At 73.5% G+C, this 53639-nt stretch carries 57 protein-coding genes and 1 pseudogene (2 of these 58 running past the window's edge); 22 read left to right on the top strand and 36 right to left on the bottom strand.

Annotated elements, in window-relative coordinates; genetic code table 11:
- Both ACYU7H_RS11255 and ACYU7H_RS11250 read left to right on the top strand, forming a co-directional pair.
- A protein-coding gene (locus ACYU7H_RS11255; protein ID WP_460814769.1) for an ExbD/TolR family protein crosses the window boundary here: on the top strand, window positions 1-20 show its 3' end. Its footprint begins 400 nt before the window's first position; only the last 20 of its 420 coding nucleotides appear in the window; its start codon lies off the left edge, out of view; it ends in the stop codon at window positions 18-20.
- A gap of 26 nt (window positions 21-46) precedes the next feature.
- On the top strand, window positions 47-460 hold the full coding sequence (locus ACYU7H_RS11250) for an ExbD/TolR family protein (RefSeq protein ID WP_460814767.1): 414 nt from the start codon (window positions 47-49) through the stop codon (window positions 458-460).
- Between the two features lie 131 nt (window positions 461-591).
- Here the strand turns inward: ACYU7H_RS11250 and ACYU7H_RS11245 are convergent, their stop codons facing one another.
- The 5 genes from ACYU7H_RS11245 to glyQ all read right to left on the bottom strand — a co-directional run bounded on the left by ACYU7H_RS11245 (window position 592) and on the right by glyQ (window position 6207).
- Window positions 592-1359: a pyridoxine 5'-phosphate synthase gene (locus ACYU7H_RS11245; protein ID WP_460814765.1), complete on the bottom strand. Its 768-nt coding sequence runs from the start codon at window positions 1357-1359 to the stop codon at window positions 592-594.
- A 6-nt stretch (window positions 1360-1365) separates the two neighbouring features.
- Window positions 1366-1644 (bottom strand): hypothetical protein, encoded by a 279-nt coding sequence (locus tag ACYU7H_RS11240; RefSeq protein WP_460814763.1) that lies wholly within the window; start codon window positions 1642-1644, stop codon window positions 1366-1368.
- A 64-nt stretch (window positions 1645-1708) separates the two neighbouring features.
- Window positions 1709-3142 carry a cardiolipin synthase gene (gene cls / locus ACYU7H_RS11235; protein ID WP_460814762.1) on the bottom strand — a complete coding sequence of 478 codons (1434 nt, stop codon included), beginning with the start codon at window positions 3140-3142 and terminating at the stop codon, window positions 1709-1711.
- Window positions 3143-3226: 84 nt separating this feature from the next.
- Window positions 3227-5302 carry a glycine--tRNA ligase subunit beta gene (gene glyS, locus ACYU7H_RS11230; RefSeq protein ID WP_460814760.1) on the bottom strand — a complete coding sequence of 692 codons (2076 nt, stop codon included), beginning with the start codon at window positions 5300-5302 and terminating at the stop codon, window positions 3227-3229.
- The gene (gene glyQ, locus ACYU7H_RS11225; protein WP_460814758.1) at window positions 5299-6207 is read right to left on the bottom strand and encodes a glycine--tRNA ligase subunit alpha; all 909 of its coding nucleotides are present in this window, start codon (window positions 6205-6207) and stop codon (window positions 5299-5301) included. The genes glyS and glyQ overlap by 4 nt, the downstream gene beginning before the upstream one ends.
- Window positions 6208-6312: 105 nt before the next feature.
- Here glyQ and ACYU7H_RS11220 point away from each other — a divergent pair, with 105 nt between their 5' ends.
- A complete protein-coding gene (locus ACYU7H_RS11220) occupies window positions 6313-7035 on the top strand; it encodes a glutamine amidotransferase (protein ID WP_460814756.1) in 723 nt (240 codons plus the stop codon).
- 87 nt (window positions 7036-7122) lie between these two features.
- Window positions 7123-8028: a hypothetical protein gene (locus ACYU7H_RS11215; protein WP_460814753.1), complete on the top strand. Its 906-nt coding sequence runs from the start codon at window positions 7123-7125 to the stop codon at window positions 8026-8028.
- Window positions 8029-8043: 15 nt separating this feature from the next.
- On the opposite strand, the gene ACYU7H_RS11210 is transcribed toward ACYU7H_RS11215, so the two are convergent.
- From ACYU7H_RS11210 to ACYU7H_RS11190, 5 genes are all read right to left on the bottom strand, one after another.
- Complete coding sequence (locus ACYU7H_RS11210; RefSeq protein WP_460814751.1) at window positions 8044-8745, bottom strand: RDD family protein; 702 nt, start codon at window positions 8743-8745, stop codon at window positions 8044-8046.
- Window positions 8727-9476, bottom strand: coding sequence for a twin-arginine translocase subunit TatC (gene tatC, locus ACYU7H_RS11205; RefSeq protein ID WP_460814749.1), 750 nt, complete (start codon window positions 9474-9476; stop codon window positions 8727-8729). The genes ACYU7H_RS11210 and tatC overlap by 19 nt, the downstream gene beginning before the upstream one ends.
- Entirely contained in the window at window positions 9466-9798 is a 333-nt protein-coding gene (gene tatB, locus ACYU7H_RS11200) for a Sec-independent protein translocase protein TatB (protein ID WP_460814747.1), read from the bottom strand. The genes tatC and tatB overlap by 11 nt, the downstream gene beginning before the upstream one ends.
- 40 nt (window positions 9799-9838) lie before the next feature.
- Window positions 9839-10081, bottom strand: a complete 243-nt coding sequence (tatA, locus tag ACYU7H_RS11195) for a twin-arginine translocase TatA/TatE family subunit (RefSeq protein ID WP_460814745.1) — start codon at window positions 10079-10081, stop codon at window positions 9839-9841.
- A 96-nt stretch (window positions 10082-10177) separates the two neighbouring features.
- Window positions 10178-11065 (bottom strand): lipid-binding SYLF domain-containing protein, encoded by an 888-nt coding sequence (locus tag ACYU7H_RS11190; RefSeq protein ID WP_460815049.1) that lies wholly within the window; start codon window positions 11063-11065, stop codon window positions 10178-10180.
- 197 nt (window positions 11066-11262) lie between these two features.
- On the opposite strand from ACYU7H_RS11190, the gene hemH reads away from it, so the two are divergent.
- Together hemH and ACYU7H_RS11180 are read left to right on the top strand one after the other, a co-directional pair.
- Window positions 11263-12315 (top strand): ferrochelatase, encoded by a 1053-nt coding sequence (gene hemH / locus ACYU7H_RS11185; RefSeq protein ID WP_460814743.1) that lies wholly within the window; start codon window positions 11263-11265, stop codon window positions 12313-12315.
- A complete protein-coding gene (locus tag ACYU7H_RS11180) occupies window positions 12315-13208 on the top strand; it encodes an alpha/beta fold hydrolase (RefSeq protein WP_460814741.1) in 894 nt (297 codons plus the stop codon). Before hemH ends, ACYU7H_RS11180 begins: the two co-directional genes overlap by 1 nt.
- A 6-nt stretch (window positions 13209-13214) precedes the next feature.
- Here the strand turns inward: ACYU7H_RS11180 and ACYU7H_RS11175 are convergent, their stop codons facing one another.
- From ACYU7H_RS11175 to ttcA, 3 genes are all read right to left on the bottom strand, one after another.
- Complete coding sequence (locus tag ACYU7H_RS11175; RefSeq protein ID WP_460814739.1) at window positions 13215-14006, bottom strand: M48 family metallopeptidase; 792 nt, start codon at window positions 14004-14006, stop codon at window positions 13215-13217.
- A gap of 26 nt (window positions 14007-14032) precedes the next feature.
- The gene (locus ACYU7H_RS11170) at window positions 14033-14938 is read right to left on the bottom strand and encodes a recombination-associated protein RdgC (protein ID WP_460814738.1); all 906 of its coding nucleotides are present in this window, start codon (window positions 14936-14938) and stop codon (window positions 14033-14035) included.
- 117 nt (window positions 14939-15055) lie between these two features.
- Window positions 15056-15961 (bottom strand): tRNA 2-thiocytidine(32) synthetase TtcA, encoded by a 906-nt coding sequence (gene ttcA, locus ACYU7H_RS11165; protein ID WP_460814736.1) that lies wholly within the window; start codon window positions 15959-15961, stop codon window positions 15056-15058.
- 122 nt (window positions 15962-16083) lie between these two features.
- On the opposite strand from ttcA, the gene ACYU7H_RS11160 reads away from it, so the two are divergent.
- Window positions 16084-16266, top strand: coding sequence for a YdcH family protein (locus ACYU7H_RS11160; protein WP_460815048.1), 183 nt, complete (start codon window positions 16084-16086; stop codon window positions 16264-16266).
- 6 nt (window positions 16267-16272) lie between these two features.
- Here ACYU7H_RS11160 and plsB read toward each other — a convergent pair whose 3' ends face one another.
- The 3 genes from plsB to ACYU7H_RS11145 all read right to left on the bottom strand — a co-directional run bounded on the left by plsB (window position 16273) and on the right by ACYU7H_RS11145 (window position 21112).
- Complete coding sequence (plsB, locus tag ACYU7H_RS11155; RefSeq protein ID WP_460814735.1) at window positions 16273-19014, bottom strand: glycerol-3-phosphate 1-O-acyltransferase PlsB; 2742 nt, start codon at window positions 19012-19014, stop codon at window positions 16273-16275.
- 46 nt (window positions 19015-19060) lie between these two features.
- Entirely contained in the window at window positions 19061-20002 is a 942-nt protein-coding gene (locus ACYU7H_RS11150) for a hypothetical protein (RefSeq protein WP_460814733.1), read from the bottom strand.
- A gap of 216 nt (window positions 20003-20218) precedes the next feature.
- Complete coding sequence (locus ACYU7H_RS11145) at window positions 20219-21112, bottom strand: 5'-nucleotidase, lipoprotein e(P4) family (RefSeq protein WP_460814731.1); 894 nt, start codon at window positions 21110-21112, stop codon at window positions 20219-20221.
- Window positions 21113-21408: 296 nt separating this feature from the next.
- Here ACYU7H_RS11145 and ACYU7H_RS11140 point away from each other — a divergent pair, with 296 nt between their 5' ends.
- From ACYU7H_RS11140 to ACYU7H_RS11125, 4 genes are all read left to right on the top strand, one after another.
- Complete coding sequence (locus ACYU7H_RS11140; protein WP_460814729.1) at window positions 21409-21906, top strand: Csu type fimbrial protein; 498 nt, start codon at window positions 21409-21411, stop codon at window positions 21904-21906.
- A 2-nt stretch (window positions 21907-21908) separates the two neighbouring features.
- The gene (locus ACYU7H_RS11135) at window positions 21909-22616 is read left to right on the top strand and encodes a fimbrial biogenesis chaperone (protein ID WP_460814728.1); all 708 of its coding nucleotides are present in this window, start codon (window positions 21909-21911) and stop codon (window positions 22614-22616) included.
- A gap of 169 nt (window positions 22617-22785) precedes the next feature.
- Window positions 22786-25047, top strand: a complete 2262-nt coding sequence (locus ACYU7H_RS11130) for a fimbria/pilus outer membrane usher protein (RefSeq protein ID WP_460814726.1) — start codon at window positions 22786-22788, stop codon at window positions 25045-25047.
- A 1-nt stretch (window position 25048) separates the two neighbouring features.
- Window positions 25049-25987 carry a Csu type fimbrial protein gene (locus tag ACYU7H_RS11125; RefSeq protein ID WP_460814725.1) on the top strand — a complete coding sequence of 313 codons (939 nt, stop codon included), beginning with the start codon at window positions 25049-25051 and terminating at the stop codon, window positions 25985-25987.
- A gap of 18 nt (window positions 25988-26005) precedes the next feature.
- On the opposite strand, the gene ACYU7H_RS11120 is transcribed toward ACYU7H_RS11125, so the two are convergent.
- Entirely contained in the window at window positions 26006-27985 is a 1980-nt protein-coding gene (locus ACYU7H_RS11120; protein WP_460814723.1) for a UvrD-helicase domain-containing protein, read from the bottom strand.
- Window positions 27986-28128: 143 nt separating this feature from the next.
- Here ACYU7H_RS11120 and ACYU7H_RS11115 point away from each other — a divergent pair, with 143 nt between their 5' ends.
- Both ACYU7H_RS11115 and ACYU7H_RS11110 read left to right on the top strand, forming a co-directional pair.
- Window positions 28129-28875 carry a hypothetical protein gene (locus ACYU7H_RS11115; RefSeq protein ID WP_460814721.1) on the top strand — a complete coding sequence of 249 codons (747 nt, stop codon included), beginning with the start codon at window positions 28129-28131 and terminating at the stop codon, window positions 28873-28875.
- A gap of 46 nt (window positions 28876-28921) precedes the next feature.
- On the top strand, window positions 28922-29557 hold the full coding sequence (locus ACYU7H_RS11110; protein ID WP_460814719.1) for a thymidine kinase: 636 nt from the start codon (window positions 28922-28924) through the stop codon (window positions 29555-29557).
- A gap of 6 nt (window positions 29558-29563) precedes the next feature.
- Here the strand turns inward: ACYU7H_RS11110 and ACYU7H_RS11105 are convergent, their stop codons facing one another.
- From ACYU7H_RS11105 to mutM, 3 genes are all read right to left on the bottom strand, one after another.
- Window positions 29564-32020 carry a serine/threonine-protein kinase gene (locus ACYU7H_RS11105; protein ID WP_460814717.1) on the bottom strand — a complete coding sequence of 819 codons (2457 nt, stop codon included), beginning with the start codon at window positions 32018-32020 and terminating at the stop codon, window positions 29564-29566.
- Between the two features lie 52 nt (window positions 32021-32072).
- A complete protein-coding gene (locus ACYU7H_RS11100) occupies window positions 32073-32636 on the bottom strand; it encodes an ECF-type sigma factor (protein WP_460814715.1) in 564 nt (187 codons plus the stop codon).
- A gap of 73 nt (window positions 32637-32709) precedes the next feature.
- Window positions 32710-33522, bottom strand: coding sequence for a bifunctional DNA-formamidopyrimidine glycosylase/DNA-(apurinic or apyrimidinic site) lyase (mutM, locus tag ACYU7H_RS11095; RefSeq protein WP_460814713.1), 813 nt, complete (start codon window positions 33520-33522; stop codon window positions 32710-32712).
- A 151-nt stretch (window positions 33523-33673) separates the two neighbouring features.
- Here mutM and ACYU7H_RS11090 point away from each other — a divergent pair, with 151 nt between their 5' ends.
- The 3 genes and pseudogenes from ACYU7H_RS11090 to acs form a co-directional block, all read left to right on the top strand.
- The gene (locus tag ACYU7H_RS11090) at window positions 33674-34876 is read left to right on the top strand and encodes a DesA family fatty acid desaturase (protein WP_460814711.1); all 1203 of its coding nucleotides are present in this window, start codon (window positions 33674-33676) and stop codon (window positions 34874-34876) included.
- Window positions 34876-35268 (top strand): EF-hand domain-containing protein, encoded by a 393-nt coding sequence (locus tag ACYU7H_RS11085; RefSeq protein ID WP_460814709.1) that lies wholly within the window; start codon window positions 34876-34878, stop codon window positions 35266-35268. The genes ACYU7H_RS11090 and ACYU7H_RS11085 overlap by 1 nt, the downstream gene beginning before the upstream one ends.
- A gap of 183 nt (window positions 35269-35451) precedes the next feature.
- Window positions 35452-37314 (top strand): annotated as a pseudogene (acs, locus tag ACYU7H_RS11080) (acetate--CoA ligase); the annotation flags it as partial.
- 31 nt (window positions 37315-37345) lie between these two features.
- Here the strand turns inward: acs and ACYU7H_RS11075 are convergent.
- The 9 genes from ACYU7H_RS11075 to ACYU7H_RS11035 all read right to left on the bottom strand — a co-directional run bounded on the left by ACYU7H_RS11075 (window position 37346) and on the right by ACYU7H_RS11035 (window position 42777).
- The gene (locus tag ACYU7H_RS11075; protein WP_460814708.1) at window positions 37346-37624 is read right to left on the bottom strand and encodes a hypothetical protein; all 279 of its coding nucleotides are present in this window, start codon (window positions 37622-37624) and stop codon (window positions 37346-37348) included.
- Between the two features lie 204 nt (window positions 37625-37828).
- Window positions 37829-37993: a 50S ribosomal protein L33 gene (rpmG, locus tag ACYU7H_RS11070; protein WP_460814706.1), complete on the bottom strand. Its 165-nt coding sequence runs from the start codon at window positions 37991-37993 to the stop codon at window positions 37829-37831.
- 13 nt (window positions 37994-38006) lie between these two features.
- Complete coding sequence (gene rpmB / locus ACYU7H_RS11065) at window positions 38007-38243, bottom strand: 50S ribosomal protein L28 (RefSeq protein ID WP_460814704.1); 237 nt, start codon at window positions 38241-38243, stop codon at window positions 38007-38009.
- Between the two features lie 217 nt (window positions 38244-38460).
- Window positions 38461-38796, bottom strand: a complete 336-nt coding sequence (locus tag ACYU7H_RS11060) for a lipid-A-disaccharide synthase N-terminal domain-containing protein (RefSeq protein ID WP_460814702.1) — start codon at window positions 38794-38796, stop codon at window positions 38461-38463.
- A 36-nt stretch (window positions 38797-38832) separates the two neighbouring features.
- Window positions 38833-39606, bottom strand: coding sequence for a glycosyltransferase family 2 protein (locus ACYU7H_RS11055; protein ID WP_460814701.1), 774 nt, complete (start codon window positions 39604-39606; stop codon window positions 38833-38835).
- A gap of 22 nt (window positions 39607-39628) precedes the next feature.
- Window positions 39629-40561: a ParB/RepB/Spo0J family partition protein gene (locus ACYU7H_RS11050; protein WP_460814700.1), complete on the bottom strand. Its 933-nt coding sequence runs from the start codon at window positions 40559-40561 to the stop codon at window positions 39629-39631.
- The gene (locus tag ACYU7H_RS11045) at window positions 40558-41394 is read right to left on the bottom strand and encodes a ParA family protein (protein WP_460814698.1); all 837 of its coding nucleotides are present in this window, start codon (window positions 41392-41394) and stop codon (window positions 40558-40560) included. Before ACYU7H_RS11045 ends, ACYU7H_RS11050 begins: the two co-directional genes overlap by 4 nt.
- A gap of 93 nt (window positions 41395-41487) precedes the next feature.
- Window positions 41488-42129 carry a 16S rRNA (guanine(527)-N(7))-methyltransferase RsmG gene (gene rsmG, locus ACYU7H_RS11040; RefSeq protein WP_460814697.1) on the bottom strand — a complete coding sequence of 214 codons (642 nt, stop codon included), beginning with the start codon at window positions 42127-42129 and terminating at the stop codon, window positions 41488-41490.
- 36 nt (window positions 42130-42165) lie between these two features.
- Window positions 42166-42777, bottom strand: a complete 612-nt coding sequence (locus ACYU7H_RS11035) for a 4'-phosphopantetheinyl transferase family protein (protein WP_460814695.1) — start codon at window positions 42775-42777, stop codon at window positions 42166-42168.
- Between the two features lie 80 nt (window positions 42778-42857).
- Between ACYU7H_RS11035 and ACYU7H_RS11030 the strand changes: the two genes are divergently transcribed.
- A complete protein-coding gene (locus ACYU7H_RS11030) occupies window positions 42858-44219 on the top strand; it encodes an AMP-binding protein (protein ID WP_460814694.1) in 1362 nt (453 codons plus the stop codon).
- Window positions 44220-44425: 206 nt separating this feature from the next.
- The gene (locus ACYU7H_RS11025; RefSeq protein WP_460814692.1) at window positions 44426-44692 is read left to right on the top strand and encodes a GlsB/YeaQ/YmgE family stress response membrane protein; all 267 of its coding nucleotides are present in this window, start codon (window positions 44426-44428) and stop codon (window positions 44690-44692) included.
- Window positions 44693-44804: 112 nt separating this feature from the next.
- Here the strand turns inward: ACYU7H_RS11025 and xth are convergent, their stop codons facing one another.
- Both xth and ACYU7H_RS11015 read right to left on the bottom strand, forming a co-directional pair.
- Window positions 44805-45587, bottom strand: coding sequence for an exodeoxyribonuclease III (gene xth / locus ACYU7H_RS11020; protein ID WP_460814691.1), 783 nt, complete (start codon window positions 45585-45587; stop codon window positions 44805-44807).
- A 32-nt stretch (window positions 45588-45619) separates the two neighbouring features.
- Window positions 45620-47068: an aldehyde dehydrogenase family protein gene (locus tag ACYU7H_RS11015; protein ID WP_460814689.1), complete on the bottom strand. Its 1449-nt coding sequence runs from the start codon at window positions 47066-47068 to the stop codon at window positions 45620-45622.
- 53 nt (window positions 47069-47121) lie between these two features.
- Here ACYU7H_RS11015 and ACYU7H_RS11010 point away from each other — a divergent pair, with 53 nt between their 5' ends.
- Window positions 47122-47664, top strand: coding sequence for a gamma carbonic anhydrase family protein (locus ACYU7H_RS11010; RefSeq protein ID WP_460814688.1), 543 nt, complete (start codon window positions 47122-47124; stop codon window positions 47662-47664).
- Between the two features lie 84 nt (window positions 47665-47748).
- Here the strand turns inward: ACYU7H_RS11010 and aroE are convergent, their stop codons facing one another.
- The 5 genes from aroE to ACYU7H_RS10985 all read right to left on the bottom strand — a co-directional run bounded on the left by aroE (window position 47749) and on the right by ACYU7H_RS10985 (window position 52394).
- The gene (aroE, locus tag ACYU7H_RS11005; RefSeq protein WP_460814686.1) at window positions 47749-48588 is read right to left on the bottom strand and encodes a shikimate dehydrogenase; all 840 of its coding nucleotides are present in this window, start codon (window positions 48586-48588) and stop codon (window positions 47749-47751) included.
- 79 nt (window positions 48589-48667) lie between these two features.
- Window positions 48668-49657 (bottom strand): porphobilinogen synthase, encoded by a 990-nt coding sequence (hemB, locus tag ACYU7H_RS11000; RefSeq protein ID WP_460814685.1) that lies wholly within the window; start codon window positions 49655-49657, stop codon window positions 48668-48670.
- A gap of 35 nt (window positions 49658-49692) precedes the next feature.
- Window positions 49693-49941 (bottom strand): hypothetical protein, encoded by a 249-nt coding sequence (locus ACYU7H_RS10995; RefSeq protein ID WP_460814683.1) that lies wholly within the window; start codon window positions 49939-49941, stop codon window positions 49693-49695.
- A gap of 78 nt (window positions 49942-50019) precedes the next feature.
- Window positions 50020-51018, bottom strand: coding sequence for a chorismate transformation enzyme, FkbO/Hyg5 family (locus ACYU7H_RS10990; RefSeq protein ID WP_460814682.1), 999 nt, complete (start codon window positions 51016-51018; stop codon window positions 50020-50022).
- Window positions 51015-52394: an NAD(P)/FAD-dependent oxidoreductase gene (locus tag ACYU7H_RS10985; protein WP_460814680.1), complete on the bottom strand. Its 1380-nt coding sequence runs from the start codon at window positions 52392-52394 to the stop codon at window positions 51015-51017. Before ACYU7H_RS10985 ends, ACYU7H_RS10990 begins: the two co-directional genes overlap by 4 nt.
- Before the next feature lie 113 nt (window positions 52395-52507).
- On the opposite strand from ACYU7H_RS10985, the gene ACYU7H_RS10980 reads away from it, so the two are divergent.
- The 3 genes from ACYU7H_RS10980 to ACYU7H_RS10970 all read left to right on the top strand — a co-directional run.
- Window positions 52508-52780 carry a phosphopantetheine-binding protein gene (locus ACYU7H_RS10980; protein ID WP_460814679.1) on the top strand — a complete coding sequence of 91 codons (273 nt, stop codon included), beginning with the start codon at window positions 52508-52510 and terminating at the stop codon, window positions 52778-52780.
- 2 nt (window positions 52781-52782) lie between these two features.
- Window positions 52783-53484: a ketosynthase gene (locus tag ACYU7H_RS10975; RefSeq protein WP_460814678.1), complete on the top strand. Its 702-nt coding sequence runs from the start codon at window positions 52783-52785 to the stop codon at window positions 53482-53484.
- 86 nt (window positions 53485-53570) lie between these two features.
- Window positions 53571-53639, top strand: the 5' end (the start) of a protein-coding gene (locus ACYU7H_RS10970) for a hypothetical protein (RefSeq protein WP_460814676.1). The gene runs 222 nt beyond the window's last position; only the first 69 of its 291 coding nucleotides appear in the window; it begins with the start codon at window positions 53571-53573; the stop codon falls past the right edge of the window.

Genomic DNA, 53639 nt, shown 5'->3' with positions numbered 1-53639 from the left:
TCTCGCTGCAGGAAAACTGAGCCGCTAGCGGCTCGAGGATCGAACGATGGCTTTCAGCTCCAACTCCGGCAGCGGCCCGATGGCCGAGATCAACATCATTCCGCTCGCGGACGTGATGCTGGTCCTGCTGATCATCTTCATGGTGACGGCGCCGCCGACGACCTTCGAGATCTCGGTCGACCTGCCGCAGCGGTCCAACCAGCCGCCGCCGCAGACCCAGCCGAAGGATCCCATCAAGCTGCGGATCGACGGTGCCGGCCAGGTCTTCTGGAACGGTTCGCCGCAGCCGCTGGGCAACCTGCAGCAGATGATGGTCGATGTCGTGCAGCAGGATCCGACCAACCAGCCGTTGCTGGAGATCGACACCGACGCGAACGCGGACTACGGCGTGCTGGCCAAGGTGCTGGCTTCCGCCAAGAACGCCCACATGGTCAAGATCGGGTTCCTGCAGGGCCAGTAGCCATCGCGTCATGCCGGGGCCACGCCAGGCCCCCGGCGCTTACCACGCCAGACGAGTCTTCGACGCCGCCTTCGGGCGGCGTCTTTTTTTGCCTGGATGGAGGCGGGCCGGCAGGGATCGCACCGGCGGCCTCAGCCGGCAGCGCCGTCCTCGACGATCCGCACGTACGCACGGACGGTCGCGTCGAGCCCCGCGTACAGCGCCTCGCCGATCAGCGCGTGGCCGATCGACACCTCCTCGACACGGGGCACGCCGCGCAGGAACGCGGCAAGGTTGGCCTGGTCCAGGTCGTGGCCCGCGTTCACGCCGAGGCCCGCGGCGCGCGCCCGCCGCGCCGTCTCCGCGCACGCGGCGAGCGCCGCGCGCGGGTCGCCACCGGAATACGCCGCGGCATACGGACCGGTGTACAGCTCGACCCGGTCCGCACCGACGTCGGCCGCGGACTCGATGCGCGGACACCCCGCGTCGACGAACAGGCTCACGCGGCACCCGAACGACCGGAGCGCGGCCACGTGCTCGCGCAATGGACCGGGGTCGTCGGCGAGGTCGAAGCCATGGTCGGAGGTGACCTGTGCATCGCCGTCCGGCACCAGCGTGGCCTGGGCCGGCCGGACCTGCTCGCACAGGGCGAGGAAGCCGGGATAGCCGGCGCGGGGCGGCGCGAACGGATTGCCCTCCAGGTTGTACTCCACGCCGCGCGCGCGGGTCAGCGCGGCGAGGGCATGGACGTCGTCCGCGCGGATGTGGCGGGCGTCGGGACGCGGGTGCACCGTGATGCCGTGGGCGCCTGCATCCAGGCAGGCCGCGGCGGCACGCACGACGTCCGGCTCGCGTCCGCCACGCGAGTTGCGCAGCACCGCGACCTTGTTGACGTTGACGCTGAGTCGCGTGGACGCCACCCGCCGTCAGCCCGCCGGCGGGGTCGGCTCGTCGACCGGTCCGGTCCCCGATGCCGCGGCGCGGCGGGCCTCCGCCTGTTCGCGCAGCCGCCGCAGTTCCATCGGGTCGAGCATCTGCGCCTCGTCGCGCGCGCGGTTGCCCACGCGCTGCGCGAACAGCGTCATCACCCAGGCGACCAGCAGCACGAGCGCGGCGACCAGTGCCACGACCACCAGCCAGGGCGACGCGGCCATGAACGCCAGCGCGAAGGCACCGACCGACAGCAGCAGGTAGATCCAGGGCATCGAAGCGTCCTCCGGGCGGCGATCGCGGAAGTCTAGCGCCAACGCGCCGGCGCGGCGGGGACCGCTAGAGCAGTGGCGAGAGCAGTCGCGCGGCCGCCTCCGGCAGGCGGTCCCGGACCAGCGGCCGGTCGCGCTCGGGCCGCACGCGCGGCGCCTGGCCCAGGTCGCGCGCGAACCGCTGCGCCAGTGCGTCGGCGATGGTCGCGTCCCGGAACAGGACCGACACCTCGAAGTTGAGGCGGAAACTCCGGTGGTCGAAATTGGCGCTGCCGATCAGCGCCAGGTCGTCGTCCACCAGCAGGGCCTTGCTGTGCATCAGCCGCGGTCCGTACTCGTAGATCTTGACCCCGGCCTCGAGCAACTCGTCGAAGTAGGAACGCGCGGCGTACGTCACCAGGCGCGAATCGCTCATCTTCGGCAGCAGCAGGCGCACGTCCAGGCCACCGAGCGCGGCGGAGGTGAGCGCCATCATCGCCGCCTCGCCGGGCACGAAATACGGTGTCGCCAGCCAGACCCGTTTACGCGCGGCATGGATGGCCGCGATGTGCACGCGATGGATCGCCTCCCATGGGGAATCCGGCCCCGAAGGCACCACCTGCGCTTCGATCGCGCCGCCGCTGGCGGCCGGCCCGCGGAGTGACGGCACCCGCTTCGTCGCGTATGCCCAGTCCTCGACGAACACCGCCTGCAGGCAGCCGACCACGCCACCCTCCAGGCGCAGGTGCAGGTCCCGGTAGGCCGCCTCCGGCTTGACCCGCTCGTCCTGGTCGTCAGTGACATTCATGCCGCCGGTGTAGCCGATGCGGCCGTCGATCACCACGATCTTCCGGTGGCTGCGCAGGTTCAGCCATGGCCGCTTCCAGAACTTCAGGCGCATCGGATGGAACCACGCCAGTTCGCCGCCGGCTTCGCACAACGGCGCGAACCAGGATTCGCGGCACTTGGCCGCGCCGACCGCGTCCAGCAGCAGGCGCACCTGCACGCCCGCGCGCGCGCGCTCGACCAGCAGGTCGCGCAGCCGGGTGCCGATCCCGTCCGGGTGCCAGATGTAGTACTCGAGGTGCACGTGCTCGCGGGCCGCGGCGATGTCCGCGCACAGGGCCTCGTACTTCTCCTCGCCGTCGTCCAGCAGTCGCGCGGCGTCGGCGCCGGTGGGCGGCAGTCCGGTGGTGGCCTGCGCCAGCCGGGTGAGTTCGAGCAGTTCCGGGTCACCGTCGCCGCGCGCCCCGCGGCGGGGCAGGCCGGCCCGCGACCGCTCGCGGCGGATCCGCTGCCTGCGGATGCGTTGCGGACCGAGGAAGTAGTACACGACGAAACCGAGGTAGGGCAGCAGTGCAAGCCCGAGCAGCCAGCTGATCGTCGCGGCAGGTTCCCGCTTCTGCAGCAGGATCCAGCCGCCGACCCACGCCAGGTAGACCACGTAGCCCAGCACCAGCCAGGCGCCGAGGTGTTCGGTGTCGACGAATTCCTGCCACAGGACGGTGAGGGTCTCGAGCATCGCGCGCGCCGGCGGCGTCGCGGGCCCGCGACCGCCGCAGCGTAAGCCGGAACCGGGCCGGGCGCACGCGCGCCCGGGCCTGCTTCAGCGCGACAGGTGCTCGATCGCGGCCACGCTGCCGAGCCGGTCGGACAGCCGCTGCAGGAGCGCGAGCCGGTTGCCGCGCACGCGGGCGTCCTCCGCGTTGACCATGACCTGGTCGAAGAAGGCATCGACTTCCGGCCGCAGCTGCGCCAGGCGCGTGAGCGCGGTGACGTAGTCGCGCGAGGCGAGCATCGGATCGGTGTCGGCGATGGCCTGGTCGACCGCGACGTGCAGCGCGCGCTCGGCCTCCGACTCGAACAGCGCCGGATCCACCGAGGCCGGGATCGCGTCCGCGGCCTTGCGCAGGATGTTGCGGCTGCGCTTGTTCGCGGCGGCGAGGGCTTCGGCCTCCGGCATCGCGTCGAACGCGGCGATCGCCTGGAGACGCCGGTCCAGGTCCGGCAGCGACACGGACTCGACGGCCACGGCCGCCTCGAACTGCTGCGGCGTGACGTCCTTCTCGGCGTAGTACCCGCGCAGGCGATCGAGGACGAAACCCTCCAGTTCGTCCACGTCGACCGTGCCCGCCGCGGCGGGCTGGCGCGCGACGGCGGCGGCCAGTAGCGCGCGCAGCGTTACGTCGACACCGCCCTCGAGCAGCGTGCGCGCCAGGCCCAGCGCGTTGCGCCGCAAGGCGAAAGGATCCTTGTTGCCGGTCGGCTTGAGGCCCGCGGCGAAGCCGCCCGCGAGCGTGTCCAGCCGCTCGGCGATCGCCAGCACACGGCCGAGCGGCGAGGGTGCGATGCGGTCGCCGGCGAAGCGCGGCATGTACGCCTCGTCGATCGCGGCGGCGACTTCGGGTGCTTCGCCCGACAGCGTGGCGTAATGGCGGCCGGCGATCCCCTGCAGCTCGGGGAACTCCCCCACCAGGCGGGACTGCAGGTCGTTCCTGGACAGCCGGGCGGCGCGCTCGGCGGTCGTCGGGTCCACGCCGGTGTCGCGCGCGACCGATCCGGCCAGTGCGGCAACACGCTCGACCTTGTCGGCCAGCGAGCCGAGCTTCGCCTGGTAGGTCACCGACGCCAGTCCCGCGCCCATCTCCGCCAGGCCCTGCTTCACATCGGCGTCGAAGAAGAACCGCGCGTCGGCGAAGCGCGGCCGGATCACCCGCTCGTAACCGCGGCGGATCTCGCCGGCGTCCTTCGACTCGATGTTCGCGATGCCGACGAAGTGCGGCGTCAGCGCGCCCCCGGCATCGAGCACGGGGAAGAACTTCTGGTTCGTTTCCATGGTCGCGACCAGCGCCTCGGCCGGCACGGCGAGGAAATCCCGGTCGAAGGCACAGGCGATGGCGACCGGCCACTCGACCAGGCAGTTCACCTCCTCGAGGTTGCCATCGTCGATGCGCGGCCGGCCACCTGATGTCGCCGCGGCGCACTCGACGGCCTCCACGATGCGCGCCCGGCGCGCGTCCGGATCGACCAGGACCCGCGCGCCGCGCAGCGCTTCGACGTAGTCGCCGGGCTCGCCGATCCAGACCGGCTTGTCGTGGTGGAAGCGGTGGCCACGGCTCATGCGTCCGGCCTGCACGCCCATCAGCGCGACGTCGAGCACCTGGTCGCCGAGCAGCGCCACCAGCCAGTGCACCGGGCGGGCGAACGCGTGCGCGTGCGCGCCCCAGCGCATGGGCTTGGGAATCGGCATCGCGGCGACGGCCTCCGCCAGCACCTCGCCCACCAGGTCCGCGGTGCGGGCACCGGGCGCCACCGCACGGTGCACGAAGCGTTCGCCCTTCGCGTCGGACGTGCGCTCGAGCGCGGTCCAGTCGACGCCGGCCTTCTGCGCGAAGCCCTGCAGCGCGCGCGTCGGCTGGCCGTCCGCATCGAGGGCGATGTTCACGTAGGGGCCGAACACCTCGCTGCGCTGTTCGGGCTGCTCGACCGCCACGGCCGGCAGCAGGACCGCCAGCCGGCGGGGGCCGTACAGGGGCTTCGCATCCCCGCGCTCGACCGCGACGCCGCGGCGCGCCAGGCCGGCGAGCACGCCGTCGGACAGGGCCTTCGCCAGGCCCGGCAAGGCCTTGACCGGCAATTCGTCGGTGCCGATCTCGATCAGCAGGGGCGCCATCGTGCTCATGCCGCCGCCCCTTCGCCGCCGAGCGCGGCGCGGCGCGCCACGTAGGCTTCGGCCACCGCCTGCGACATGCGCCGCACGCGCAGGATGTAGCGCTGCCGCTCGGTCACCGAGATCGCGCGTCGCGCGTCGAGCAGGTTGAAGCTGTGCGAGGCCTTGCACACCTGCTCGTAGGCCGGAAGCGGCAACTCGAGTCCCACCAGCTTCATCGCCTCGGCCTCGCAGGCGTCGAACCGGTGGAACAGCTCGGCCACGTCCGCGTGCTCGAAGTTGTAGGCGCTCTGCTCCACCTCGTTCTGGTGGTACACGTCGCGGTACAGCACGGGGGTGCCGTCGGGTCCGTGCGTCCAGACCAGGTCGAAGACGTCGTCGACGTCCTGGAGGTACATGCACAGCCGCTCGAGTCCGTAGGTGATCTCGCCCAGCACAGGCCGGCACTCCAGCCCGCCCGCCTGCTGGAACCAGGTGAACTGGGTGATCTCCATGCCGTTGAGCCAGACCTCCCAGCCCAGGCCCCAGGCGCCGAGCGTCGGCGACTCCCAGTTGTCCTCGACCAGCCGCAGGTCGTGCACCTCCGGGTCGATGCCCAGTTCGCGCAGTGAGTCGAAGTAGCGCTCGACGATGTCGTCGGGGCTCGGCTTCATCACCACCTGGTACTGGTAGTAGCGCTGCAGGCGGTTGGGGTTCTCGCCGTAGCGGCCGTCGGTCGGGCGCCGGCAGGGCTGCACGTAGGCCGCGTTCCACGGCTCGGGCCCGAGTGCGCGCAGGAAGGTCGCGGGATGGAACGTGCCCGCGCCGACTTCCAGGTCCAGGGGCTGCACGAGCACGCAGCCATGTGCGCCCCAGTACGCGTTCAGGCGCTGGATCAGCTGCTGGAAGGTGGGGGCCTGCTGTGGCTCTGCGGGCATGGTGCGGCCGGCGCTGGACAGCGGGCTAGTATAGCGGCCGGCCTGCGGCGACCCCGGTGCGCGCGGCCCGTCCCGAGCCGCACCGGTCCATATCCAGGCGTCCCGATGGCCCGATCCGCGCGACCGCTGCTCATCCTCGAAACCGGCAAGCCGGTGCCCGGCCTCCGGCGGCACGGCGACTTCCCGCACTGGATCCGCGTGGCCGCCGGCATCGACCGCGCGCACGCGGTGGCGGTGGATGCCACCCGTGAAGCGCCACCGCCGCATGGCGACTTCTCCGGCGCCGTGGTGACGGGATCGCCGGCGATGGTGACCGAGCGCGCGGCTTGGAGCGAGCGCGCCGCCGACTGGCTGCGCGGGGCCGCCGACGCGGGCCTGCCGCTGTTCGGCATCTGCTACGGGCACCAGTTGCTGGCGCACGCGCTGGGCGGCGAGGTCGGCGACAACCCGGCCGGGCGCGAGATGGGCACGATCGAGGTCGACGTGCATGGACCGGCCGAGCGGGACGCGGTCTTCGGCAGGCTGCCGCGCCGCTTCGTCGCGCAGGCGTCGCACCTGCAGACGGTCCTGCGCCCGCCGCCCGGCGCGACCGTCCTCGCGCGCTCGGCCGGCGACGGGTGCCAGGCGTTCCGCTGGGGCGACAGTGCGTGGGGCGTCCAGTTCCATCCCGAGTTCAGCGCCACCCACATGCGCGGTTACGTCCATGCGCGGCGCGAGGCGCTGGCCCGGGACGGCCTCGACCCCGACCGGCTCGCGCGCGGCGTGCGTCCCGCGCCCTACGCCCGGCTGGCGCTGCGCCGGTTCGCCGCGCACGCCCGCCATCGCTGAGCCGGCCCCGGCCCGCGCGGCCGCTGCTAGGATGCGGACGGGGCGCCGCGACGGCCGCGGCGACGACAGACGATTCCGGGGAGTTCCATGGCGATTCGCGCGATGCCCGCGGGGGCGGGGCTGGGCTGGCTGAAGCATGCGGTGAACCTCGGGCGCAGCAACGCCCGCGCGATCTTCGGCGGTGCCGCGCTGCTGCTGGTCGCCGTGTTCGTGGTGGCGCTCGGCGTGAGCCTGCTGATGGGCGGCGTCGCCGCGGCGACGTCGCCGGGCACGACCGGCATGATGGCCATCTCGCTGCTCACCATCCTGCCGCTGATGCTGGTCATGGCGATGCTGATGGTCGGCTACCTGCGGCTGATCGACGCGGTCGAGCACGGGCGTCCCGCGCGCGCGCTGGACGTGCTCGGCGGCTTCCGCGACACCACCACCAGCCTGCGCGCGATCGGCTTCATCCTGCTGGTCACGATCGTGCAGAACCTGCTGGTCGCCGGCGTCGTCGCGGTGCTCGCGCCCGAGGTCGGCAGCTGGTACCTCGAGACGCTGCAGGCGTCCGTGCCCGGTCAGGCGCCGCCGGACGCGACGCCACCGCAGGGGTTCGGCCTCGTGTTCGTCGCGATGGTGGTGCTCGGCCTGTTCTTCTACGCGCTGCAGGCGGTCGGCCTGGGCCAGGTCGCGCTGCGCGGGCGCGGCGTCGTCGAGGCGTTCGTCGACGGCTTCTCCGGCGCACTGCGCAACCTGCTGCCGTTGCTGGTGTTCGGCGTGGTGATGCTGCTGGCGGTCGTCGCCTTCGCACTCGTGGGCGCGCTGCTGGCGGCGGTGATCGCCCTGCTGGGCAAGGCGGTCGGCGCCTGGATCGTCGTGGTGCTGGGCGCGCCGCTCTACGTCGCGGTGATCGTGGCGGTCATCGTGGTCATGTTCGGCGTCATGTACTACCTGTGGCGCGACGTGGCCGGCGACGGAGCCGGGACTGACGACGGCGCGGTCGCCGCCTGACGCGGCGCGCGTCGGTCAGCCGACGCCCAGCGCGGCCGCCAGGCCGTCGTGCATCCACTGGAACAGCCATGCCGGCAGCGCCAGCGTGCCCGCGCCGGCCAGCCAGAGCCAGGCGGTCGCCCACGGGGGCAGCGGGCGGTCGGGCCCGTACACCTGCGTGCGCGCGATGCGGTCGTGGAGCGCCTGGTGCGCCGGTGGCACCAGCGCCCATGCGTGCCCCAGGTTGAGGGTGACCCAGGACAGCGTGCCGGCGACATTGCGCGCGAGGCTGCGCCCGGGTGACATGCGTGCGGCGGGGTCGTTCGCGGGCGCCACGTGCAGCCCGAGCAGCCGCTTGCCCGGCGACCCGCGCCAGCGCCCGCATTCGCCGGCGACGTGCAGCGCCACCATTGCGAGCGCGAAGACCCCGGCCGTCGGAAGCATGGCCACCACCAGGTGGGTCGCCAGCGCGTTCGCCTGCGCGGCAAGTCCGCTGCCGGCCAGCGCGGCCAGCAGCGCCGCGGGGGCGCCGCCCGGCGATGCCTCCGCGTCCAGCAGCCCGACCATCGACGCGACCAGGGCGTCGCGCGGGGCCGCCAGCGCCTCCGCCAGGCCGGCCAGCCCGCGCCACGTGGCCGCGACCGCGACCGCCGACGCAGGCACGGCATCGAGCGTCCATGCCGCCACGCGGCGCGCGAACGGCGCGGGGCCGCATTGCGTCACTTCGGCGCGAGCCACCGCGCGAGCAGGATGCCGACTTCGTACAGCGCGACCATCGGCAGGGCCAGCAGCACCTGCGACACCCCGTCCGGCGGCGTGATGATCGCCGCGACCACGAAGATGCCGACGATCACGTAGCCGCGCGCGTGCGCCAGCTGCGCCGGCGACACCCAGCCCAGCAGCGCGAGGATCAGGACCGCCACGGGCACCTCGAAGCCGAGTCCCGCGGCCAGGAACATCACCAGCACGAAATCCAGGTAGCGGCTGATGTCGGTCATCATCGCCACGCCTTCCGGCGCGCTGGCGGTGAGGAACGCGAACATCGCCGGCAGCACCACGTAGTACGCGAACGCGCAGCCGGCGTAGAACAGCGCCACAGACGACACCAGCAGCGGCATGGCGAGCCGCTTCTCGCGCCGGTACAGCCCCGGGGCGACGAACGCCCACAGCTGGTAGAGCACCACGGGCGTGGCCAGCAGCAGCGCGGCGAACAGCGCCAGCTTGATCGGCGCGAGGAACGGCGAGGCGACCTCGATCGCGATCAGCTGCCCGCCCTCGGGCAGCCGCGCGAGCAGTGGCGCGGCCAGCCAGGCGTAGAGGTCGTTGGCGAAGGGCAGCAGCGCCGCGAAGGCGACGACGAGGGCGAGCACGGCCCGGAGCAGGCGCGAGCGCAGCTCCAGCAGGTGCGCGACCAGCCCGGGTTCACGGTCGGCCGCGCCTGCCTCCGCGCTGCCGGGCTCACCCGTCACGGCGGTCGTTCCGCGATGCGTCTTCGCCGGCGTCCCCGGGCGGCGTGCCGTCCGCCACGCGGCCCGTTTCGATGTCCCGCGCGGTGGCTTCGAGGTCACGGCGCAGGCTGTCGCCGGCCTCGCGGGCCTCGGCCAGGCTCCGGCGCAGGTCCTCGTCGGCCAGTTCGCGGTCCAGTTCGGCCTTCACCGTGTACCAGTGCGCGCGCGCGCGGCGCACGAACAGGCCCAGCATCCGGGCCGCGCGCGGCAGCCGCTCCGGACCGAGCACGATGAGCGCGACGACGCCGACGATCAGCAGCTCGCTGAAGCCGATCTCGAACATGGCGGGTGCGGGGCGGGCGCGGCGCGCGGGGCGCCGGCGCTCAGGCCCCGTCGCGGGGGTGGTCGGCGGGGTCGCGGTCCCGCGAGGCGCCGGCCTGCCCGGCATCGCGCCGGTCCTCGCCGAGCTTCGGCGGCGGCGCGTCCTGCGCGTCGTCGCCCTGCATGCCCTTCTTGAAGCCGCGCACGCCCTCGCCGAGGTCCTTGCCGAGGTTGGCCAGCCGCTTGGTGCCGAACACCAGCAGCACGATGACCAGGACGATCAGCAGTTCCTTCCAACCGATCACGGCGGGCACTCCGCTCAGGACGCAGGAGGGAAAGGATAGCGCAGCGCCGCGTGGCGCCGCGCATGGCCGGCCCGCCCGGCGGGTGGACCGGGCCGGTCAGGGCAGCGGTTCGACCTGCGTGGCGTCCTCGTCGGCCGGCTCGACCGTCTCGAACGCGCCCGGCGCCGACGACGCGTCGCGGGCAGGGGCCACGGGCGCCGTGGTCGCCGCGCCCGCCCGGGCGGCGGCGTCCGCGTTTGCCGGCGGCGTGGCGGGCGCGCGCGTGCTTCCGAGCGGCCGCTCCGTGCCGCGGGCGTATCGCGCGGCCGCGGTCGCCTCTTCCAGGCTGTCGCGGAAGCCGGTGATCGCCTCGCCGGCACGACCCTGCGCCCGGCCTTCGAAGATCATGCGGGGCGTGGTGCCCGTCCCGTACGCGGCGACGTTGGCGGCGTCGTCGATCGACAGCACCGCGCCGTCCAGCGCCACGCCCGCGAACAGGCCGCGCGCGCGGGACCAGGACCAGATCTCCGCCTTGAGCTCGCCGTCGGTGGCGACCGCCGCGGTCCGGCCGACCGGGCCGGCGGCCACGCCGGCATCCGCGCCGAGGGTGAACTCGCCGTTGACGATGCCCTCCAGCCCGCGCGGGCTGTTGAACACCAGCACGATGTCGGAGGACTGCACGCCGGCCTGCAGCCCGATGCTGCCGCCGGTGAGCTTGATGAAGCTGGGCGCCGACCAGGTGCCGTCCGGCGACTTCACCGCGAGCAGGCCGTGGCCGCGGCGGCCGCCGATGAAGAGGCCGGCCTTGAGCGTGTCGGGAATCACCGCGATCGCATGGGCCTGGTCGAGCAGCTTGTCGGGGATCGCGGACTCGGGGATCGACTGGATCTCGCGCACCACGCGCGTGGCGTTGCGGGCGCGTTCGTCCTCGCGCGGGCCGGCGGCGGCGGCAAGGCTCGTGGACAGCAGCACGAGGGCGGCGGCCAGCGCCGCGGCGCGGCGCAGTCGGGCGGTCTTGGAGACGGGCATGGCTTGCTCCGGGCGTTCGGAAGTGGCGCGGCGGGGTGCCGCGGACAGGCGGAGTTCACGTTAGGCGCGAGGCGATGAATCCGGTCTGAGCCGTCCTGGAGGCACCCGCCGACGGGAATGATCGTGGCACGTCCGCGCATGCAACGCGCCGCGCCGCCTGCCATCCTATGCCGATGCCAGCGACCGCCAGCACCCCGCACGCACCGCCCGTGCCGGACGATACCGCCCCCGACGCCGTCGTGCTGGTCAACCTCGGCACGCCCGACGTGCCCACCGCGCGGGCCGTGCGCCGCTACCTCGCCGAATTCCTGCACGACCACCGCGTCGTCCAGCTCACGCGCTGGCTGTGGTGCCCGATCCTGCATTTCGCGATCCTGCCGCTGCGCGGGCCGCGCGTGGCCGAAAAGTACGCACAGGTCTGGATGGACGGGCCCGATGGCGGCTCGCCGCTCGCGGTCCACACGCGCCGCCTGGCGGAGGCGGTCGCGGTCGAACTGCCGGGGATCCGGGTCGTGCACGCCATGCGCTACGGATCGCCCGCCCTGCCGGCCATCCTGTCGTCCCTGCGCGGGGCCGGTTGCCGGCGGGTGCGGGTGCTGCCGCTCTACCCGCAGTTCTCGACCACGACGACCGCCTCGGTGCGGGACGTGCTGGAGCGGGACGCGGACGCCGCCGCCGGCGACATGACGGTCGAGATGGTCGAGGACTACCACCTCGATCCGGCCTGGGTGGCGGCGGTCGCGGATTCGATCCGCGCGTACCGCGCGGTCCACGGCGCGGGCGAGCGGCTGCTGTTCTCCTTCCACGGCATCCCGCAGCGACTCGCGCGGGACGGGGATCCGTACCCCGGGCAGTGCGAGGCCTCGTTCCGGGCCATCCTCGGCGCACTCGGCGCGTCGCCCGATGGCGCACCGCCGTCGCAGGCGCTGCTCACCTACCAGTCGCGCTTCGGGCGCGAGCCCTGGCTGCAGCCGTACACCGACAGGACGCTCGAAGCATTGGCCCGGGACGGCGTGCGCACCGTCGACGTCGTGTGCCCGGGCTTCGCCGTCGACTGCCTGGAGACGCTCGAGGAGATCGCCCTGCAGAACGCGGCCGTGTTCAGGGCCGCGGGGGGCGACCGGCTGCGCTACATCCCGTGCCTCAACGCATCGCCCGGGCATGCGCGCGCGCTGGCACGGATCGCGATGGACGCGCGCGGATCATCCATCGGGTCGGAACGCTGATGCGCGAGGTCGAACTCGACACGCCCTACGGCCGCCTGGCCGGCCTGCGCTTCGGCGACGCCAGCGGCGAACCCGTGCTCGCGCTGCACGGCTGGCTGGACAACGCCGCGAGCTTCGTCCCGATCGCCGCGCACCTGCCCGGCATCGACCTGGTCGCGCTGGACCTGCCCGGGCACGGACGCAGCGACCACCTGCCGGCGAGCGCCGAGTACTCGCTGCCCGGCACCGTGCACACCGTCCTCGATGCCGCGGACGCACTCGGATGGGCGCGGTTCGGCGTGCTCGGCCATTCGATGGGCGCGGCGATCGGCAGCATCCTCGCGGCCGCGGCACCGGACCGGGTGGCGCGGTTCGCCGCGATCGAGGCGCTCGGCGCGCTGGCGGACGCCGAGGACCACACGACCACCCGCCTGCGCGAGGCCGTCACCGCGCGGCGCGCCCTGCGCGGCAAGCCGATGCGCGTGTTCCCCGACATCGAAACGGCGGTGCACGCCCGCGTGCACCTGGGCGTGCTCGGTGCGAACGGCCTCGACGCGCCGCTCGCGCGCCTGCTGGTCGAACGCGGCATGCGCCCGGCCGAGGGCGGCTGGTCGTGGTCGACGGACCAGCGCCTCACCATCAGCACCGCGCTGCGCATGACCGAGGGCCAGGTGCGCGACCTGCTCGCGCACATCGAGTGCCCCGTGCGCGCGGTCTACGCCGAGCCGGCGCAGCCGTACTTCCCCGAACCGTTGCGCCAGGCGCGCGCGGCGCTGCTGCCCGCGGGCGCGGTCACGCGGCTGGCGGGCGACCACCACCTGCACATGACCAACCCGGCGGGGGTCGCGGACGTGCTGGCGGCGTTCCTTCGGGGCGAGCGCGACGGCACGCTGCCCGCCATGCCGCCCCGCTGACACGCGTCAGCCGGCAGGGTCGTGCGCCAGCAGGGCGCGCAGGCTCGCCTTCAGCTGCCGTCCGTTCGCACGGAACCACTCGCGCTGCACGCGCCAGCCCGGGCAGCGCGCATCGACTTCGCGCCAGTACGCGGGCGAGTGGTCGGCGCGGACCAGGTGGCACAGTTCGTGGACGAGCACGTATTCGAAGGCCGCGGGCGGCGCGAGCACGAGCGCGAGGTCCAGGGCGACCGTGCCGTCGGGACTGAGCGATCCCCATTGCGAGGACATCACCTTCAACCGCACCTGGCGCGGCGACCGCGGCAGGCCGGCGAGGTAGCGCGGCATCCAGCGGCCGACATCGGCGCGCGCTTCGGCGGCGTAGAAGTCGCGCAACGCACGCACGAGCGCACCGTGGCCGGCGCGCCCGGTCACGTGGAACACGAGGCCGTCGCCTTCCTCCGCGACGCGCGTGAACCGGCCCTCGCGCCACGACAGCGGACGCGCGATGCCACGCAGGGGCAGGGAAGCCGTCCCGCCCGGCCGCAGCGGGTCGCCGGGCTCGAGCGCGAACCGCTCCAGCTGGCGCGCGATCCACTCCCGGTGCTCGGCGACGAAGCGGTCCCCGGACGCGAGGCTGGCGCGCGGCGGCAGCGTCAGGCGCGCCCCGCGCTCGTCCACGGACAGGCGCAGGCGACGCGCACGCGGATGGCGCACGCGCGCGACCTCGACCACGCGACCGTCCGCCAGTGCGAGCGACAGGGCGTCGGGCGCGTCCGGGGCAGGCGTGGGCGCCAGCAGGCGGCGGAGCGGGGGCATGCGCGGAGTGTAGGCGCGTGCGCGCTTCAGCCGTCGACCTTCGACAGCTTGAGCGCCGGCTCCAGCACCGCGAACAGCCGGCGCAGTTCGCCGCTCATCAGCGCGAACCGCGCGTCCAGCTCGGCCTTCACGTCGTCGCGGTCGGTGGATTCGAGCTGGTCCACGGCGCCGTCGAGCAGCTTGAACTTGCGCACGACCAGGTCGTCGCCGAGCACGAAGCTGGCGTGGTCGTCGAGCACCAGCGCCAGGCGGGCGACCTGCTTGCCGGACTCCAGGTGCTTGGCGATCTCCTCGCCCGACAGTTCCATGCGCTGCACCTTCACCACGGCGCCGGTGTCGGCCGGGTCGCGCAGCTCGCACTCGTCGCCGAGCGACAGGCCCTCGGGCAGCGGTTCGCCCGCGATCCAGCCCGTGAGCACGCTGCGCGGCGCGACCTCGGCATTCAGCGGCAGCGCGGGAAAACTGCCGATCGCCGTGCGCACTTCCGAGGCCACCGCCTCGGCGGACTTGCGGGACGACGTGTCGACCGCCAGCAGGCCGAGCTCCGCGTCGAGGATCGCGTCGGTCCGCACCGGGCGCACGAACGCGCGGGGCAGCAGGTCGTGCAGCAACTCCTCCTTCAGGCGCTTGCGCGCGCGGCCGCCGGGGCGGCGTCCCTCGCGTTCCTCGATTTCCGCCAGCTTCTTGGACAGCAGGTCGTTGACGACCGCGCCCGGCAGGATCTTGTCCTCGCCGCCGACGGCGATCCACGTGGCGCCGGAGATGGCGTGCGTCATCGCTTCCGCGTCGCGGCCCATCGGGGCCACGAAGCCGCGCGACGACATGTCGAGCGGACCGACGGGCTTGAGCGCGTGGTCGGCGAGGCGGGGTTCGAGGTCGGACAGGTCCAGCGAAGAGGGGAAGCGGAACAGCGTCAGGTTGCGGAAGAACATCGAATCGGGAATCCGGTAGTGAATGGGCGGCTGTCGTCCCGAACGCAGCGAGGGACCTGCTTCCTGTTCGATCCAGCGTGGAAAAGCAGGTCCCTCGCTGCGCTCGGGACGATGGGGTCAGTCGTCGGCCGGCGGGGTGCCGGCCAGCCACGCGTGCGCATCGTGCAGGCCGGTGGCGCCGTCGCGGCCGAGCGCCAGGAAATCGAACAGCTTCGGGTCGCTCAACTGCGACGGGCGGATGTCGCCCAGCGCGCGCGCGATCGTCTCGATGCGCCCCGGCGACTCGCGTTCCCACTCGGCCATCATCCGCTGCACCTGCTTGCGCTGCAGGTTCTCCTGCGAGCCGCACAGGTTGCAGGGAATGATCGGGAATTCGCGCAGGCGCGCGTACCCGGCGATGTCGCTCTCGCGCACGTAGGCCAGTGGGCGGATGACCACGTGCCGGCCGTCGTCCGAAAGCAGCTTCGGCGGCATCCCCGACAGCTTGGCGTGGAAGAACAGGTTGAGGAAGAACGTCGCCACCAGGTCGTCGCGGTGGTGTCCCAGCGCGATCTTCGTGAAGCCGTGTTCCGCCGCGTAGGTGTACAGCGCGCCGCGGCGCAGGCGCGAGCACAGCGAGCACATCGTCTTGCCTTCCGGCACGACGCGGCTCACGACCGAGTAGGTGTCCTGCTCGATCACGTGGAAGTCCACGCCGATCGAGCGCAGGTACGCCGGCAGCACGTGTTCCGGGAACCCCGGCTGCTTCTGGTCGAGGTTCACCGCGGTGATCGAGAAATCGACCGGCGCCCTGCGCTGCAGCTGCAGCAGCACGTCGAGCAGCGTGTAGCTGTCCTTGCCGCCGGACAGGCAGACCATCACCCGGTCGCCGGCCTGGATCATCCCGAAGTCGGCGATCGCGCGGCCGACCTGGTGGCGCAGCCGCTTGGCGAGCCGGTTGGCCTCGTGCGCGGCGCGACGCGGATCGCCCTGCGCGCTGCGCGGGGCCGGTTCGGCCAGCGGGATGGGAACGACGGACGACATCGGCGGGGGGCGGCGCGCGGGGGGCGGCCATTCTAGCCCCGGGCGCCCCGATGACGCGGCCGCGTGGCCGGCGTAGGCTTCACCGCGTGACGCAGACCCATGATCCCTCGGAACTCGCGCGCATGGCACGGCGCCTGACCGAGCTGCGCCTGGAGCATCGCGACCTCGATGCCGCGATCGCCGGCCTGCAGGCCGACATCGCCGCCGACGAACTCGCCGTCAAGCGGTTGAAGAAGCGCAAGCTCCAGCTCAAGGACATGATCACGCGGCTGGAAAGCGACCTGATCCCGGACGAGCCGGCCTGAGCGCGGCTACGTTGCGTCCGTGTCCGTGTCCGTGTCCGCGTCCCCGGCGGCCGGCACCGGCTCCCTGGCCGTTCCCGGGCTGACCTTCTCGATCGTGTGGCGCAGCTCGCGCCCCAGGATGACCTTCGCGTCGCGCGCCCACGCGTTCAGCCGCTCGTCGAAGGCGAGCTTGCCCTGCGGGTCCGGCCACACCAGCCGCAGCTCGCGCAGCTTGTGGATGAAGCCGCGGAACAGGGTGCGGTCGAAGAACTCCGGCGCGGCCGGCGCGTACAGCAGGCTCAGGCGCTGCGCGGCCTGCTGGCACAGGCTCTCCAGCTCGCCGGACGACAGCGTGCCCGAGCCGTTCTTGGCGAGTACCGAAATGGCGATGTAGTAGCGCTCGAACGCCTGCTGCAGTGAATGGCCGATCGCGCGCAGGCGGAACACCTCGTCGGTCTGCCCCGCGCTGCGCGCCAGGATTCCCGCGCCGTCCTCCCCGGTCTCGTGCAGCAGGCCCTCGCGCACGAACAGGTCCATCGTCGCCGACAGGCGCGCGGCGAAGCCGTCCTCGTCCCAGGGCAGGAACAGTTCGGACTGCAGGAACGGGTACACCGAACGGCCCAGCCGGAGCACCGCGTCGCGGGCCATGCGGCGATTGTTCTGGAAGCAGCACGCGATCCACGCCGGGGCGGTGAACAGGTGCAGCACGTTGTTGCGGAAGTAGCTCAGCAGCACCGCGGTGTCGCCGTCCACGCCGAGCACGTCGCCCAGCGGATGCGGCGTGCGCGAGAGCATGCCGATCTCCTCGCCGTGCGCCACGATCTCCTCCGGCGTGTGCGGGGTGACCGTCACGTGCGCCGAATACGGCAGTTCCGCCAGCAGGGTCTTGGACAGGGCGAGCTGGGCGAGCAGGTCGGCCTCGCCCATCGCGTGCTTGGGCGTGGACAGCAACGCCATCGCCAGCAGGTTGACCGGGTTCACGTCCGCGGCGCGGTTGACGTTGACCTGGATGCGCTGGGCGAGCGCGTCGACCGTGTCCGACAGCCAGTCGGGGCGATCGTCCTCGTCCAGCGGCGCGCCGTCCCAGTCGGGCGCGTGGCGGGCGAGCACGTCCGCCAGGCGGATCGGTTCGCCGAAGTTCACCACCACCTGGCCGTAGTTGCTGCGCAGCACCTTCGGGATGCCGGCCAGCAGCTGCCACACCGACTCCTTGCGCTTCGGCTTGCCGGACAGCTCGTCCAGGTAGCTGTTGCCCTCCATGAGCTTCTCGTAGCCGATGTAGACCGGCTGGAACAGCACCGGGCGCGTGGGCTGGCGCAGGAACGCGCGCACCGTCATCGCCACCATGCCGCCCTTCGGCGGGAGCAGCCGGCCGGTGCGCGAACGCCCGCCCTCGATGAAGTACTCCAGCGAATAACCGCCCGACACCAGCTGCGCGACGTACTCGGTGAACACCGCCGAATAGAGCGCGTTGCCGCGGAAGCTGCGGCGGATGAAGAACGCGCCGCCGCGCCGCAGGATGCTGCCCACGACCGGCAGGTCCAGGTTGATGCCCGCGGCGATGTGCGGCGGCACGATGCCGCGGGTGAAGAGCAGGTAGCTCAGCAGCAGGTAGTCCATGTGGCTGCGGTGGCAGGGCACGTAGACGACCTCGTGGCCGGGCGCGTCGGCCTTGACCTGGTCCAGGTGGTGGACCAGCACGCCGCGGTAGATCCGGTTCCACACCGGCGTGAGCAGGTAGGAGACCGAGCGCACGACCGGGTGCGAATAGTCGGCGGCGATCTCCCACACGTAGGCATGCGCCTTGCGCCAGGCGTCGGCCTGCGAAGTGTTGTCGCGACGCGCCTGGTCGGCGATCGCCTCCTTGACCGCCGGCGAGGAGAGCACCTTGTCGGCGAGCAGCCGGCGCGTGGACAGGTCCGGGCCGATCACCGCCGCGCGGATGCGGCGGAAGTGCGTGCGCAGGATCCGCGACAGCTTGCGGACCGAACGTTCCGGGTCCAACCCTTCCTCGCGGCCCTCGGACACGAACGCCTGCAGCGACACCGGCGGCGCGAATCGCACCTGCGTGTCGCGGCCGTTGAGCAGGATCGCGAGCAGCCGGCGGAAGCGGCCCACGATCGCCCAGTTCTCGGAGAACAGCACGCTGAACCAGCCACTGTTCTTGTCCGGCGCGCGGCCCACGAAGATGGACACCGGCACCAGTTGCACGTCGAGCGCGGGGTCGTCGCGATGGGCCTCGAGCAACCGCGCGAGCGAGCCCGAATGCGTCTTGCCGGGCGGTGGCGTCTTCTTGATCGCGGCGATCGGCGGCAACGGCCCGGCGTTCCGGCGGGAGAGCGCGACGTACGCCCGCTTGCGCCCCAGCGGGTCACCCGGGAGCGGGCGCAGCGGCGAGGGCAGGCCCGCCTCGAGGCAGGCGCGCTCGAGGATCAGCGCATTGGACAGGCCGTAGTCCTCGAGCACGTAGCAGACGGGCCGGTGGTCCACGTGCGCGGCCGGCGCCCTGGGCGTGACCTCGATTTCGATCCACGGGGCGAGCAGGCGGCCCAGCAGGCGCGCCCACCAGGGCCGCGGGGTCGCGGCGCCGGCCGGGGCCGGTGCCCGCGCGTCGACGGCGGCCTCGTCGCCGGACGGGTCCGTGCCGGGGACGACCGATCCGCCGGGCGGCCGCGCGCGGTCATCGGCGTCGCCTCGAGGCGATTCGCCGCCCGCCTGCGGGGCATCGGGGAACGGCAGCGGATCCTGTTGCGCGTCGGGCCTGGGCATCGTCGGGATTATCGCATCGGCGGCCGGGCCACCCCGGGCCGCGGCGTCAGGGTGATGCGGCCGCGGCGGTGGGCGGCGTGCTTGCGGGCGTGTCGGCGGGCATCGGCGTGGCCGGGCGGGACAGGGCCTGTTGCACGTGCCGCAGGCTGTCCTCCGGGTACCAGCGGCCGTCGATCCGGCGCACCGCGATCCTTGCTTCCACCGGTTCGCCCGCGAGTGTGTAGCTCAGCCGCACGCGGGCGTGCCGGCCGCGCTGCTCGACGACCTCGATCCGCGCGTCGGCCAGCGCCGCGTCCAGGTCCAGGCCGTAATCGGCGAAGGTGGCCAGCCATGCGGTGAAGAAGGGCTGCAGCCGGCGCAGGCTGTCGGCCATGCCGGCGCTGCGCAGGTCGCCGGGCGATGCGAGCCCGCTCTCGCGTGCCGCGGCCGCCAGGCGGTCGATCGCCGCATGCGCGCGCGCCCTGTCCGACAGCGGGGCGTCGCGTCCCCACGCCCCGACCGCCTCGACCAGGCGCGCGTAATGGTCCCGCTCGTCCTTGCCCAGGCGCGGATGCGTCCGCACGAACTCCGATCCGAACAGCGACAACGACATCGCCGCGGCGCGGAGTTCCCGGTCCGCACCCGCGAACTGGGCGTCGAAGGCGCCGTGCAGGCGGGCTTCGGATCCTTCCGCCGACAGCGTCGCCAGCATCGCGGGAAGCTTGTTGCCGAAGGGCAGTTCGGTCACCGGCCAGCGGCCGCGGCCGTCGCGCCATGCCGCCTCGAGTTGCGGACGGAGCGCCGGCGGCACCGCGTGGTCGGCGTAGCCGGCGGCGTCGCCGGACCGCACGAATCCGAGCAGGCGCTCGACCGCCGCCGCCGGGCTGTCGGCCCGGGCCGGCGCGCGGTCCGTGTCGCGCGCGCACGCGGCCAGCACGAGGGCCATTGCCAGCCCTGCGCAGCATCGGATCAGGTGGGCACCGGCGGGCGCCGGCGTGGCTCGGAACATCGTCGGCGTCTCCCCCGGGCGCTCGGCCGGCATCCTGCATGCCCCTGCCGGTCGCGGCAACCGGGCAAGAAAAAGGAGGCGCTGGGCCTCCTCAAGTCCGGACATGCCGGAGGACGTCGGTTGTGGCGGGGTTCCGGCCGGGCCGGTCGACCGGGAGCGTAGCGGTGGGCACGACCTGATGCAACACATCAGGCCCGGTCCGCAACGCCATGAATCCTATGGGGATCGATCGCCGGTGCGGAGCGCGTCGCGCTTGCGCTCGCGGCGCGCTTCGCGCGACAGCGACCAGTCCTCGTCGAACAGCGCGGGCTCCCATCCGCCGTAGCTCGGGTTCGGCAGCATCCACCAGCGGTCGCCGAAGCGCGCGCCATGCGCGGCGTACAGCGCCTGCCGGCTGTCGCGGTCGCCCGCGTCCTCGGCCACGAAGTCGCCCAGCTGGTCGCCCAGCATCAGCAGGACCCGGTAGCGGCCGCCCACCAGGCGGCGGCGGCACCGCTTGTCGCTGTCCCCGGGCTGGACGCAGCCGGGGACGGCCGTGCCCTTGCCGAGGAACACGTCGCCCGCCGCCACCGGGAAGCCGAGCGCGCGCAGGTTGGCGAGCGTCGCCGTCTCCTGCGCTTCGGTGCGGTTGCTCAGGTAGATCATCGTGATCCCGCGCGACTGCGCGGCGCGCGCGAAGGCCAGGGCGCCGGGGACGGCGACGGCCCTGGCCTCGCGGACCCAGGCATCCCAGCTGGCCGAGGTGTATTCCGCGCCCGTGCGCACCAGGCGCGCCTGGTAGGGCGAGTTGTCGAGCACCGTTTCGTCGACATCCACCACGATCGCGGGGGGAAGTCCGTCGAACGTGCCGCCATCGCGGTCGGATGCGACGAGCGCGTCCCAGGTCGGGTCGGCCAGCGCGGGATCGAGGCGGGCGGTTGCCGCGCGCCAGGTCTGCTCGGCGACCGCCGCGTACTCGGGCGCGGTCTGGATCCAGGCCACCGCGTTCAGGTTGTCGTCGGCGGCGGGCTGCGGGGCGTCCCCGCCATGAGGCGTCGTCGTCGCGCACGCGGCCAGCAACAGCAGCGGCAGGGCGGCGAGCCGGCGGCACACCGTGGCGGGAGGCGTCATGGCAGGACTCCGGGGCGGGCGGACGAGTGTAGTTGGCCGGCATCGCGGACGACCGGGGCGCCCCGGTTCGCGGCAGTTTCTGCCCCTGCGCGTCCATGCCCACCGGCGCGCGCGCCGTGACCGTGCGCACGAAACGAGCGCGACGCGGCACCTGTATGGACCGTGACCGCCATCGCGGGTTAGTCTCCGCGCGCCCCCGGTTGGCACGATCCGTGCAAAACGCACCCCGGGCAACGAACCGGCCACCCACGCGGTCCGGCGTTTCGGCCAACACCAGACCTTTCCGGAGTGACGCGATGAACATCCTGAAGTCTTCCCTGCTCGCCACCGCGCTCGTGGCCGCGGGCCTGTCCAGCGCCTCGGCCGGCACCGACACGGCCGATTTCGGCGTCCAGCTGGTCGTCCAGAACGCCTGCACCATCACCGCCGGCAACACGGCCTCGGACCTGGACTTCGGTTCGGTCACCGGCAATATCGCCGCCGACATCGACGGCAGCACCGACCTGACGGTCAACTGCAACAACGGCGCGATCTACGACATCGGCCTGGGCGCGGGCAACAACGCGAGCGGCGGCCAGCGGCGGATGTCGAACGGCACCCAGTTCGTCGACTACGACCTCTACCAGGACGCCGGCCGCACCACCGTGTGGGGCGCGCAGGGCAGCGGCGACGAGGTTGGCGGCACGGGCACCAACAGCGCGCAGACGATCACCGTCTACGGTCGCGTCCCGTCCGGCCAGTCGGTCGGTGCCGGCACGTACAACGACGTCGTGACGGCGACGATCGAGTTCTGAGGATGCGCGGCGCGCTCGCGCTCGCCTGCCTGCTGGCGATGTTCCCGGCCGGCCACGCCGTCGCGCGTGGCCAGCTGCAGGCGCATCCGACGCTGGTGGAACTGCAGCCATCGGATCGCGCCGGGCGGCTGGTGCTCGCCAACTCGGGCGACGCGCCGGTGTCCGCGCAGGTGCGGGTGTTCGACTGGCTGCAGCGCGACGGCGAGGACCGCCTCGCCCCGACCGACGCGATCGCGGTCAGCCCGATGATCACCACGATCCCGCCCGGGGGGCAGCAGGTGGTCCGTGTCGTGCGGCTGGGCGACGCGCCCGCCGGCGCCGATGCGACCTACCGGCTGGTGGTCGACGAACTGCCCGCGCCGGACGCCTCGCCGGCGGGAGCGATCGAGCTACGCCTGCGCTACGTGGTGCCCCTGTTCGCACGCGCCGCGGATGGCCGCGCGCCCGCGCTCGACTGCGGCGTCTCCCGCGACGTGCTGGCCTGCCGCAACGCGGGCGGGCGGGCGGCCCAGCTGGGCGCCACGCGCCTGGTCGATCCCGCGGGCGCGACCGCGGAACTCACCGACGGCCTGTTCGGGTACGTGTTGCCCGGCAGCGAGCGGCGCTGGACGCTGCCCGCGCCGGCCACCGCGTCCCTGCGGGCCGGGTGGCGGCTGGAGACACGGCTCAATGGCGAACCCGCCACCGTGCCGGTCACGCACCAGCCGTAGTCCCCTCGCGCGGGCGATCGCCCTCGGCCTCTGCTGCGCACCGGTCCTGGCCGTGGCGGCGGACGGGGGCGGCACACCCGCGAGCGCGCGCGCCGCGGGCGCAGGGACCGCCGGCGCCGCGACCGCGCCACTCACGCTGGAGGAACTGGGCCTGCCGGGGATCGGCGGCGTGTCCACGGACGCCGCGGTCGACGCCGACGCGGGCGCGCGCCTGTTCCTCGAAGTCTGGTTCGGCGACCGGCCGACCGGCCGGCTCGGCGAGTTCCGCCTGCGCGACGGGCGGCTGCACGCACGCGCGGATGCGCTGCGCGAACTCGACCTCGTCGTCGACGGCGCCCCAGCGGATGCGGGCGGATGGATCGCGCTGGACGACCTGCCGGGCCTGCGCCACGCCTACCTGCCGGCGCAGCAGCGGCTCGTGCTACACGTGCCCGCGGCGCTGCGTCCGCTCCAGCGCTTGGGCGACGCACCGGCCGGACCCGTCGACGCGCGGCGCGACGCGGGCCTGCTGGTCAACTACGACGGCTATGCGCGCAGCCTCGGCGGCGTCGACACGCTGTCGCTGTCGGCGATGGCGCGCCTGTTCGGTCGCTGGGGCGCCGTGGAGCACGGTGGCGTGCGCGCGTTCGGCGCGGGCGATGCCGGGTTCCGCCGGCTCGACACGCGCTGGACCTACGGCGACCCGCGGACGATGAGCACCTGGACCGTCGGCGACCTGGTCAGCGGCGGGCTGTCGTGGACGCGGCCCGTGCGCCTGGGCGGGGTCCAGTGGCGGCGCAACTTCGGGCTGCGGCCGGACCTGGTCACGTATCCATCCCCCGCGTTCGGCGGGGAGGCGACCGTGCCGTCCTCGGTGGAACTGCTGGTCGACAACGTCAGCCGCTTCAGCGCGGACGTCGACCAGGGCCCGTTCGTCATCGATGCGTTCCCGCGGATCACGGGCGCGGGCGAGGCGACCCTGCTCGTGCGCGATGCGCTCGGACGCGTCACCGAGACATCGGTGCCGCTGTACGTGGACTACCAGCGCCTGGCGCCCGGGCTGGCCGACTTCAGCCTCGAGGCGGGCCGCCTGCGGACCGGCTACGCCGGCGCGGACGACGGCTATGGCGACACCATGGTCGCCAGCGCGAGCTATCGACGCGGCATCACCCGCGCGCTGACCCTCGAAGGCCATCTCGAGGCCGGTGGCGACCTGCGCCTCGCGGGCGCCGGTGCGGTCTGGTCGCCCGGTCCGCGCGCCGGCGTGGTGAACGTCGCGGCCGCACGCGGCGGGCGGGACGAGACGTCCGGATGGTTGCGCAGCGCCGGCTACCAGTGGATGAGCCGGCGATTCGGGATCGAACTCCAGGCGCAGCGCTACGGCCGCGGCTACCGCGACCTGGGGGCCCTGGCCGTGGACGACCCGGTTGCCGACGGTACGGTGCCCTTCGACACCCGCCCGCGGGCGCGCGACCGTGCGTCGCTCTGGATGGCGCTGCCGCGCGGCACGCTCGGGTACTCGTGGGTACGTTCGGACGACTTCGGCGGCGAAGCCGACCGCATCCACGCGCTGACCTGGTCGCGTACCTGGGCGCATGGCCTGTACGCGTACGCCAGCGCCTTCGACAGCACCCGCGGCGGGCTGGGCATCAGCCTGAGCCTCAACCTCCCGCTCGGCCGGCGCCGCGATGCGCGGATGTCGGCCAACCATGCCGACGGGCGCGTCGATGCGACCCTGGGGCTCCGCCAGTCGGTGCCGTACGACACCGGCTGGGGCTGGGACGTGCAGGCCGGGCATCGCGCCGGCGACGCGCACGGGCGGGCCGCCGCCACTGTCCGCGGCCTGCATGGCGAGGCGACGCTCGGCATGGACCACGTCGACGGGGCCACGGGCGGCTTCGCGCAGGCGGCGGGCAGCCTGGTGTGGATGGGGGGCGGCCTGTTCGCGAGCCGGCGAGTGCAGGACGCTTTCGCGGTGGTCAGCACGCGCGGGGTACCCGGCGTCCCGGTGCTGTACGAGAACCGGCTGCTCGGGACCAGCGGGTCCGACGGCCTGCTGCTCGTCCCCGGACTGCGGGGCTGGCAGCGCAACCGCCTGGCGATCGATCCCGACGGCCTGGGCGCCGGCTACCGCCTGCCCCCGCTCGAGACGTTCGCCACGCCGGCCGACCAGGGCGCGGTCCTGGTGACGTTCGACATCGCGCGCATCCGCCCAGCGCGGGTCACGCTCCTGGATGCCGACGGCGCGCCCGTGCCCGCCGGCAGCCGTGGCGAACGGCCACATGGCGCGGGCCCGTTCCTGGTCGGGCTGGAGGGCGAGGCCTGGCTCGAGGACCACGCCGCCGGCGACGTGCTGTCGGTCGGCGACTGCCGGTATGCGCTGCCCCCGACGACCGGCGGGACCGACGGCGCACCGGTCCGCATCGGACCGCTCCCGTGCCTGGAGAACTGACATGCCCAGCATCCGGATCCCGCTGACCTTCGCCATCCTCCTGGCCGGACTGTCCGCCGCCGCGACGGCGCGCGCGCAGAGCTGCAGCGCGAACGTGCCGGACATCTACTTCGGCAACGTGCCCACGCCGGTGCCGCAGGTGGACGTGGCCGCGCCGGTCAGCGTGGAATGCCGCGGGACGCCGGACACGACCGTCCGGTTGTGCATGGGGATCGCCCCGGCGACCGGTCCGGCGGGCACGCGGCGGATGGTCTCCGGTCCGGACGCACTCCCGTATGCGCTGTCGGCCGATCCTTCGCACACGCAACCCTGGGACGACGGCCCCGCGCGACGCGTGCTGCTGACGATCCCGCTGGGCGCGTCCGGGCAGGGCAACGCGACACCCACCCTGTACGCACGGATGGCCGCGGGCGGCGCGCCCGCCGCGGGGCATTACCAGTCCTCGACCACGGACGACACGCTGGTGGGCGAGATCAAGCCCGGCAATTCGCAATGCGGCAATCCCGCCAGCACGGGGACGTTCTCGGGCGGGCGGTTCGACGTCGCGGTCTTCGTCGCGGGGCGCTGCACCGTCAGCGTGGACCCGCTGCTCGACTTCGGTACCGTGGCGGGCGCCATCACCGCGCCGGTCGACGCCGGCATCGCCTTGCGGGCGACATGCAATCGCAACCTGCCGTACACCGTCGCCCTCGGCGACGGGCTGCATGCCGCCGGCAGCCAGCGGCGGATGCGCAGCGCGGCGGGCGACGTGCTGGACTACGACCTGTTCCAGGACGCCGCGCGCAGCCTCCGGTGGGGCGACGGCACGCCCGACCCGGTGCGCAACGGGTCGGGAACCGGGGCGCAGGAGACGCTGACGATCCATGGACGCGTGCCCGCGGGGCAGGCGGCGCCCGGCGGGACCTACCGCGACACGGTCACCGCCACGATCACCTACTGAGCGGGTCGCCCGCGCGGGTCAGACGTCCAGCAGCGCACGGATCGCGGCGAAGCCGGCGTCGGCGCGCGCCCTGCGCTCCACCGCGTCGGCTTCCGGATCCGCGCCGTCGCGCTGGATCTCCGCGGCCGGCAGTTCGTCGAGGAAGCGGCTGGGCAGGTTGCGCTGGCGTTCGCCCCAGCGGCGCGCCTCGCGCGAATGGCTCAGCCACAGCTGCTCCTTGGCGCGGGTGATGCCCACGTACAGCAGGCGCCGCTCCTCGTCGGTGCGGCCCTCCTCGATGCTGGCCTCGTGCGGCAGGTTGCCGTCCTCGACGCCGACGATGAAAACGTAGCGGAACTCCAGGCCCTTGGCGGCGTGCAGGCTCATCAACCGCACCTGGTTGCCGGCCTCGCCCTTGTCGGCGTGCGACAGCAGCGCCAGCGCGGCCGCCAGTTCGCCCGGCCCGCCGCCGTGGGCGCCCTCGAACCAGTCGGCGAGTTCCTCCAGGTTCGCGCGACGGCGCTGGAACATGGCCTCGTCCTTGCACTGCGCGCGCACCGCGGCCAGCAGGCCCGAGCGTTCGGCCAGCGTGCGCACCAGGTCGGGCGGCGCCACCCGCGCCGCCTCCGCGCGCAGGCCGCGCACCACGTCGACGAAGCCCTGCAGCGCGTTGGCCGCGCGTGCGGGCAACTGCTTCACCAGCCCGATCGACTCGGCCGCGCGTGCCAGCGGCAGGTGCGCGTGCTGCGCGAGTTCGGCCAGCTTCGCCAGCGTGCCGGCGCCGACGCCGCGCTGCGGCGAGGCCACCGCGCGCAGGAACGCCGCGTCGTCGTCGGGGTTCGCCACCAGCCGCAGCCACGCCAGCGCGTCCTTGACCTCGCCGCGGTCGAGGAACGCGGTGCCGCCGGACAGGTGGTAGGGCACGCGCAGCAGCTGCAGCGCCTTCTCCAGCGCGCGCGACTGGTGGTTGCCCCGGAACAGGATGCAGAAGTCGCTCCAGGGCGCGCCGCGCGACTGGTTGAGGAAGTGGATCCGGTCGGCGACCTTCTCCGCTTCGTGCTCGGCGTCCCGGCATTCCCAGATGCGGATGCGTTCGCCGTCGGCCTGGTCGGACCACAGCGTCTTCGGGTGCTCGTGCGGGTTGTGCGCGATCAGCGCGTTGGCGGCGCGCAGCACGCGGTTGCTGCAGCGGTAGTTCTGCTCGAGCTTGACGATGCGCAGGTCCGGGTAGTCGCGGCCGAGCTGCAGCAGGTTGTCGGGATTGGCGCCGCGCCAGGCGTAGATCGACTGGTCGTCGTCGCCCACGCAGGTGAACATCCCGCGCGTGCCCGCCAGCGCCTTGAGCAGCCGGTACTGCGCGTCGTTGGTGTCCTGGCACTCGTCGACCAGCAGGTAGCCGATGCGCTCGCGCCAGCCGGCGACGCACTCGGCATCGGTCTCCAGTAGCTGCACGGGCAGGCGGATCAGGTCGTCGAAGTCGACCGCGTTGAACGCCGCCAGTCGTGCCTGGTACAGGCCGTAGATCGTCGCGGCCTCGTGCTCGCGCGTGCTGCGCGCCTCGGCCGCGGCGGCTTCGGGCGACAGGCAGGCGTTCTTGGCCCGCGAGATCAGGCCGCGCATGGCGTCGATCGCGTCCGGCTTGCTGCCCGCCGGCATCAGGTCCTTGACCTGCGCGGCGCTGTCCTCCGAATCGAACACCGAGAAGCCGCGGCGCAGCCCGATCCGCGCATGCTCGACCTGCAGGATCCGAAGGCCGAGCGCATGGAAGGTGCAGACGGTCAGGCCCTCGGCGGCGTCGCCCCGCAGGCGCTTGCCCACGCGCTCGCGCATCTCGCGCGCGGCCTTGTTGGTGAACGTGATCGCGGCGATCCGGCGCGCCGGCATCCGTCCGCTGGCGACCAGGTGCGCGATCTTCTCCACGATCACCCGGGTCTTGCCGCTGCCCGCGCCCGCGAGCACCAGCAGCGGGCCGTCGTCGTGCGCCACGGCGGCGCGCTGCGGGGGATTGAGGCCTTGCATGGGTCTTCGGGAGCGGATGGCGTCGCGAACGGCATGCATTGTCGCATCCGCGGCCGGCGGTCATGCCGACTTCCGGCACCTGCGGCCCGCCGGCCCCGCCGATAGGCTCCACCGCACCCGATCACATGGAGTGGATGGCAGGCATGGATACCGGAACCCGCGCGGTCGCCCGCGCAGTGGCCTTCGGACTGGCGCTCGCCCTGGCGGCGCCCGCCCTCGCGCAGGACGACGCGCCCGGCGGCGTGGACCGCCAGATGATCATGAACAGCGAAGGCTTCCTCGCCGCTCACCCGGACCTGCGCTGGCGCCGGGAGGGCGTGATGGCGCTGGAGCGCGGCGAAGGCGACGAGGCCGCCGCCTATTTCCGACGCGCCGCCCGCTACGGGGACAAGCCCTCCCAGGCGATGCTGGCCGAACTGTACTGGACCGGCATGGCGGGTGTCGCTGCGGACCGCGCGCAGGCGTATGCGTGGATGGACCTGGCGGGCGAACGCGGCTACACGCTGTTCATCGCCAAGCGCGAGCAGTACTGGGCGTCGCTGTCGGATGCCGAGCGCGCGCGCGCGGTCGAGGTCGGCCGCCCGCTGTTCGACGAGTACCGCGATGCAGAGGCCAAGCCGCGGCTCGCGCGCATCCTCAAGCGCGAGCGGCGCAACACCACCGGCAGCCGCACCGGCTTCGTCGGCAACCTTCAGGTGACCGTGCCCGGCCCGGGCGGCGAGCCGCAGACGATCCTGGGAAGCCAGTACTACGACGACACCTTCTGGGAGCCGGATCGCTACTGGGCGTGGCAGGACCGGACCTGGAAGGACCCGCCGACCGGGCGCGTGGACATCCTGCCGATCGAGCGCGTGCGCGATGCGGACGGCGAGCCCGCGCCCACGCCCTGACCGCGCCGGTGGTCCGCGGGGCCAGGCGCGCATCTAGACTGCGCGCATGGCCAAGCTCTACTTCTACTACTCGGCGATGAACGCCGGGAAGACCACGACGCTGCTGCAGTCCGCGCACAACTACCGCGAGCGCGGCATGCGCGTGGCCATCCTCACGCCGGCGCTGGACCATCGCGACGGCAGCGGGACGGTGGCCTCGCGCATCGGCCTGCGTGCCGACGGCACGCCGTTCTCCGCCGGCGACGACCTTGAACGCATGGTGCGCGCGAGCGTGGGGACGCGGGGGCCGCTGCACTGCGTGCTGGTGGACGAGGCCCAGTTCCTGACCCGGGCGCAGGCCTGGCAGCTGACCGAGGTGGTCGATTCGCTCGGCATCCCGGTGCTCTGCTACGGCCTGCGGACCGATTTCCGCGGCGACCTGTTCGAGGGCAGCGCGGCGCTGCTGGCATGGGCCGACGAGCTGGCCGAGATCAAGACCATCTGCCACACCGGCAGCAAGGCGACGATGACCGTGCGGGTGGACGACAACGGGCGCGCGGTGCGCGACGGGCCGCAGGTCGAGGTGGGCGGCAACGAGCGCTACGTGTCGGTGTCCCGCGCGGAGTTCAAGCGGGTGATGCGCGGCGAGGGCGGGATCGATCCCGCGCAGGCGCCCCTGCCGCTGCCCCGCCCGCCCGGCTGATCGGCGTCAGCGCCCCGCGGGATCCTGCGCGGCACCCGTGATCTCTTCGGCCAGGCGCGCCAGCTGCGCGGGCGAGGGGGCGCTCGCGCCCGACATCTCGGCCAGCAGCACGCGCACCTCGTCCAGCGCCCGGGCCGCGGCGGTGTCGTCGCCCGCCGCGTGCAGCATCCGGGCCTGGACGTACAGGCCCTCCGCGAGCAGGCGCGCCTGGCGCGAGTCGCGCCAGATCTCGACGGCCTCCGCCTGCGTCGCGAGCGCCGCGCCCAGCCGGCCCGACGCCTGTTCGGCCAGCGCGATCGCCTGGTGGCTGGCGGCCACTTCCACGTGCCCGGGGCCGAAGCGGTCGACCAGCAGGCGGTGGGCGTCGCGCAGTTCCGCCAGCGCATCCTCGGGCCGGCCCGCCTCGCGCTGGATCGCGGCCAGCGCGCGTCGCTGGCGCAGCGTCAGCGGGTGTTGCGTGCCGTGCAGGTCGAGCGCGAGCAGCACCGCCTGCGCCTGGGCCGCCTCCGCCGCGGGGAATTCGCCGAGCGCGCGACGGCTGGCGGCGATGCCCGACAGCAGTTCGATCTCCTGGGGATGACCCGCGCCGGCACCGCGGCGCAGGCGGAGCAGCGCGTTGGTGTAGCCGTCGAGCGCCGCCCGCGGCTCACCGGCATCCAGCCGCAGGGTGGCGAGGTCGGACAGGTTCTGTACCGCGCCGGCCGTGTCGCCGGACGCATCGCGGGCGGCCAGGGACCGCTCGAACAGCTGGCGCGCGACGTTGCGTTCCCCGAGCGCCTGCCGGCAGCGCCCCAGTTGCGAATAGAACTCGGCGGCCTGGGAGGCGAGTTGCGCCTGCAGCCGCTGGGCCTCGTCCAGCCAGGGCTGCATGGTCACGGTGCACTGGCCGGGTCGCGACATCAGCCGCTGGCTCTGTCCACGCAGGGTGACCGACTCCAGGCGCAGGCCCGGCGGGACGCGCGGCAGGCTGTCGATGATCAGCGCCTGCCGGTCGAGCATCATCGACGCGTCCGCGTAGTCGCCCAGGCCGATGCGCAGGCGGGCGACCAGGCCGAGCAGTTCGGCGCGGGCCCGCGGCTGCTGGCGCAACTCGCGGTTGCCGCGGTCGACGCCGGCCTCCAGCAGCCGGCGGAGGTCCAGGCCTTCGCCCGGCGCCGCGCCGCCGGCCTGCTCGAACAGGCCGATGATGAAGTCCTGCATCGCCTGCGCGCGGGCCGCGTCCTCCAGCGCGCGCGCCGCCTGGCCCGCCACCACCAGCACCGCGGCGGCGACGACGACCAGGCCGAAGGCCGTGGTCGCCAGCGGCCACCGGTGACGCCGCACGAACTTGCCGAGGCGGTACGCCACGCCCTGCGGCCGGGCCTGTACGGGCCGGCCATCGGCGTAGCGCGCCAGGTCCAGCGACATCGCCTCGACCGAGGGATAGCGCCGTTCCGGTGTCTTGCCGAGCGCCTTGAGCACGATGTTGTCCAAGTCCCCGGACAGCATCCGCGCGTGGCGCCGCTGGTCCTGCACCGGCAGGCGCCCGGCTTCCGCGCTGCGCGACAGCGCCTGGGACGGCCTCTGCGGGTCCTGGTGGAGGATTGCCTCCTCCCAGGCCCCGTCGCTCTCGCGCGGCAGGCGGTACGGACGCACGCCCGTGAGCAGTTCGTACAGCACCACGCCCAGCGCGTAAACGTCGGTCATCGTGGTGACCGGCTCGCCGCGGATCTGCTCCGGCGCCGCGTAGTGCAGCGTGAACGCGCGCATGCCCGTGCGCGTGTGCTCGGGCGGCGGGCCCTCGTGGTCGAGCAGCTTGGCGATGCCGAAGTCGAGCAGGCGCACCTCGCCCGCCGGCGTGACCATGATGTTCGACGGCTTGAGGTCGCGGTGGACGATCAGGTTCGCGTGTGCGTGGCTCACCGCGGCGCAGACCTGCGCGAACAGCTTCAGGCGCTGGCTGAGCGGGGTGAGGCGCGCGCGGCACCAGTCGGTGATCGGCTCGCCCTCGATGTACTCGAGCGTGAGGTAGGGCTGCCCGTCGCGACCCATGCCGGCGTCGAGCAGGCGCGCGATGTTGGGGTGTGCCAGCCGGGCGAGGATGTCGCGCTCGCGGGTGAAGCGCAGGCGCAGGTTGGGTTCGACCAGGCCCGGCCGGAGCAGCTTGATCGCGACGCGGCGCTGGTAGAGGCCGTCGGCGCGGCCACCGAGCCAGACTTGGCCCATGCCGCCCTCGCCGAGCATCCGCTCCAGGCGCCACGGACCGACGATCGTGCCCGGGTGCGCGCCGGGCAGCGGCGCGATCAGCGGTTCGGACAGGAAATCCTCGCGCTCGGACTCGAGCGCCATGAGTTCGGCGAGGTCGGCGGCGAGTTGCGGGTCTTCGTCGCGGAGCAGCTCGAGGCTGCGCTCGCGTTCCTCGTCCGACAGCTCGAACATCGCGTCGAGCAGCGGCGACACCCGTTGCCAGCGCTCGGCGTCCATCTCAGCCCGCCGCCCCGCGGCCCCGGACCCGCGTGGCCGCCGCGCGGCGCACTCAGGACTCCTTGAGCGATGCCAGCAGGAACAGCCTCGCCTTCTGCCAGTCGCGCCGGATGCTGCGTTCGGACCGCTTGAGCAGGTTGGCGATCTCCAGCTCCGACAGCCCGGCGAAATAACGCAGTTCCACCACCTGGGCCAGCCGCGTGTCCACCGCCGCCAGGCGGGTCAGCGCGGTGTCCAGGCCGAGCGTTTCCTCGTCGAGCCGCAGGCCGCCCTCCAGGTCTTCGGGCAGGTCGGTGACGCGGTGCAGGTCGCCGCCGCGCTTCTGCGCCAGGCGCTGGCGCGCGTAGTCGACCACCACGCTGCGCATCGCCGACGCGGCGTATGCGAAGAAGTGCGCGCGGTCGTCGAACTGCGCGGTGTTGCGGCCGATCAGCTTCAGGTAGGCCTCGTGCACCAGCGCCGTCGCGTCGAGCGTGTGCCCGTGCTGGCCCGCGAGCTGGCGGCGGGCCATGGCGTGCAGCTCCTGGTACAGCGTGGCGAGCACGCGGTCGAGCGCGCCGCGGTCCCCGCCGCGCGCGGCATCCAGCCACTCGGTGATCTCGACCAATTCAGACATTGCGCCCCCCGGGCGGCCGATCATACGCCGCGCGGCGCGTGGCTTCAGCCGTCCGGTGCCCGGGCGGCGCGGCTCATCGCTGGCACGCCGGGCACCAGACGGTCGTCCGCTGGGCGACGAGGGCCTGGCGGAGGGGGCGGCCGCAGCGCGGACACGGCGCGCCCCCGCGCCCGTAGGCCGACAGCTCCTGCTCGAAGTACCCGGGCGCGCCATCCGGGGCAAGGAAGTCGCGCAGCGTCGTGCCACCGCGGCCGATGGCGTGCTCGAGCACCGCCTTCACCGCCGCGGCCAGGGCCTCGTAGCGCGCGCGGGAAATCCGCCCGGCGGCGCGCAGCGGGGAGATGCCGGCCAGGAACAGCGCTTCGGCGGCGTAGATGTTGCCCACGCCGACCACCGTGGCCTGGTCCATCAGGAAGGCCTTCACCGCGACCCGCCGGCCCCGGCTGCGGTGGAACAGCCACGCCCCGTCGAAGTCGCCCGACAGCGGTTCCGGCCCCAGGCCACGCAGGAGCGGGTGGACCTCGCCCGCAGGCTGCCACAGCAGGCAGCCGAACCGGCGCGGATCGTTGAAGCGCAGGACGCGGCCCGAATCCAGGACGATGTCGACATGGTCGTGGGCGCGCGGCGGGACGTCCGCGTCGAGCACCCGCAGGCTGCCCGACATGCCCAGGTGCAGCAGGGCGCTGCCCGCGGCGGCGTCGACCAGCAGGTACTTGGCCCGCCGGCGGACCGATTCGATCCGCTGGCCCGGGAGCAGGTCGGCGACCTCGGCCGGGATCGGCCAGCGCAGGTCCGGCCGCCGGAGGCGGACCGAACGCACCGTGCGCCCCGCCAGGTGCGGCTCCAGCCCGCGGCGGGTGGTCTCGACTTCGGGCAGCTCGGGCATCGCGCGAGTGTCGCAGACGGGCGCCCCGGCGCGTGGACCTGAACCCCCGTCACGCCATACGCCGGCGCATGGGTGCCCCCGGGGGCCTCACGCTGGCATCATGCGCGGTGGGGTGGCCCGCGTCGCCCCGTTTTCGTCACCGGAGCACCCGATGCCCACCTCGCTGATCGATTTCCTCGCCGGCGGCCTGGCCCAGGCCGGCCTCGGCACGTTGGCCATCTACTTCCTGGTCGCCACCCAGCTGACCATCTTCTCGGTCACGCTGTACCTGCACCGGTCGATGGCGCACCGCGGCGTGGACTTCCACCCGGCCGTCGCGCACGTGTTCCGCTTCTGGTCGTGGCTCACCACCTCGATGATCACCCGCGAGTGGGTGGCGATCCACCGCAAGCACCACGCCAAGTGCGAGACCGAGGAGGATCCGCACAGCCCGATGTTCCAGGGCATCGATACGGTGTTCTGGCGCGGCGTCGAGCTGTACCGCGACGCGCGCGGCCAGCGCGACGACATCGAGAAGTACGGCAAGGGCTGCCCCGACGACTGGATCGAGCGCACGCTCTACACCCCGCACGCGACGCTCGGCCCGACCCTGCTGCTGGTCGCCAGCTTCCTGCTGTTCGGCTTCTGGGGCGTGGCGATCTGGGCGCTGCAGATGGCGTGGATCCCGTTCTGGGCCGCGGGCGTGGTCAACGGCCTCGGCCACTGGTGGGGCTACCGCAACTTCGAGACCACCGACACCGCCACGAACCTCAGCCCGTGGGGCGTGTGGATCGGCGGCGAGGAACTGCACAACAACCACCACGCGTTCCCCTCGTCGGCGAAGTTCGCGCTGCGCAAGTTCGAGTTCGACATCGGCTGGGCCGCGATCCGCGGCTTCGAGATGCTGGGCCTGGCCAAGGTGCTGCGCGTGGCGCCGAGCCTGGACGTGCGCCCGAACATCCCGGTGCCGGACGCGGACACGCTCAGGGCGCTGCTCGCGCACCGCTTCCAGGCCATGACCGACTTCAGCCGCCACGTGCTCAAGCCCGCACTGCGCGAGGAGGCGGCGGCGGTCGGTTCGAAGCCCCGCAGGCTGCTGCCGCGGAAGCTGCGCCGCGGCCTGGCCGACGACGGCCGCTGGCTGGCGCCGGACGCGCGCGCGCAACTGCAGGACTGGGTGGCCCAGCGGCCGCGCATCCAGGCGCTGGTCGAGGCGCGTTCGCGCCTGTCCGAGGTCCTCGAATCGCGCGGACAGGACGCCCAGGCCACGTTGCACCGGTTGCAGGAGTGGTGCCACGAGGCCGAGGCCAGCGGGATCCGCGCACTGCAGGACTACTCGGCCCGCCTGAAGGGATACCGCCTGCAGGCGGCGTGATGCCGGCGACCCGGAAGGCTCCGCGCAGGCCCGCATGGCGACATGCGGGCCTGTCGCGTTCCGGGCCCGCCGCCGCGCTGCTCGCGGCCTTGCTGGGCACGGCCGCCGCACCGGCGCAGGTCGACACGAGCCGGGCCTACCTCGACCGCATGGACGGCGATGGCGACGGCCGGGTATCGCTGGCCGAGTACCAGGCGTGGATGGGCTACGCCTTCGCGCGCATGGACCGCGATGGCGACGGGGTCCTCGCGCCGCATGAGCTGCCTGGCGGCCGTGGCAGGCCTGTCGACCGGGCCTCGCACCTGCGTGCGCTGGCGGCCGCCTTCGCGCGGCAGGACGCGGACCGCGACGGCCTGCTCGACGCCGCGGAGCTCGCCGCGCCCCCGCGCTGAGGCCCCCCGCCAGGCACCCCCGCGGAACGGCGCGTTGCGCGCACCCGGTCGCCCGGCCCCGACCGCTGCGGCACACTGGCGCATCCCGCGTTCGGAGGTGCGCCCATGACGTCGACCCTGGTCCCGGTCCCGGACGGGTTCGTGCCCGGGCGGACGCCCGCCGACGTGGCGGCGGACCGCGCGGCGGCGACCCGCGACCCCGATGCGTACTGGGCGGGCGTGGCCCGCCGGCTGGACTGGATCCGCCCGCCGACCCGCATCCGCGACGCCAGCTTCGACCCCGCGGACTTCCACATCCGCTGGTTCGACGACGGCGTGCTCAACGCCAGCGTCAACTGCCTCGACCGCCACCTCGCCGCGCACGGCGACAAGGTCGCGCTGGTGTTCGAACCGGACGATCCCGCGGACGAACCACGGCGGATCAGCTACCGGGAACTGCACGCACGCACCTGCCACCTGGGCAACGCATTGCGCAACCTCGGCGTGCGCAAGGGCGACCGGGTCACCCTCTACCTGCCGATGATCCCGGAGGCGGTCGTCGCCATGCTCGCCTGCGCGCGCATCGGCGCGGTGCACTCGGTGGTGTTCGGCGGCTTCGCCCCGCAGTCGATCGCCGACCGCATCGCCGACTGCGGCAGCCGGCTCGTCATCACCGCCGACCAGGGCCTGCGCGGCGGCAAGGCGGTGCCGCTGAAGGCGAACGTCGACGCCGCGCTCGCCCTCGACGGCACCCGAAGCGTGGACACCGTGCTGGTCGTTCGCCACACGGGCGCCTCCGTGCCGATGCAGATGCCGCGCGACCGCTGGTACGACGCCGTGGTCGAGGGCCAGCCGGATGCCTGCGACCCGGAACCGATGGGCGCGGAGGATCCGCTGTTCATCCTCTACACCTCGGGCAGCACCGGGAAACCGAAGGGCGTGCTGCACACCACCGGTGGATACCTGGCGTACGCCAGCCACTCGCACGCACTCGCGTTCGACCTGCGCGAGGACGACGTGTGGTGGTGCACCGCGGACGTGGGCTGGATCACCGGCCACAGCTACATCGTCTATGGACCGCTTTCGAACCGCGCGACCTGCGTGGTGTTCGAAGGCGTGCCGACGTGGCCGGACGCGTCGCGCTTCTGGCAGGTCGTCGACCGCCACGGGGTGACCGCGTTCTACACCGCGCCGACCGCCATCCGCGCGCTGATGCGCGAAGGCGACGGCCCGGTGCGGTCCACGTCGCGTGCTTCGCTGCGCCTGCTCGGCACCGTGGGGGAGCCCATCAACCCGGAGGCGTGGCGCTGGTACTTCGAGGTGGTCGGCGAGGGGCGGTGCCCGGTCGTCGACACGTGGTGGCAGACCGAGACCGGCGGGATCCTGATGGCGCCGCTGCCCGGCACGGCCATGAAGCCCGGCGCAGCAATGGATCCGCTGCCGGGAATCGAACCCGCGCTCGTCGACGCGGAAGGCCGGATCCTCGAGGGCGAGGCCGAGGGCAACCTCGTGCTGCTCGGCTCATGGCCGGGGCAGATGCGCGGGGTGTACGGCGATCCCGGGCGCTTCCTCGACACCTACTTCAAGGCCTACCCCGGGATGTACTTCACGGGCGACGGCGCGCGTCGCGACGCGGACGGGCACTGGTGGATCACCGGGCGCGTGGACGACGTCATCAACGTCAGCGGCCACCGCATCGGCACCGCCGAGATCGAGAGCGCGCTGGTGCTCCACCCGGCCGTCGCCGAGGCGGCGGTGGTCGGCTTCCCGCACGACCTCAAGGGCCAGGGCATCTACGCCTACGTGACGCTGGTCGCCGGCAGGGCGCCGGACGATGCGCTGCGCGACGAACTGGTGCGCCAGGTGCGGTCCGAGATCGGCCCGACCGCGACGCCCGACCACATCCAGTGGGCACCGGGCCTGCCGAAGACCCGCAGCGGCAAGATCATGCGGCGCATCCTGCGCAAGATCGCGGAGGACGCACCCGACCAGCTCGGCGACACGAGCACGCTCGCCGATCCGGCGGTGGTCGATTCGCTGGTCAGGGAGCGACGCGGCGCGGGATGAGGCGACCGGCGCGCGTCGTCGGGAAGCGTGGTCAGCCGATCGCGCGCGGCCCGGCCGGCGGCACGCCGCGGATGCTGTGGGCGATGAACCCCCACAGGCCCAGGCAGGCCGTCATCACGACCAGCCGGGACAGGTTGAGCGGCGTGGCGAGCGACGCCGCCAGTTCGGCCGCCGACGGCACCTCGATCGCCAGCACGTAGAGCGCGAGCAGCGCCAGCGCGGCCGTCGCCGCCGCGCAGGTCCACAGGCAGGCGCCGGCGCAGCGGCGCAGGAGTCCCCGGCGGGCTTGGATGGCGATGGCGGGCTGCATGCGTGGCGGGTGGCGGCGTGACGGGCCGGCAGGATCCCGCAGGCGCGGTCATGGCCGCGTCGAAGCGGCGAGCGGCCACGCATGCCGGTCAGCTCCCGGACAGGTCGCGCTGGCGCGGGGGGTCCGGTCCGGGCAAAGAAAAGCCCGCCGGGCGGCGGGCTTCTCCGATCCTTCGCAGGCTGCCGCGCGTCGCGCGGCCCCACGTCACTTGATCTTGCCTTCCTTGTAGACCACGTGCTTCCGGACGACGGGATCGTACTTCTTGATCTCCATCTTGTTCGGCGTGTTCTTCTTGTTCTTGTCCGTGGTGTAGAAGTGGCCGGTGCCGGCCGAGGAAATGAGTCGGATCTTGTCGCGCTTGGTCGCCATGGTTCAGTCCTCCTCAGATCTTCTCGCCACGCTTGCGCATGTCGGCGAGCACGACGTCGATGCCGTTCTTGTCGATGGTGCGCAGGGCGGCGCTGGAAACGCGCAGCTTCACCCAGCGGTTCTCGGAGGCCACCCAGAAGCGGCGCTCGTGGAGGTTGGGCAGGAAGCGGCGGCGGGTCTTGTTGTTGGCGTGCGAGACGTTGTTGCCGGTCTGCACGCGCTTGCCGGTGACTTGGCATACGCGGGACATAACGCACCTCGAAAGGGTCTGTGGGCCTCCCTTGGCCAGGGAAGCGGCGGCGCGCGATCGCACCTCGGGACGCTGCCAGTGGCGGGCCGGAATCGCGCATCCGTTCCCGCCCGGACGCACCCCGGGATGGGGTCGGCCGGACACAGCGAGCCGGGCATTATGCCGGGCGAAGGGGACCCGGGCAAATTATCCACATCCCCGCCACGCCCGGGCTCCCTCAACCGGCAGCGCCCTTCCCGCCCGGCCGCCCCTGGCGCAGGTCCAGCCACAGGCTGTAGGCCGCGGTGAAGGCCGGGAAAAGGTTCTGCAGGACCCCGACCGCGTCCTGCTTGGCCGAGAAGAGGAAGTAGGACAGCGCCATCGCGCTCCCGGCCAGGCTCATGACCCAGAAGGCGCGGGGGATCACCGGGCGCCCCGCGCGGTGCGAGGCGACCAGCTGCACCAGCCAGCGCAGCCCGAACATCGAGGCGCCCGCCAGGCCGACGAGCTTCCAGGGGCTGACGTGGACGCCGGTCCATTCGAGCCAGGGCAGGGCGGCATTCGGATCGAACATGCGATCTCCTGTTCCGGGGCCGCGCGGCGCGGCGGCCTAGAGTTCCTCGACCCGCGGGCGACTCCCGCGCGCGACCAGCCAGGCCACGCCCATCAGGTCGCGGATGCCGACCAGCGCGCGGCCCAGGTTGCCGTACTTCGACCGGCCGCCGCCCCGGGGGCGATGGTTCACCGGGATGCTGCGGGTCCGCCAGCCGGCGCGCTGCATGAGCGCGGGCAGGTAGCGGTGCATGTGGTCGAACGCGGGCAGGTCGAGGAAGGCCGCGCGCTCGAACAGCTTGGTGCCGCAGCCGGTGTCGGGGGTCGCGTCGCGCAATGCCCGCTCGCGGATCGCGTTGGCCGCGCGCGAGGCCCAGCGCTTGCCCGCGGTGTCCTTGCGGTCCACGCGCCAGCCGGCCAGCAGCTTCACGTCCGGGGGCGACGCGTCGCGTTCGACGAGCAGGCGGGGCAGGTCCGCGGGGTCGTTCTGGCCGTCGCCGTCGAGCGTGGCGATCCATGGCCCGCGCGCGGCCTTGACGCCCGTGCGGATGGCCGCGCTCTGGCCGCAGCGCGTGGCGTGGCGCAGCACGCGCAGCTCGGGGATAGTTGCCTTCAGGCCGCGCAGCACCTCGTCCGTGCCATCGGTCGAGCCGTCGTCGACGAAGAGCACTTCGAACGGTGCCCGGCCGCGCAGCGCCGAGACGATTTCCGCGACCAGCGGGGCGACGTTGTCGCGTTCGTCGAGGACCGGTACCACGACGCTCAGTGCGGGCCCGCGCGGGTCGCCGTCATCCACTTCGTCATTCCGGCGCGTCGGCCCGGGGGCTTGCATGGGGTGGCGGCCCAGGCCGGTGTCAGCCGGCCGTGACGCGCAGCCGGTCGAGCACGCCGTCGAGCGCGTCCAGGTCCGCGTAGTGGATCACCAGCCGACCCTTGCCGCCGCGCCCGTGCGCGATGGCCACCTTCGTCCCGAGCGCTTCGGACAGCTCGGTCTCCAACGCGGCGATGTCGGCCTGCGGCCGCGCCCTGGCGGCTTTCCCGCGCGTCTTGCCCCCGTTGGGCACCTGGCCCGAGGCGAGCTGCTGCACCCGGTGCTCGACCTCGCGCACCGACCAGCCCTGTTCCGCCGCCTGCCGCGCCAGCGCGACCGCGGCCTGGGGGGCGAGGGTGAGCAGGGCGCGGGCGTGGCCCATCTCCAGCGCACGGGTTTCCACCAGCACGCGGATGTCCGGGGGCAGTTCCAGCAGGCGCAGCAGGTTGGACACCGCCGCGCGCGAGCGTCCCACCGCGCTGGCCGCGGCCGCGTGGGTCAGGTCGAACTCGTCGATCAACCGCTGCAGCGCCTGGGCCTCCTCGAGCGGGTTGAGGTCCTCGCGCTGGATGTTCTCGATCAGCGCCATCGCCACGACCGCATGGTCGTCGACCGCGCGCACCACGGCCGGGATCTCGGCCAGGCCCGCCTTCTGCGTGGCGCGCCAGCGGCGCTCGCCGGCGATGATCTCGTAGCGCAGCCCGCCATCGTCGCGCCCGACCTCGCGCACCACGATCGGCTGGATCACGCCCTGGGCCTTGATGGATTCGGCCAGCTCGTCGAGCTTGTCCGGGTCCATCGCCGTGCGCGGCTGGTACTTGCCCGGCTGCAGTTGCGCGACCGGCAGGCGCTGCAACGCCTCGCCCGGCTGTGCCGGCGCGGCTGCGCGCTCGACGGCGCCCTTCGGCCCGAGCAAGGCGTCCAGGCCGCGGCCGAGTCCGCGCTTCTTGGCAGGGGCGGGCTTGGCGGGGCTCATTGGACGGTGGTCTCCGTGGTCTGGGCCGGGCCGCTGGCCGGCGCGGGCGACGCGGCGCGCGCGGCGCGTTCGCGCTGGCGGCGCAGCACCTCGCCGGCGAGGCCCAGGTAGGCGATGCCGCCGCGGCTGGCGCGGTCGTAGCTGACGATGCTCTGCCCGTGGCTGGGTGCCTCGGCCAGGCGCACGTTGCGCGGGACGATGGTGCGGAACACCTTCTCGCCGAAATGGTTGGTGAGTTCCGCCGACACCGCGTTGGCGAGGTTGTTGCGCACGTCGAACATGGTGCGCAGGACGCCCTCGATCTCGAGCGCCGGGTTGAGCCGGGCGGTGAGCGCCTGGATGGTCTCGAGCAGCGCGCTCAGCCCCTCCAGCGCGTAGTACTCGCACTGCATCGGCACCAGCACCGAGTCGGCCGCGTTCAGCGCGTTGAGCGTGAGCAGCGACAGCGAGGGCGGGCAGTCGACGATGATGAAGTCGTAGCGCGCGCGCAGCGGTTCGAGCGCGCGCTTGAGGCGTTGTTCGCGACCGTCCTCGTCCATCAGCTCGAGCTCGGCGGCGGTCAGGTCGATGTTGCCCGGCAGCAGGTCGTAGCCCTCGGCGCTCGACACGATCGCGTCGGTCGCGTGGACCTCCTCCAGCAGCACGTCGGTGCTCGACGCCGGCAGCTCGCGCTTGTCCACGCCGCTGCCCATGGTCGCGTTGCCCTGCGGGTCGAGGTCCACCAGCAGCACGCGGCGCGGCGTCGCCGCCAGCGCGGCGGCGAGGTTGACCGCGGTCGTGGTCTTGCCGACCCCGCCCTTCTGGTTGGCGATGGCGATGATGCGGGCGCTCACGCGGCTCCCCTGCTCGAGTGACCCGGCACGCGGCCGGGACCGGGGATTATGCCCGCTGCCGCCCGCCGCTGCCGGCACCCGCGCACGGTCCGCTCAGGCGCGCGCGACGATCGCCAGGTGCCGCTCGCCGTCGCCGCCGGGCACGTCCAGCCGCTGCAGCGATTCGACGCGCCAGCCGGCGGGGAGCGCCGCCAGTTCCTCGTCCGGGCGCTGGCCCTTCATCGCCAGCAGCCGGCCGTCGGCGGCCAGCAGGTGGCCGCCCAGGTCGAGGATCCTGGGGATCGTCGCGAGCGCGCGCGCGGTCAGGACGTCGAACGCGCCCGGTGCCGCCAGCGCCTCGATCCTGGACTCGGCCACGGTGGCGTTGCCGAGCCCGAGCGTGCGCACCGCCTCGCGGAGGAACCGGGCCTTCTTGCCGTTGCTCTCCACCAGCGTCACCCGGAGGCCGGGCAGCGCGATCGCGAGCGGGATCCCCGGCAGGCCGGGGCCGGTGCCGAGGTCGGCGAGCCGGCCGCCGCGCGCGGCGATCGGCGCGAGGTGCGGCGCCAGCGCCAGCGAATCGAGCAGGTGCCGGCCCACCATGTCCGCGGGATCCCGGACCGCGGTCAGGTTGTACGCCCGGTTCCAGCGCGCGAGCAGGTCGCGGTAGGCGAGCAGCGGTCCTGCCAGCCCGGCGGGCAGGCCGAGGGCGTCCAGGCCGGACGCGAGGTCGGCGGGCGGGGGCGTGTCGGGCATCGGGTCATTGTAGGTGGCGCGCGCGCCGGGCCGCCGTCAGTCCGCCGGTCGCCAGGCCAGCGCGGCGCGGTAGCCGGGACGGGGCGCCCATTCGTGCAGGCGCCAGCCCGCCGCGTCGCCGAGCGCCGGGGCGCACGCGGCCAGCGACAGCGCGCCGTCCGCGCCGGGCGCGAAGCGCAGGCGATGCAGGCCGAAGGAGAGGCCCCCGCCGTGCGCCTTGAGCAGGGCTTCCTTGGCGCACCACAGGCGCAGGAAGTCGCCTTCGACCCGCGCCGGCGGGCGCGCCGCGAGCCACGCGGCCTCGTCGGGCGCGAAGAAGCGCCGGGCGAGCGCGAGCGCGTTCGGCCGCGGACGGACGCGCTCGAGGTCGACGCCGACCCGCATCGACTCGCCGAAGGCGAGCAGCAGGCCGTCGCCGCTGTGGCTCCAGCCGACGTCGTCCCGCCCGCCGGCGAGGCGGGGGCGGCCGCGCTCGTCGCGCTCGATGCCGATCGCGGTCGCGTCGACGCCCCTGAGCGTCGCGATCCAGGCGCGCGCGACGGCCTCGGCCGCCGCGCCGCGGGCGGCGGGCCGCCAGGCCAGGCGCGGGCCGGACATGATCGCCGGCAGGGATGCCGGCGCGTCTTCGATGGGCGGGGCGACGTGCATGGGCTTCGCGCGGTGGTTCGCGGCCAGCGTAAAGTAGCCGCGGGGGAAGCGGCGCGGGGTGGCGCCGCAGGACGCGAATGATGTCGGCAGTCTTGGAAGATGGCGCGGAGCGGCAGGCCGGACCCTTCGGCCCGCTGGCCTGCGGCGACGGGTCGCGCCCGGTGGCCTTCGACGCGAACGGCGTCGTGACGCTCGCGCGCTTCCTCGCCCAGGTGCGCGGCGTCGCCGCGTGCCTGCCCGACGCGGGCCATGCCGTGAACCTGTGCGAGGACCGCTACCGGTTCCTGGTCGCGTTCTGCGCGGCCGCCTCGCGCGGACAGACCACGCTGCTGCCCAGTTCGCGCGCGCCCGCGTCGGTCGACGACGCCCTGTGCGACCACGCCGACGGCTACTGCCTCGGCGATCGCGAGTTCGCCCTCCCGCCGCGGGGTTACCGGCCGCTGCCCGACCCCCTGCCCGAGCGCGACGGTGGCATCCCCAAGGTCGAAGACAGCGCGCTGGCGGCCATCGGCTTCACCTCCGGCAGCACCGGCCGGCCGGGGCGCAACCCGAAGACCTGGGGCGCCTTCCGCGCCGGCACCGCGCAGAACCTCGCCGCGCTGTCCGACCTCTGGCCGGCGGGCGAAACGCCATGGATCGTCGCGACCGTGCCACCGCAGCACATGTACGGCATGGAGCTCTCGGTGCTCCTGCCGCTGCTCGGGGGCGCCGCCGTGCACGCGGGACGGCCGCTGTTCCCGGCGGATGTCGCGCGCGCGCTGCGCGACGCGGCGGGGCCGCGCCTGCTCGTGACCACGCCCGTGCACCTGCGTGCCCTGGTGGAGGGCGGCGCCGACCTGCCGCCGATGGCGGGCATCGTCTCGGCGACCGCCCCCCTGTCGCCCGAACTGGCCGCGGCCGCCGAAGCGCGCTTCGGTTGCGAGGTCCGCGAGCTCTTCGGCTCGACCGAAACCTGCGTGATCGCGCGCCGCCGCACCGCGCGCGACGCGGCCTGGACGCCGCTGCCCGGCGTGCGCGTGGCCGCGTGCGAGGACGGCGCGTGGATCGAGGCCGGCCACCTGCCGGGCCCGGTGCGCGTCGCCGATCGCGTCGACGTGCGCAAGGACGGCGGGTTCGTCCTCCGCGGCCGGGCCGCCGACCTGCTGGAGATCGCCGGCAAGCGCGCCTCGCTGGGCGACCTCACCGCGCGGCTGCTCGCCATCCCCGGGGTCGAGGACGGGGTGGTCTTCCAGCTCGACGGCGAGGGGGTGCGGCGGATCGCGGCGCTGGTCGTCGCGCCCGGCCTGGACGAGGCGGCGATCCTCGCGGGCCTGCGCGGTGCGGTGGATCCGGTGTTCCTGCCCCGGCGGCTGCGGCGGGTCGAGGCCCTGCCCCGGAACGACACCGGAAAGCTGCCCCGTGCCGCGCTGCTGGACCTGCTGCACGCGCCGATCAGCGCTTAATTCACGAAAACCAAGAGCGATCTTGGTCCAACGTCGTCGAACACGCGCTCACGCTACGTCCGCGCACCCGTTCCTGAACCGCCGGCAACACGCCCTCACGCCACTGAACCGGGCCTGACGTGTTCATCACGCCGGGCTGGTGAGACTGCCGGCCAGCCCCCGTCCGGGGAGCTCCGGGAATCACTTCTACCAAGGGAGTCAGGCGCATGAACATCATCATCTGGTTGATCGTGGGCGGCATCGTCGGCTGGCTGGCCAGCCTGATCATGAAGACCGACGCCCAGCAGGGCATCATCCTGAACGTGGTCGTCGGCATCATCGGCGCGTTCATCGGCGGCTTCCTGATCGGCCCGCTGCTGGGCGCCGGCTCGATCAACGACGGCTTCAGCATCATGAGCTTCATCGTGTCGCTGATCGGCGCGATCATCCTGCTGGCGATCGTCAACCTGTTCCGTCGCGGCCGCGTTCGCTGAGCGCACCGCCCGGGCGGCGCCACCGCCCACGGATCACGGAAAGCCCGGCCAGGTGCCGGGCTTTTCCGTTTCCGGCTGGTGCCGTCCGGGAGGACGGCGGTGCGCGGCCCGGTCAGCCGTCCCGGCCGCGGTCGAGCGTGAGCCACACCGGCGTGTGGTCGCTCGGACGCTCCCAGGTGCGGGGGGCGAGGTCGATGCCCGCTCCGTCGCAGGCCGCCCGCAATGCGTCGCTGACCAACAGGAGGTCGATGCGCAGGCCCCAGCCGCGCTGGAACGCGGCCAGCCGGTAGTCCCACCAGCTGTAGTGGCCGCCCTCGTCGTTGTGCAGGCGGAACGCGTCGTGGAGGCCGAGGTCCAGCAGGCGCCCGAGTGCCTCGCGCTCGGGCGTCGAGCACAGGATCTTCTCGCGCCAGCGCTTGGGGTCGTGCACGTCCCGGTCGTCCGGCGCGATGTTGAAGTCGCCCAGCACCACCAGCTCCCGGTGCGCGCGCAGTTCCTCCGCCAGCCACGCGCGGACCGCCTCCAGCCAGCGCAGCTTGTACTCGAACTTCTCGCTGCCCACGGCCTGGCCGTTGACGACGTACAGGTCGACGATGCGCACGCCGTCCACGGTCGCCGCGATGACCCGCTTCTGGGGATCCTCGAAGCCCGGGATGGCCATCGCGCACTCGCCGGCGAATGGCGTGCGGCTGAGCAGCGCGACGCCGTTGTAGGTCTTCTGGCCGCAGAACGCGCTGTGGTAGCCGGCCTCCAGCAGCGCCTCGCGCGGGAAGCGGTCGTCCTCGAGCTTGGTTTCCTGCAGCGCGACGACGTCGGGCCGCGCCTCGTCCAGCCACTGCAGCAGGTGCGGCAGGCGCACGTTGAGGGAATTGACGTTCCAGCTGGCGATCTTCATGCGCGGGAGTGTAGCGGCGCCGGCGCGCGGGCTCAGCGGCGCAGCAGCAGGCGCAGGAGCCGGTCCATGCGCCGGCCGTAGGGCGGCCGGAGCAGGTCGGTCGGGGCGAGTCTCCACTGGTGCAGCACCGCCTGCAGGTGGCTGAAGGTGTCGAAGCCGTGCCGGCCGTGCAAGCGTCCGTGTCCGCTCGACCCGCGGCCGCCGAACGGAAGGTCGTGCGCCCCGTAGTGCCAGAGCGCGTCGTTGACCGTGGCGCCGCCGGCCGGGACGCGCGCGAGGATGGCGTCGCGCATCGACGCGTCCCCGGTGAACGGGTAGATCGCCAGCGGGGACGCCACGCGCGCCTCGGCCGCGGCCGTTCCGATGGCGTCCTCGATGCGGTCGTAGCCGCGCACCGGCAGCCAAGGCCCGAAGATCTCTTCCCGGTGCACGCGCGCGTCGTCGGGGGCGTCGATCACGAGGGTCGGCGGCAGCAGGCGTTCGCTGCGCGCGCGCGCCGGATCGACGTCGACGAGCGGAACGACCCGGGCACCGCGCGCACGCGCGTCGTCGAGCAGCGCGAGCAGGCGGTCGACGTGGCGGTCGTCGATGATCCGGGCGTAGTCGCCGGCCCGGTCGCCGAGGTCGCCGTACCGGCGCGCCACCTCGGTGCGCAGCAGGGCGACGAACCGGTCCACGCGCGCGCGGTCGATCCACGCATGGTCGACCGCGATGCACGTCTGGCCCGCATTGAGCCACTTGCCGGTGGCGATGCGCGCGGCGGCGCGGTCCAGCGGCGCGTCCGGGCAGATGATCGCGGGGGAGCGCCCGCCGAGTTCGAGCGTCACCGGGGTCATCGACGCGGCGGCGGCGGACGCCACCTTGCGCGCGACCGTGCCCGATCCGGTGAACAGCAGGTGGTCGAAGGGCAGCGCGGCGAACGCGGCGCCGACCTCGGCGCCCCCGGTGGCCATCGCCACGCGGTCGGCGGGAAACACGTCCGCGACCAGGCCGCGCATCCACGCGGCGGTGCGCGGGACCAGTTCCGATGGCTTGAGCATCGCGTGGTTGCCGGCGGCGATCGCGGAGGCGAGCGGCGCGAGCGCCAGCGTCACCGGGTAGTTCCACGGGCTGATGATCCCGACCACGCCGAGCGGCCGTGGCGCGATGCATGCGCGCGCCGGCCACAGGCGCCAGCCCGCGGCCGCCGGGCGCGGACGCGCCCACCGGTGCAGGTTCCGCCGCGCCAGGTCGATCTCGCCCAGCGTCGCGAGCACCTCCGACAGCAGGCTCTCGTGGCGCGGGCGGTGGCCGAAATCGGCGGCGATCGCGTCGACCATCGCCGCGCGACCGTCCAGCAGCGCCTCGCGCAGGCGGCCGAGGTCGCCGCGGCGCTGGTCCAGCGACGGTTGGGCATCGATCCAGGCCTCGCGCAGGCGCGCCAGCATCGCGGACAGTGGATCGACGGGCGTGCCGGCGGCCTGTTCGGCGGGCTGTTCCATCGATCGAGTGTACGGCGCGGCGCTGTCGCGGCGCGGCCCGTAGAATGCGCGCCATGCCCGTCCGTCCCTATCGCGACCAGCTGCCGCGCCTCGGCGCGCGGACCTGGGTGGATCCCGCCGCCACCGTCATCGGCGACGTCGAGCTGGGCGACGACGTGTCGCTCTGGCCGGGCACGGTCGTGCGCGGCGACGTCAACTTCGTCCGCATCGGCGCCCGCACCAACGTGCAGGACGGCACCGTGGTGCACGTCAGCCACGACGGGCCGCACGCCAGGCTCGGCGGGTTCGCCACCGTCATCGGCGAGGACGTCACCATCGGCCACAAGGCGATCGTCCACGCCTGCCGGATCGAGGACGCGGTCCTCATCGGCATGGGCGCGGTGATCCTCGACGGCGCGGTCGTGCGCAAGCACGGGTTCGTCGGGGCCGGTGCGCTCGTGGCGCCCGGCAAGGAAGTGGGGCCCGGCGAGCTGTGGCTCGGCAACCCGGCGAAGAAGGTGCGGATGCTGTCCGATGCCGAGATCGACGCGCTCTACTACTCGGCCAAGCACTACGTGCGGCTGAAGGACGACTACTTGTCGATGGGCACGCCCTGAGGCGTGCGGGGTCCATGGGCACGCCCTGAGGGCGTGCGGGGTCGATGGGCGCGGCCTGACGGCACGCGCAGGCGCGATGGTCGATCAGTCGGCGCTGACCAGCAGGGATTCGCGCTCGCGCAGGTCGGCGTACACCGCGTCGGTGTCCGGCAGCACGCCGTGCCAGAGCGCGAAGCTTTCGGCGGCCTGCTCCACCAGCATCCCCAGCCCGTCGATCGCGCGATAGGCGCCGGCCGCGCGCGCCCAGGCGAGGAACGGGATCGCGTCCGCGCCGTAGCTGAGGTCGACCGCGGCGGTGCGGAAGCCGATCAGCGACGGCGGCAGCTTCAGCGCCAGGCCCGCGCGCGCCGCGGACGTCGCGTTGATCACCAGCTCGAATTCGCTGAGCGTGGCGAGGTCCTCGTAGTAGCGGGCGTGCACGCGCCTGGGTTCGCCGATCGCATCGGCCAGCGCGTCGGCCTTCTCCGGCGTGCGGTTGACCACGACCAGTTCCCCGATGCCGGCGTCCAGCAACGCGGGCACGATCCCGCGCGCGGCGCCGCCGGCGCCGAGCAGCAACGTCCGCCGCGCGCGCAGGTCCAGGCCGTGACGGCCGGTGAGGTCGCGGACCAGGCCCACGCCGTCGGTGTTGTCGCCACGCCAGCCGTCGCCGTCGCGCACCAGCGTGTTCGCCGACCCGGCGCGCTCGGCGCGGGGCGCGAGCGAATCGCACAGCGCGGCGGCCCGGACCTTGAACGGCTGGGTCACGTTGCAGCCCAGCCCGCCCGCGCGGAAGAACGCCGCCAGCGCCGACTCGAAGTCGTCGTCCGCATCGATCGCCACGTAGTCCAGCGGGATCGACCGCTGCCGGCCGAAGGCCAGGTGGATCGCGGGCGAAAGGGAGTGCGCGACCGGGTGGCCGATGACCGCGTAGCGGGGATTCATGCCTGCACTCCGTTGACGGCCGATGTGATGGAAAACGGCAAGGACGGGCGCGACCAGCCAGCCCGCGGCCCGGCCCGGTTCAACCCTCGCGCAGCCACGCCGCCGCGTCGAGCGCGTGGTAGGTCAGCACCGCGTCGGCACCGGCGCGCCGGATCGCGAGCAGCGACTCCAGCGCGCACGCGCGTTCGTCCAGCCAGCCGTTGGCGGCGGCGGCCTTGAGCATCGCGTACTCGCCGCTGACCTGGTAGGCGAAGGTGGGCACGCCGAAGGCATCCTTCACCCGGCGCACGATGTCCAGGTACGGGCCGGCGGGTTTCACCATCACCATGTCCGCGCCCTCGGCCAGGTCGAGCTCGACCTCGCGCAGGGCCTCGTCGGCGTTCGCCGGGTCCATCTGGTAGGTCGACTTGTCGGCCTTGCCGAGCGCGGCGGCCGAACCCACGGCGTCGCGGAACGGACCGTAGAACGCGCTCGCGTACTTGGCGGCATAGGCGAGGATGCGGGTGTGCACGAAGCCGGCTTCCTCGAGCGCGACGCGGATCGCGCCGACGCGGCCGTCCATCATGTCGCTCGGCGCCACGACGTCCGCCCCCGCTTCGGCATGGCTCAGCGCCTGCCGCACCAGCGCTTCCACGGTCGCGTCGTTGAGCACGTAGCCGTCGCCGTCGACCAGGCCGTCCTGGCCGTGGCGCGTGTAGGGATCGAGCGCGACGTCCGTGACCACGCCCAGCTCCGGGAACCGCTGCTTGAGCGCGCGGACCGCGCGCTGCGCGAGCCCGTCGTCGTCCCAGGCCGCGGAGGCATCGTCGGACTTGGCCTCCGGCGCGGTGACCGGGAACAGCGCCAGCGCGGGGATCCGCAGCGTCGCCGCGCGTTCGGCCACGCGCAGGAGTTCATCGATCGAGCAGCGCTCGACGCCGGGCATCGACGGCACCGGCGCGCGCCCGTCCGGCGCATGCACGAACACGGGCAGGATCAGGTCGTCGACGGTCAGGACGGTTTCGCGCACGAGGCGGCGCGAGAACGCGTCGCGGCGCAGGCGCCTCAGTCGGGTGTCGGGGTAGGCCATCGCGGGATTCTACGGCCGCGCGGCGCGCGGGGCCGTCAGATGACGCCGCCGCCCAGGCTCAGCCGCGCGATCGCCACCAGGATCACGATGCCGTTGAGCACCAGGCCCGTCTTCGCGCGCCCGCGGTGGCCCGGCCGGCTCAGCGCGATGCCGATCGCGGCGATCACCGCGCCGACGGCCGCGAACGGGATCAGGAACCAGTTGCCCCATCCCAGCAGCGGAATGAGCGCGATGACCATCCAGAGCATCGCGACGACGCCCCAGACAAGGCTGATCAGTCCCATCGGCTTCCCCTTCGCGCGGCGACGTCCGCCGTGGTGAAGAGCATACGCGTGCCGCGGCGGTGCCAGCAGTGCCACAGGTCAGCCGTGGACGCCGTCGATCTCCACGCGCAGGTCGCGGCGGCAGATGTCCGCGTGCAGCACGACGTGCGGGATGTCCGGGCCGAGCCGGTCCGCCAGCATCGCCGCGACGCGCGGCAGGGCGTGTGCATCGCGCACGTAGGCCTTCAGCCGGGTGCCGCGGCCGAAGGCCGGCGGCAGGCCGGGGGCGCGTGCACGGGTCGCGGCGAGCAGGCTGTCGAAGTTGGCGAAGGTTTCCTCGAGCTGCGCCTCGACGCAGTCGGCGTGTCGCGTCTCGTGGCCGACGACGCTCGCGGTCCCGGACAGCAGCAGCGGCATCGCCGCGCCCGCCGGCGGCAGCATCGCCCGCGCGAAGCTCGGCGGCTGCGGCCCGTAGCGGCGCGGATAGCGGTACGCACTCACCTGCCGGGGATTCTCCAGCGGCGTGCCGGGTTCGCGCGCGGCAAGCCAGTAGACCTGCAGGACGCGGACGCCGTCGCGGCGCCCGATCGCCGTCGCGGCCGGCAGGGTGCCCGGGTCGAAGTCACCGAGGCCGCGCGCACGTCCCACGCAGAAGCGACGGTAACGCTCGTCGTCGCCCTCGCCCGAGACGATGGCGTCGAGGTAGTTCCAGATGCGCAGCGGATGGGGATAGCCACGCCGGCGCAGGCAGTCCCGGAGGTGGCGGTACGCATGTTCCGCGGCGGCCTCCAGGCCGCCGGCGGCGATCTCGTCCACCTCGATGGCGGCGAACTGCAGCGCACCGTCCTCGCTCCAGCGCAGCTCGCCGTCCCGTCCATGGACGACCGGATTGGGCACGCGCCACAGCTCGACCGGCGCGGGGCCGTGGGGGCGGAGCGGCACGGTCAGCCGGCGCGGGTCCGCATGCGCGGCCGCGTCGCCGAAGCCGATCGCGGCCAGCACGCCGGGCCGCTCGAGCGCGGACGCCGCCGTGGCCGCGTCGATGTAATCGATGGCGAGCGCGGGCGACGTCCCCGGCACGGGCAGCGGCCGGCTCACGTCGCCGCCTCCGGAAGCCCGCGCGCCGGGGCCGGTCGCGCGCCCCCGAGGCGCAGGCCGAGCGCGGTGGCGGCGTAGATCAGGCGGAACACCCGCAGGCGCCAGCGGACCGCCCGGTTGTCGAACACGTCGCCGGCCAGCATCGCGATCACCGCGCGCTCGACGCCGAGCACGTCGCGCGGGCGGGCGAACAGGTACGCCATCGCGGGCGTGGTGAAGCGATGGATGAACCACTTGAACTCGTCCAGGCCGCCCCGCAGGTGGCGCTCGAGCGCCGCCATCGTGCGCCGCTCGCGCGCCGGCGCGCGCAGGACGGTGTCCACGGCGTCGGCGGCGCGCTCGGCGCCGTGCATCGCCAGGAACACGCCCGAGGAGAACATCGGGTCGACGAACGTCCACGCGTCGCCGAGCAGCAACCAGCCCGGGCCGTGCATGCGGCTGCATTCGTAGCTGTAGTTGCCGGTGGCGTGCACCGGCGCGATCCGTTCGGCGCCGCGCATGCGCCGCCACGCCTCGGGCGCCGCCTCGAGCGTGCGCATCAGCAGCTCCTCGCTGTCGCCGCGCCGCGATTTCATGTGCTCGGGCGCGCACACCGCGCCGACGCTGGTCACGCCGCCCGGCAGCGGGATGAGCCAGATCCAGCCGTGCGGGTGGCGGATGATCGTGATGTTGCCCGCGTACGGCGCCGGACGGGGCTCGACCCCGCGGAAGTGACTGAACACGGCGGCCGAGCGGTGCTTCGGATCGGGGCGCCGCAGGCCCAGCTTCCCGGCCAGGAACGTGTCCCGCCCGCTCGCATCCACCACGTAGCGCGCGCGGACCGACAGCGGCGCGCCGCCACCCCCGGTCGCGCGCACGAGCGCGCCGTCCGCGTCGAAGGCGACCGACTCCACGCGCGTGTCCTGCCGCGCGTCCACGCCATTCGAACGCGCATGCGAGAACAGCAGCGCGTCGAAGCGGTCCCGCGGCACCTGGAACGCATGGTCGTGGGCCGCGTGCAGCGCACGGTCGAACGCGAACACGTTGTAGGTGCCGTCGCCGGTCGGGAAGTCCGCGCCGCGCTTCTCCGTTCCGAGCGCGCGCACCGCGCCGGCGACGCCGAGACGTTCGAGGATCGGCATGTTCATCGGCAGCAGCGACTCGCCGATGTGGAAGCGCGGATGGCTGGCCTTCTCCAGCAGCGCGACGCGCCAGCCGCGCCGCGAGAGGAGCGTCGCCACCGTGCTTCCCGCGGGACCGCCGCCGACCACGCACACGTCAAAGGTCACGTGCGCACCGTCGACGGAGGCGGTCCCGCCGGGGGCGTCGAGGGGCGTCGGGTCGGGGGCGGGCGCGCCCGCGCGGGTGCGGGCGGCGGCGTTCGGGTCGAGCGGCATCGGCGCATGATAACGGCGCACGCGGGCGTCGCCGGCCAGTCCGACAGCGCTTGCACGGGACCGCCCGATGCCGGATCGTTGCAGCCCTTCGACGACAGGGGAACCGCGGTCCGATGGCTGAACAGACACCCGCCGAGCACGCACTGGCACGACTGCTGGTCGACAACCTGAACCTGGAGGACGTCGACCCGGCCGGCATCGACCCGGAGGCGCCGCTGTTCGGGGACGGGCTCGGCCTGGATTCGATCGACGCGCTGGAGCTGTCGCTCGCCATCGGCAAGGCGTACGGCGTCCAGCTGAAGTCCGACGGCGACGACAACCGCCGCGTCTTCGCCTCGCTGCGCGCCCTGTCGGCGCATATCGAGCAGCACAGGCCCGCCGCCTGACCATGGCCGGCACGCGCGCGGCGATCGCGCTGCGCGTCGCGCTCGCGCTCGCGTACCCATGGCTCGCACACGCCGCCAATGCCCGCGGCGACGGCACGCTTGCCGCGCTCGCGCTGGGCGACATCGCGCTCATCCTGCTGCTCGGTCCGCTGCTGCGCGGGCGGGCGTGGGCCTGGCTCGTCGCGGGCGGGCTCGCCGTCGTGCTGTGGGCCTGGTCGACGCATCCGCTCGCCACGCTGCCGCTGCTCGCGCCGCCGGTGCTGTTCCTCGGCTGGGCCGCGTGGCTGTTCGGCCGCACGCTGCGCCGCGGACGCGTGCCGCTCATCACCCGGCTGGTGGCGCCGCTGTACGGCACCACGCCCGACGGGCTGTCGCCAGACCTGCGCGGATACACCGGCGGCCTGACGCGCGCCTGGGCGGTGCTGCTCGGGATGCTGGCGCTCGCGAACCTCGTGCTTGCGCTGGTGTCGGTGCCCGGCGGGCTCCTGCACCGGCTTGGCCTGCCGTCGCCGTGGCCGGTCGCCGGCGTGCAGGGATCGCTGTTCGCCAACCTGCTGGTGTACGGCGTGGTCGGCGGGTTCTTCCTGGCCGAGTACGCGATCCGCAAGCGACGGTTCCCGCAGCGGCCCTATCGCGACCTGCCGGAGTTCCTGCACCGGCTCGCGGGGCTCGGACCCGCGTTCTGGCGGGACCTGCTGCGCTGAGGCCGCGCTTCCACGGGCGGGTATCCTGTCGCGAGCGCGCCGGGACGCACACCGACCCCGGCGCGATCCGAGCCGCGAGCCGATCCATGCCGTTCACGATCGCCCACGACCATCCCTGCCTGGCCGGCCACTTCCCGGGGCGCCCCGTGGTGCCC

This window comes from Luteimonas pelagia, assembly GCF_054776035.1.
This window is presented reverse-complemented; position numbering and strand designations above follow the sequence as displayed.

Coding starts and splice junctions, on each gene's coding strand:
- ACYU7H_RS11250 (WP_460814767.1), top strand. CDS start 47: ATGGCTTTCAGCTCCAACTCCGGCAGCGGCCCGATGGCCGAGATCAAC.
- ACYU7H_RS11240 (WP_460814763.1), bottom strand. CDS start 1,644: ATGCCCTGGATCTACCTGCTGCTGTCGGTCGGTGCCTTCGCGCTGGCG.
- cls (WP_460814762.1), bottom strand. CDS start 3,142: ATGCTCGAGACCCTCACCGTCCTGTGGCAGGAATTCGTCGACACCGAA.
- glyS (WP_460814760.1), bottom strand. CDS start 5,302: ATGAGCACGATGGCGCCCCTGCTGATCGAGATCGGCACCGACGAATTG.
- glyQ (WP_460814758.1), bottom strand. CDS start 6,207: ATGCCCGCAGAGCCACAGCAGGCCCCCACCTTCCAGCAGCTGATCCAG.
- ACYU7H_RS11220 (WP_460814756.1), top strand. CDS start 6,313: ATGGCCCGATCCGCGCGACCGCTGCTCATCCTCGAAACCGGCAAGCCG.
- ACYU7H_RS11215 (WP_460814753.1), top strand. CDS start 7,123: ATGGCGATTCGCGCGATGCCCGCGGGGGCGGGGCTGGGCTGGCTGAAG.
- tatB (WP_460814747.1), bottom strand. CDS start 9,798: ATGTTCGAGATCGGCTTCAGCGAGCTGCTGATCGTCGGCGTCGTCGCG.
- hemH (WP_460814743.1), top strand. CDS start 11,263: ATGCCAGCGACCGCCAGCACCCCGCACGCACCGCCCGTGCCGGACGAT.
- ACYU7H_RS11180 (WP_460814741.1), top strand. CDS start 12,315: ATGCGCGAGGTCGAACTCGACACGCCCTACGGCCGCCTGGCCGGCCTG.
- ACYU7H_RS11175 (WP_460814739.1), bottom strand. CDS start 14,006: ATGCCCCCGCTCCGCCGCCTGCTGGCGCCCACGCCTGCCCCGGACGCG.
- ACYU7H_RS11170 (WP_460814738.1), bottom strand. CDS start 14,938: ATGTTCTTCCGCAACCTGACGCTGTTCCGCTTCCCCTCTTCGCTGGAC.
- ttcA (WP_460814736.1), bottom strand. CDS start 15,961: ATGTCGTCCGTCGTTCCCATCCCGCTGGCCGAACCGGCCCCGCGCAGC.
- ACYU7H_RS11160 (WP_460815048.1), top strand. CDS start 16,084: ATGGCACGGCGCCTGACCGAGCTGCGCCTGGAGCATCGCGACCTCGAT.
- plsB (WP_460814735.1), bottom strand. CDS start 19,014: ATGCCCAGGCCCGACGCGCAACAGGATCCGCTGCCGTTCCCCGATGCC.
- ACYU7H_RS11150 (WP_460814733.1), bottom strand. CDS start 20,002: ATGTTCCGAGCCACGCCGGCGCCCGCCGGTGCCCACCTGATCCGATGC.
- ACYU7H_RS11145 (WP_460814731.1), bottom strand. CDS start 21,112: ATGACGCCTCCCGCCACGGTGTGCCGCCGGCTCGCCGCCCTGCCGCTG.
- ACYU7H_RS11140 (WP_460814729.1), top strand. CDS start 21,409: ATGAACATCCTGAAGTCTTCCCTGCTCGCCACCGCGCTCGTGGCCGCG.
- ACYU7H_RS11135 (WP_460814728.1), top strand. CDS start 21,909: ATGCGCGGCGCGCTCGCGCTCGCCTGCCTGCTGGCGATGTTCCCGGCC.
- ACYU7H_RS11125 (WP_460814725.1), top strand. CDS start 25,049: ATGCCCAGCATCCGGATCCCGCTGACCTTCGCCATCCTCCTGGCCGGA.
- ACYU7H_RS11120 (WP_460814723.1), bottom strand. CDS start 27,985: ATGCAAGGCCTCAATCCCCCGCAGCGCGCCGCCGTGGCGCACGACGAC.
- ACYU7H_RS11115 (WP_460814721.1), top strand. CDS start 28,129: ATGGATACCGGAACCCGCGCGGTCGCCCGCGCAGTGGCCTTCGGACTG.
- ACYU7H_RS11110 (WP_460814719.1), top strand. CDS start 28,922: ATGGCCAAGCTCTACTTCTACTACTCGGCGATGAACGCCGGGAAGACC.
- ACYU7H_RS11105 (WP_460814717.1), bottom strand. CDS start 32,020: ATGGACGCCGAGCGCTGGCAACGGGTGTCGCCGCTGCTCGACGCGATG.
- ACYU7H_RS11100 (WP_460814715.1), bottom strand. CDS start 32,636: ATGTCTGAATTGGTCGAGATCACCGAGTGGCTGGATGCCGCGCGCGGC.
- mutM (WP_460814713.1), bottom strand. CDS start 33,522: ATGCCCGAGCTGCCCGAAGTCGAGACCACCCGCCGCGGGCTGGAGCCG.
- ACYU7H_RS11090 (WP_460814711.1), top strand. CDS start 33,674: ATGCCCACCTCGCTGATCGATTTCCTCGCCGGCGGCCTGGCCCAGGCC.
- ACYU7H_RS11085 (WP_460814709.1), top strand. CDS start 34,876: ATGCCGGCGACCCGGAAGGCTCCGCGCAGGCCCGCATGGCGACATGCG.
- ACYU7H_RS11075 (WP_460814708.1), bottom strand. CDS start 37,624: ATGCAGCCCGCCATCGCCATCCAAGCCCGCCGGGGACTCCTGCGCCGC.
- rpmG (WP_460814706.1), bottom strand. CDS start 37,993: ATGGCGACCAAGCGCGACAAGATCCGACTCATTTCCTCGGCCGGCACC.
- rpmB (WP_460814704.1), bottom strand. CDS start 38,243: ATGTCCCGCGTATGCCAAGTCACCGGCAAGCGCGTGCAGACCGGCAAC.
- ACYU7H_RS11060 (WP_460814702.1), bottom strand. CDS start 38,796: ATGTTCGATCCGAATGCCGCCCTGCCCTGGCTCGAATGGACCGGCGTC.
- ACYU7H_RS11055 (WP_460814701.1), bottom strand. CDS start 39,606: ATGCAAGCCCCCGGGCCGACGCGCCGGAATGACGAAGTGGATGACGGC.
- ACYU7H_RS11050 (WP_460814700.1), bottom strand. CDS start 40,561: ATGAGCCCCGCCAAGCCCGCCCCTGCCAAGAAGCGCGGACTCGGCCGC.
- rsmG (WP_460814697.1), bottom strand. CDS start 42,129: ATGCCCGACACGCCCCCGCCCGCCGACCTCGCGTCCGGCCTGGACGCC.
- ACYU7H_RS11035 (WP_460814695.1), bottom strand. CDS start 42,777: ATGCACGTCGCCCCGCCCATCGAAGACGCGCCGGCATCCCTGCCGGCG.
- ACYU7H_RS11030 (WP_460814694.1), top strand. CDS start 42,858: ATGTCGGCAGTCTTGGAAGATGGCGCGGAGCGGCAGGCCGGACCCTTC.
- ACYU7H_RS11025 (WP_460814692.1), top strand. CDS start 44,426: ATGAACATCATCATCTGGTTGATCGTGGGCGGCATCGTCGGCTGGCTG.
- xth (WP_460814691.1), bottom strand. CDS start 45,587: ATGAAGATCGCCAGCTGGAACGTCAATTCCCTCAACGTGCGCCTGCCG.
- ACYU7H_RS11015 (WP_460814689.1), bottom strand. CDS start 47,068: ATGGAACAGCCCGCCGAACAGGCCGCCGGCACGCCCGTCGATCCACTG.
- ACYU7H_RS11010 (WP_460814688.1), top strand. CDS start 47,122: ATGCCCGTCCGTCCCTATCGCGACCAGCTGCCGCGCCTCGGCGCGCGG.
- aroE (WP_460814686.1), bottom strand. CDS start 48,588: ATGAATCCCCGCTACGCGGTCATCGGCCACCCGGTCGCGCACTCCCTT.
- hemB (WP_460814685.1), bottom strand. CDS start 49,657: ATGGCCTACCCCGACACCCGACTGAGGCGCCTGCGCCGCGACGCGTTC.
- ACYU7H_RS10995 (WP_460814683.1), bottom strand. CDS start 49,941: ATGGGACTGATCAGCCTTGTCTGGGGCGTCGTCGCGATGCTCTGGATG.
- ACYU7H_RS10985 (WP_460814680.1), bottom strand. CDS start 52,394: ATGCCGCTCGACCCGAACGCCGCCGCCCGCACCCGCGCGGGCGCGCCC.
- ACYU7H_RS10980 (WP_460814679.1), top strand. CDS start 52,508: ATGGCTGAACAGACACCCGCCGAGCACGCACTGGCACGACTGCTGGTC.
- ACYU7H_RS10975 (WP_460814678.1), top strand. CDS start 52,783: ATGGCCGGCACGCGCGCGGCGATCGCGCTGCGCGTCGCGCTCGCGCTC.